We start from the raw sequence: 57,671 nt of genomic DNA, 5'->3' as shown, positions 1-57,671 counted from the left end.
GGTTTTGAGGATTTGAGCCAGAACTTTGTTTTCACTTTGTATAATGCCGCGGCGATCGGCTGTAGTTTCCGGTGTCGGCGCTTCCCTCAGCAAAGCTTCCAGCAGAGGCCGCACGCCGAAATCTTGTTCGGCGATGCCGATGAATACTGGCACAATTAAATCTGCGCCTAATTCCATCTTTAAATCGCGGGTAATTTCTTCGGCGTCGGGATTGATTTCTTCGAGCAATTCTTCGAGTAAATGGTCGTCAAAATTCGCCAATTCTTCGAGCATTTGCTGCCGCGCTGCGCTTTCTTGTGCTTTGAGGTGTTCTGGAAGCGGAACGGGATCGGCGGCGGCGCCCGGATGGTAGTGGTAAGCTTGTTCGGTTACTAAGTCGATAAAACCGATGATTTGTTCGTTTTTGCCGATCGGATATTGGTGAGGTACGATCGGTCTACTGGAAACGGATTTGAGCGCGTCGATCACGTCGGTGAAGTTGCTGCCGCAAGTAGTTTCGTCTGTGTAAGCTCGATCGATCTTGTTGATGAAAACTAGGTGGGGAATTTCCCAATCGTCGAGGAATTTAAACAGGGGTGCGAGGGTTAAAGTGCGATCGGCAACGGGTTCGCAAACAATTATCGCCGCATCCACACCAATCAGCGCATTGTAAGTTTCTTGGACAAATTCTACCGAGCCCGGACAGTCGAGAAATGTGAAGCGGACGCCTTCATATTCAGCGGTGGCGGCGTTTACTTCTACGCTCATTTGGCGATCGCGCGCTTCGGGCGAACTATCACCTATTGTGTTGCTATCTTTGACATTTCCTTTGCGGGTAATTGCCCCTGTCACCGATAGCAAACTTTCGAGGAGTGCGGTTTTACCGCTTAAATAAGGGCCAACAATTGCAACGTTCCGCGTGGCCCCAATGACTTTTTCGTTCATATTGCCTCCAACAGAAAACTTGTTTTCTATTGCTCTTGGTGCAATCAGTTCTATACCATTTTCTAGACTTTTTCTAGGTTAATTTTTATTGCAGTTTCGAGCAATTTCAGATTTTGGTATGAGTTAATACTTTTGACGGTAGCGTGTTTTGAGTGACACAAACACAATTGTATTTTTTCTTAATATTTTGAAGTCTTAACCGCCGATGAACGCAGATCGGATTCTCGTTCCCAGGCTCTGCCCATTGCTAACAGCTTAAGACTGAAGCTCATAATAAATGTCGCTTGTTGTTGAGTCTCGATCCCCCTAAATCCCCCTTAAGAAGGGGGACTTTGAGAAGAATCTTGTCCCCCCCTTGTTAAGGGGGGTTAGGGGGGATCTAGGCTTCGATATAAACAAGAGAGACGGTTAGTTTAACGTTAAATTGTCACCAATGGGTTCTGCCTGAGAACGCATTTCACTCTTGCTCTGCCTCGATTTTAGCGGTTTTTCGTGCCTAATTTCTCAGCAGTCGCAAACCGCTTAAGGTTACTATTACTGTAGAGCCTTCGTGACCGATGACGCCCAAAGGCATGGTGATGTTTCCGAAAAAATTAGCCGCCAATAACAGGACAATGCAACTGAGTGCAAAAACAATGTTTTGTTTGACTACATTTTGAGCGCGGCGGCCTAAACTAATTGCTTTAGCTAGTTGCTCTAACTTATCTGCCATTAATACGATATCAGCAGTTTCTAAAGCAACATCGCTGCCGGAAATTCCCATCGCAATGCCCACGGAAGCTTGAGCGAGGGCGGGGGCGTCGTTGATGCCGTCTCCTACCATTGCTACAGTTTGATACTGGGTTTGCAGTTGTTTAATTGCCTGCACTTTGTCTTCTGGCAAAAGTTCGGCGTACACTTCTTTGATGCCTAATTGACGGGCGATGTGTTGAGCTGTTTTCTCGTTGTCGCCGCTTAGCATAATTATATGTTCTACGCCTAATTTTTGCAAGCGTTTTACTGTTGCTGCTGCTTCGGGGCGGATGGTATCTGCTACTGCAATGATTCCCAAAAGTTCCTCGCCTTTTGCCACCCAAACAACTGTTTTACCTTCGGCTTGCAACTGCTGGCTGATTTGAGTCAATTCGGAAGTTGCTTGGACAAATTCGGCTTTACCAATGGCAATGATTTGATTGTTGACTTGGCCGACAATTCCTTGACCGATTTTTGCTTGTACGTCGGTAGCGGTTGATAATTGTAACTGTTGCTGCTGGGCGGCGCTGACAATTGAAGAGGCGATCGCGTGTTCGGAATGAGCTTCTAGGGCTGCTGCCAATTGCAGAACTTCTGTTTCAGTATATCCGGCTGCTGGTACAATTTGGATAACTTCGGGTTTTCCCGTGGTGAGAGTTCCGGTTTTGTCAAAGGCGATCGCCCTGACTTTACCAATCATCTCTAATTGCGCGCCACTTTTAAACAAAATCCCCTGTCTCGCCCCATTAGCAATTCCCGAAAGCAGCGCCGGCATAATCGAAGCCATCAGCGCGCAGGGGGATGCGACTACTAGGAAAATCAGCGCCCGATAGATTGTTTCTTCCCAATTCCAGCCCAAAACAAAGGGCGGCAAAGTTGCGAGAAGCAAGCCTAAACCGACAATTAATTTAGCATAACCGCGCTCGAATTTTTCCACAAACATTTGAGAAGGTGGCGCTGCTGTTTGCGCTTCTTGGACTAGCCGAATCACTCGCTGAATCAAGCTGCTTTCTGGAGTTTTATGAACTTCTAGTTTCAGGGCGCCGACACCGTTAATTGTACCTGCATAGACTTCATCGCCCCTGGTTTTTTCCACGGGCATCGATTCGCCGGTGATCGAGGCTTGATCGATCGCACTGTAGCCTTCAATAATTATCGCATCTGTGGGGATGATTTCTCCGGGCTTGACTAAAATGCAATCGCCAATTTCCAATTTGTCGATCGCAACCAACTGTTCCCCGCCGTACCTTACCACCCTAGCAGTATCCGCAGTCAAACTCATCAAACTGCGGATGCTGCGTTCAGTCCGCTGCATAGCATAACCTTCCAGCGCGCCGCTAATTGCAAAGATTAAAATCAACACCGCACCGTCAACAATTAAATGATATTCTTGCCGCCACAGCCCCAAACCGGCCGCGCCCAAAGCAGCGACAATCATTAACAAATCTACATCTAATTCGCGTTCTTGAAAAAGCGTAGTTAAGCCTTCGCGGGTACTGGAATAGCCGCCGATAACATAAGCTGCGGGTAAGATTAACACGGCTACACCCAGCCAGCCGAATTGCAGCGCTAGCGAACCCAAGATTACTAGAATTCCGCACAGGGCGGCAGTCACAGCATCTGGATGTTCTTCGGCGAGGCGCCAGATGCGAGAAATGGGGAGGGAATTGGGAGTCATTGGGGAAATTGATGGGGTAGATGACTCCTTTACCCTAAACCTTGACATTAGTGTCAATGTCAAGCTTTTGGCCCGGACTCCTTTCGGGTAGGGAAACGGCACTGCCGTTTCCTGTATTTCCTAGAATTGAAAACCCCTATCAAGTGTCGGTAAAGTCGATCGCACTCAAAACAAGCTCTACCCTGATATCTGTCCCAATCGAGTTCTCAAGTCATCAGCCGATAACTGAGGCAATTGTTCTAACAACAATGTCAATTCTTCGACAGGTAAAGCCAGTAAATTAGTAACGAGTGCAGGCAAACTCTCGCCCGATTCATTTAACCGCACTGCCAAGACATTTTCTGCTAACAATCTCACGGCTTCTTGCCTTCCTGCTGCATCCACTGTGAGCATAGATATTCCGAGTAACATCACCGTAAACTCGGCAGCAGGTATCGTGGATACTGGAGAGAGAAACGCTATCATCAGCGAGTCTAATTCTCCAAATCTCACTCGCAGAAAATTCTCTAAAATTAAGCGCTGTTGTTCTTCTCTACCTTGTTGTTGTGCCGCTTGTAACTGTTCTTGAAAAAGAGGTCTGATTGTCATAATTAACTCCCGGTCTTCTGTTTCTATTTCTTGTTCTAAATCTGCTACTAAGTTTGATTGCAGTCTGTACAGCAATTCTAACGCATTAATTCGCAGGGGATTATCTGTACTCAAAGCGCTCAACTGGGTAACTGCTCTTTGCTGGACTTTTCCTTTACCCAAAATCCTTAGCCACAAGGTTTCGGGAATTTCTGGCAACTGATGGATGACCACAATTGCCGATCGCAAATATTCCCCCAAAAAATAGATTCCCGGCATCCAATTGGGTTCGTCTGGTTGTGCGCGAAACCCGTTCACCAGCGATTCTGAGGCTGTCGGAGTCAGAATCCACAATTTAGGCAATTCACTTTCGTTAAATGCAGTATTTTCTCTTCGGGATTGTCGCTCTAGTTTACCGCGAACGTCCCACAATTTGCTGAGGCAACTGATAACTTCGCTGACACTTACCGGGTTGCGGAACGCTTCAAAGAGTGCGGCCGAATTTGCCAGTCTTCCCAACAATCCCAAGCTTTCGATGTATTCTGGGACTGCGGCGTTCGGAGTAAAGTAAACATCGATTTCGCGCACTTCGGAAGTGACATCGCGGCCGATATCAACTATTCCTGCTGGAGAGAGCAGTTCTTCTAGGTATTCTTTGGCAAAGCGATCGTGAATGAATCGCGTCATTCGATTTTAAATGGTAGATTTTAGATGGATTTACTCAAATAAATATTATCACACGTTAAAGATTGATGGCTGTTTTCAATTATATGCAATACCCTAGGGACACGGCAGTGCCTTGTCCGGGCGGCAAGATGTCAAATAAAAACCCTTAGATTGAAAAAATAGGTAACTTGTTTAAAATTTTGCTACAATCATAAGTCTTATACTAATTCTTAAAAGTCGCAGATACCCGCGCGGGACAGGGCAATGCCGTTTCCCTACATATCGCGTACAATCTATATTTATCTCTACTTTTTATAATTGGTATTATGCAACAAGAATACCTGACAATCAAACAACTTACAGAAGCGGTAAAAGGCACAATTACCCCTCGGATGGTGCGACATTATCACGCTTTGGGGCTGCTATCTCCGGCCGTACGATCGACCTCTAACTATAGATTGTACACCCGCAGCGATGTGCAAAGACTGCAAAGAATAGTCGCACTCAAGCAGCAAGGCTTTCAACTGTCTCACATCCGCAAACTGTTAGAAACAGACGCGGATGCTTCTCCTGACGCGCTGAGGGCGACTCTGCAACGGCAATATCTGTCGGTTATTCAGCAAATTGTTCGCCTCAGAGAAACGGCTTCGGCGCTGGAAGGATTGCTGGGGCGGGATATTTCCTGTCAAGCGGTGCAAGCGGACGCATTGGCGCAATTAAGGCTGTTGCAGGCGGAAAGTGATGGGGGGTGGGATGAGTTGGAACAACTTTGGGAGGGTTGGGATGCGGCGGCGCACACTCACCCGGAGGATTTTGGGGAGTCGTTGCAGCATTTGTTGCCGGATTTGCCCGATCGCTCGGAAATTGAGGTAGACTTGCTTTCAAAACTGGTGTTAGCTTGCGGAGATTGTTCGCTGCTGCCGTTTGTGAAGTTGAGCGAAACGGCGATTAAATCGGCGCGGGAAGCTTTGAAAAATCAGTGTCAAATTGTGGCTGATGTGCCGCCTGTTTTTGCGGCTTTGGATGGGACTAGATTGGCGCATTTGGGAACAAGTATTGAAACTTTAATTGATGATCCGCACATCAATGCGGCGGCGGAAGCGGAACAGGAATTCTGGCAGCAGCGTGAGTGGTTTGATAAGTTGTTGAAACTGGAAAAAGGATGTATATTGGTGATAGGATATGCGCCGTCTGTGCTGATGGCGGTTTGCGAGGCGATCGAATGTGGGCAATTGCAACCGGCTTTGGTAGTTGGAATGCCGATCGGTTTTAGTCATTCTCCGGTGGCGAAACGGCGGTTAGTGCGATCGGGCGTTGCTTATATTACGACTGTGGGAACTTTTGGCGGCGGGTTGTTGGCGGCGGTTGCTTTGAATGCTTTGGTTGAGTCTTTGATTGAAAAGCCGAATTGTCACTGTCATCTTAAGTGAAGATGGGATTTAGGTTGGTGGTGGCGAAGAAGGAGTCAGGAGTCAGGAGTCAGGAGAAGAATACTCTCTTTCCTCCTGTCTCCTCCTCTCCTGAATACTTCCGAAAGTTTCAATCCCTGATAGGGAGTTAGGTTAATTGCGGCGTCAGCCGTGTTCATTAATTTGGCTTTGTATCTTGCGTTTCAATCCCTGATAGGGAGTTAGGTTAATTGCGGCGAGCGAGCGCCAGCTTGCTGGAATGGCTGCATACGTTTCAATCCCTGATAGGGAGTTAGGTTAATTGCGGCGAGCTAGCCACAGCGTCAGCCCCGAAACAGACAGGTTTCAATCCCTGATAGGGAGTTAGGTTAATTGCGGCGTAATAGACCATCTAGGATTGTTGCTTGAAATTGGTTTCAATCCCTGATAGGGAGTTAGGTTAATTGCGGCGCGTCAATCATTCTACCGCCAGAGTAAGAATGAAGTTTCAATCCCTGATAGGGAGTTAGGTTAATTGCGGCTCGGCCAATTGAAGCAGAGCAAGATACGGGCAGCAATATGTTTCAATCCCTGATAGGGAGTTAGGTTAATTGCGGCGTGATGGCGGCCGCTGTTATGCGGTCTGCCGGCTGACTGTCGAGGTTTCAATCCCTGATAGGGAGTTAGGTTAATTGCGGCAGAAGTTCCAACCTTTCTGCAAATCATCGGAGCTGTGTTTCAATCCCTGATAGGGAGTTAGGTTAATTGCGGCCAGTTATCCCCCAATAAATCTATTCAAGGTAAAGTTTCAATCCCTGATAGGGAGTTAGGTTAATTGCGGCACAATTAAAAATATGGACAACAAAAAAATAATTGGTTTCAATCCCTGATAGGGAGTTAGGTTAATTGCGGCCCAAGGAAGCGCATTGATTAATTGCAACAACAGCGTTTCAATCCCTGATAGGGAGTTAGGTTAATTGCGGCCCTACGTGTCCGAACAGGAACGGAGAACGGAGGCAGGTTTCAATCCCTGATAGGGAGTTAGGTTAATTGCGGCTTCCCCGGTTCGAGTGAGCCATTCTGCCGGACGCTCTTGTTTCAATCCCTGATAGGGAGTTAGGTTAATTGCGGCATCGAGCGCGCACCTATACGCATCTTCAATAAAGGTTTCAATCCCTGATAGGGAGTTAGGTTAATTGCGGCGCAACTTTTCGTTATACCACTTTACCCAGTCGGTATTGGTTTCAATCCCTGATAGGGAGTTAGGTTAATTGCGGCTTACAACTGGCTCATCTAACGGTTTAAAATGTCGCTTGCGTGTTTCAATCCCTGATAGGGAGTTAGGTTAATTGCGGCGTTTTTTGTACATAGAGGACGGGGACGGCTGCGTTTCAATCCCTGATAGGGAGTTAGGTTAATTGCGGCTTCATAAAATATTCACCTTAGATTTTAGGATTTTTGTTTCAATCCCTGATAGGGAGTTAGGTTAATTGCGGCATAATAGTATTGTGGAAATGAGGAAAGCCGAGGTTTCAATCCCTGATAGGGAGTTAGGTTAATTGCGGCATGACTACATTTTCGATCGGGGCAAATAATTTTGTTTCAATCCCTGATAGGGAGTTAGGTTAATTGCGGCTTCTTTCTTGAGTTGCCAGTGTTCCACCACGCTTGCGTTTCAATCCCTGATAGGGAGTTAGGTTAATTGCGGCATTAATTAGAAGGCTGAAAAGGTGGAGTAAAACGTTTCAATCCCTGATAGGGAGTTAGGTTAATTGCGGCCAATGACTATCTAGAATTAACCTCTGTGCAGTGGGAAAGTTTCAATCCCTGATAGGGAGTTAGGTTAATTGCGGCGAGTCTCAAGCGCCGATATCCGAGTCTCGTATGTGTTTCAATCCCTGATAGGGAGTTAGGTTAATTGCGGCTAGCGAGAAACTGGGAAAGGCGGGGAGAAAAGTTTCAATCCCTGATAGGGAGTTAGGTTAATTGCGGCATTGCTCACACTCCCAGCTTTCTGTACCTGTAAATGTTTCAATCCCTGATAGGGAGTTAGGTTAATTGCGGCCTTGTTTTATTTTGCTGGTCGTTGGGGTGGTACTGGTTTCAATCCCTGATAGGGAGTTAGGTTAATTGCGGCCAAATATCGGCAACAAGAATTAATACAGAAGTAGGGCGTTTCAATCCCTGATAGGGAGTTAGGTTAATTGCGGCTCAATCTCAATCCCCGCCGTAGTTTGGAGCAATACGTTTCAATCCCTGATAGGGAGTTAGGTTAATTGCGGCTTAACTTTCAAGGCTCGATTGATGAGGTAAAAAGTTTCAATCCCTGATAGGGAGTTAGGTTAATTGCGGCCGCCCGTTCCAGAAGCTTTGCTGTATTTGGTTTTCAAGGTTCATTTGCGTCTGCATAAAACAAAAGTACCATTTCAGCCTTCGACTTGTCAATACCCAAATTTTCATACAGCCCTCAAACCCTTATCCTGCATAGATTTCAGCGATTGCGTCTACCATTTATAAGCTTGAAGTGCCTCTAACCCTTAGAGCATATACATTATAGCCCCCAAAATTAACCCCTCGATTTTTACACCTACGCATAGACGCATTTTCCACCCAAAAACAGCCACCAACCGATCACCACTTCCCCAAAGCCCCCCAAACAGTACCCGAAACCACCCCCCAAATCGCCCCCAAACCAGCCCCCACGATCGCCCCCGCCACAGGCCCCAACTCCACCGGCACCCCAGCGCTAACAGCGGGAAACATCGCAGACACCCCCGCCCCCAACACAGCACCCGCAAAAGTCCCCAAAAAACTGCCCCAAATCGCCCCCAAACTCCCACCACTTACACCCGAAGGCTGAAACGAAATCGGCAACTTCGGCGCAAACCCGCAAAAACCCAACAAACCCCCAGAAACCACACCCCCAACAGAACCCACACCAGCCGCCACGATCGCCACACCCAGCAGCAAACGCGCAAACTCATCCACCGGCCGCATCTGGACACCGTATTGCTGCCAAACCACCAGCCCAGCCCCCAAAAAAACACCAGCCAGAGTCCCCACAAACGAGCCCCAGACGGCCCCCAAATACCCTCCCCGCCGGCCCCACACCCTCCCCATCGGCAGCGCCAGAGGAGGCTGAAAAGTTGCCCAAACACAGCCCCAGAGAGCACCAACCCCCGCCCCAGCCAAAATCCTCTCCCCGATCCCCGGAGTGCTATTAATCGCCCCAAACACCGCACCGCCGATCGCCGCCAACAAAAAAGCCCCCCAAGACGCCCCCACCAAAACACCGCCCCACTTCCGCCACATCTGATTCGGCGGCAAAGTAAAAACGCCCCACATCACCCCAAAAAAACAGCCCCAAATCGAACCAACAAAAATCGCCCCCAAAATAGCACCGCCGCCCTCAGCTATTGCCGAATAAATCCCCCCGATCGCCGCCAAACACAAACTGCCCCAAACACCTCCCCAAGCAGCATCCTGAAAAATGCGCTCAAACTTGCCCACCGGAAGCTGAGGCGCAGGAGTCCGACTCCGAGAAGACATCGGCATCGGTAGCAACGGCACTGCGTACTGGCCGAGGGGGCGCGACAGCCCCGTGGAGGGCTGTTGCCGGCGCATTGCGGGCTGGGCCACGACGGGCGGTGGTTGGGGCTTCTTACGCTTGATTTTCGCCGGCTGCAAGTGCAATCCGTTGTTGACTGCTTGCCGCGAAGGAAACGGATCGCGCCCTTTGAGGAGTTTTGCCCGATCGCACCAAGGGCAGCGACTGAGATGATTTCCGTATTTATGCTGACTATTTCTGCTGCAAGTAACTAAAGCATCTTCCGCTTCCCGAATCGCATTCACCCAAGTTTTCGCATCCGGGCGCGCCGCAGGATTGCCGTGCCCTTCCTCAAAACAGCGGATAAACATCTGCCGCAGTCGCGGATGCAGCATCTCAAAAGGAGGCGCAGCCGGCATCGGGCGGTAGGGAATCCGCTTCGTACCTGTAGGGAAATGGCCCGATCGAATTCTCGCTTCCAAAGACGGCGGTTCATCGCTACCGAGATAAACTCCCGCAAACGGATGCGTACCTTCCATCAGCAATTGAAAAATTAATACAGCTAAACCGAACAAATCGTGCTCTGGAACTCGATCGATATCGCGGAAAGTCTGGCCCTGCAACTCCGGAGGCGTAAACTCCGGTTTCCCCACGGGACACCGATAAACGTAACCCGTATAAGGATCGCGGACTTGAAACGAATCCGTGTCTACCAGCGTTACCAACGCCGTATCCGTCACGAGAATGTTCGACTCGTTTACGTCGCCGATGACGTAACCCCTGACGTGGAGGGCGTTTACAGCCGAGGCGAGATTTCGGGCGGTACGGTGGAGGTAAAGATAGCTAAATAGCGGTTTTTGTTCGCGCCTCGTTTTGGGAGTGTAGAAAGTGTGTACCGGCATCACTTTGTTGACGCGCGGCATCACAAAACCGACAATTTTTTCTCGCCCGCCGACAGTATGCAGCAAATCGATCGGCCAAGCAATAGAAGCGTGCCCCGGTTCCGCGATCGGCGCATCCGGCGGCATACTGAACATGACTGTGAGTTTGTCGCCGTCTTCGTCTGTCGGTTTGTGGTAGATTTTTGCTACAAGGGACGAGTCTTGGGCGATCGGGTAGATGCGACCTTCACCCCCACTGGCGATCGCGGTTTTGGTGTCGATCGCAATCAGTTGTCCGCTAAATTGGCGCTGCAACTGCATAGAATTCGGTTATGGGATACAGGATTTGGAAGCCAGGACTCAATAAATTTGACTTGCCCATTAAATCTTACCCTTCTTATGACTTAGGCACCGGTGAGGAGAGACGGGGTTTTTCACCAAAAGACGTGTTGCAGCCCGCAGATTCGGTAAAAAACCCGATTTCTTGGGTAGGAGTGGGTAAGCCCTGTTGCTGTTAGTGGGATGGGCATCCTGCCCCTCCATCCATTAGTGGGATGGGCATCCCGCCCCTCCGCCCTATCAAAATTAAATATGAACCAGCTTCAAATCCACCGACAATAACAACATTTTATCCTCAATTTTTTGTCTGACGGCCGGTGTCACCTGACAATTATCGCTGTTGAGGCATTCCACCAGCAAGTTGTGGGCATAGTAATACTGTTTCAGCAAAGTTTTCTGTTGGGGGCGAAAGTCTCGATTATAGCCGATCGCAGTTTTGAATTTTGCCAGCCAACAGCCACCGCACTCTTTGCGCCACTTTTTCCAGTTTTGCAAATCCGGCATCTCAGTCTGAAATTGTGCCAGCAGTTGTTTAAGTTCTGGTTCAATATCCAGCGCCAAAATGCCAACCAAAATACCCGCCACATCATTATCAAAAGCCAATTTCAGAGACTCGTTAGCATCTGCAAATTCTACATTTTTGCCAGCCTTTGCCAAACAACTTCGCAACTTACAAACTTTCGATCTATCAAACTTCAGACTCGGATCGAGGACGCGAGTCAAAGCCAAATCGAGCACGCAAACTAAGGCTACATAAAAAGCGCGAATTTCGACTGGTTTAAAATTCCTTTGCACTAACTGAGACTTGTGGTTTGCCCAGATTAGCAACTGCTGCAAGGTTTCATCTTTAGCCGCCATACTGTCAAGTTTTTCTTGCATCAGCAGCAAAAGTTCGTCAGCCGGTTGCAAAATGCTGACAACTCTCACAAATTCATTTTTCCACTTTTTGTCTGTAATCCGGCTGACCAATTCTGGCAGCGATTCCGGGTTCGCACTGTCAATCACATATTCTGGTTGAGTTTCGCTTTCCTCTAACAGTTCGTCAACTGCGCTTTTGATAAAGTTATCCACCAACCAGTCGCGGGTACGCGAGAAATTGCTTTCCAACTCTAGGTAATGACTGCCTAATTTGGCCTTAAAGTCTTTGGGAAAAATCTTTTTAGCCACTAACATATTTTTCCAGCGAGTTAGCTGGCTGGCGTTGCGTTCGGGAAAGCGGTTGTACAAATAGTCGATCGCGATCGCATCTAGAATATCCGCACCCAGGATTTCCCGCCGTTTCACCTCGTTTTCGGGTCCTATTTGTCGTCGCTGAGTTAGATCCACATGCTGGCCAACATTTGCTTCAATCAAGTGTTGAATCAGCCAGTTTCCCCCACGGAAAAAATCGCGATCAAACTCCAAGTAAATCGCGCCAAACAAAGCTTCAAAAGTATCCGAAAAAACTCTATTGTACTCGTTTTTATCTGTTTCTTTCCCATTCCAGACGCGCCAACTGAGTTCGTTTAATTTCAAACTTTGTGCAAATTCCGCCAGTTTTTTCGGGTCGGCTAAACGAGTTTTTAAGGTTGAGATAGCATCTGGATCGAGTTCTGGATATTCGCGGTACAGGTAATCGGTAACAACAGCACCCAAAATCGCTCCGCCTAAGAGTGACAGCCGTTTGTACTTAACCTCTTGCCAAGCGGGAGACTCCTCGGGGCGATCGGGGTAATAGCTGGTAGAGTAACGGCAATTCAAGGCAATTTCCAGCAGTTTTGTCTGCTGAAAGCTGGGAAGGTCGATCGCTGCTTTGACTGCTTCAATATCTACCTTTTTATGTTTAATTCGCTCTAATTCTTCTTCACATTTTCCCCACTTTTCCAACCAATCACCGCCCGCATCTTCCACATACAAATCTACAAAATCTACCCCGTAATTCATCCATTCATCCTGCATTTTTCTGGCTGCTTCCAGTTCTTCCCAGACTTTTTGCAAGTTATTTTCAACGGTGTGTGTACCTTGTACTGTCATAGTATTTGATTTTGATGTAATTAGATTTTATTTCCCAGAATTTCACCGCACTTCAATCAAATCTCATCTCAATTCAATTTAGGCCGAGTTGCTCGTTATTTCACCCGATTGATTGCTGCGGTAAATGTTCCCATTGCTTAGCCTTCGTCTCAAGCACCTGTTGCCAGCGTCTGGCAGACTCCTCCCGGAAACAGAAAAGGGGAGGGAAAATCTTGGTCTGTTTTACCTTTTCCAGAAGCCGGCTGGGGGTTATGTTTTTGGCATTGTCGAAAATTGTGCAATATGTGAGTTAGTCAAAAAATTTTTTTTTCACAGAGTTTGGAGCAGTCGAACTATTCTCAGCAGCAGATATGCTTGATTTACGGGAACTTGAGGTAACGACCTGCGGGCAAATTATCACTATTATATAATGCTATATTAACTAACTGGTTCAGGAAATTTGCATCGTTTTTATCATAACTTAAAAATAATCCTCTGTCAATCCCCCAATCTTGAAGAGTTTGTTGCCAATTCTGATATTTTTGTTCAGAGAATTCATCCGAAAGAGTTGTGACTTGAATGCAGAGGGGCTGCTGTTGGCGGCTGCTAACGATCGAATCGGTTGCCATAGAAAGATCGGCAACATATCGATACAAAACAGTGCCTTGGCGATCGACAATTCGGGCTGCGATCGCACGAATCACGATATCATCACCCGGATCGAATTTACCGGCCTTGAGTTTTTGTTTCCAGATATAAAATTTGCGATCGTTTTCGCTCAGCCATTTAGGAAATAGATAGCTGTACCAATACCTTTCCCCCGGAGTCATTAACTCAAAAGCGGCTTGCTGTTCTCTTTCCGAAGGTAGAGATTGAACTGCCAGCCAAACCTGAGAATCTCGGATAAGCTGCAGCAAAAAAGCCATCACAAATTTTTTAGCCGTTAGCGAACCGGGTTTAACATCTTTCACCCAGCGATTGATTTCATCCAATCTTCTCGCTAAACTCGGATCTATTGGATCTGCTGCGCTAATTAGGGAGTTGAGCTTATCCTTAATCTCTTGTGCTTGCAAACGACGACCTACTGTACAAACTAAAGCAGAATTGTTGACACCTCGATTTTATTATAGAACCGCACCAAATGTTCACCGCTGATGAGGTTGAACGCATTAGACTTGTTGCAAGATTCAGAATCGGAAATTTTTAACCGCAGATCCACGCCAATTCACACAGATGGGTGTTGGCTTTGGCAAACTGTCTATTTTTAATTGTCCTGTGCCTCGGAACTCGAAAAAGTTGCTAACAATAATGTTAAGTCATCATCGGTGCGTTCGGAAACGCGGGGCGATCGCAAAAATGACTCTAACTGCTGTTTCGCATCTTCCTCTTCTTTCCACTCGCCAGAAAACCGAAACAAAGGCGCAAAAAACGGCCCGTGTGGCGTGCCTTCCGGGATTTTGAGCGCTAGCATTTGCAAGCCGTCGGAAAAAACGGCCAAGTGTCGCAATTTTTCCCGCAGTACCTGAAATTGCGCTGTTTCTATCGCATTCGGCGAAATCAAAAAAATAGTTTCGTTGATGTATTCGCCGCAGGGAGGTACAGTCAGGGCGATCGCATTTCCTGCACTATCACCCGCTACCGCCGCACCGTCGCCGATTTGAGCAACTGCGATTAATTCTGGCGTAGCAACAACCGCAATTAAAGTGCAGGCTAAATCTCTCGCAGCCACTTGCCGCACTGCCGCTTCTGCTTCCACCTGCGCCCGCGCAACTTGCAGTGATGCTGTCAAGAATACCTGCCATTCGTCGTCATTTTCAGGCAGCCTTTCCTGTTGCTGGCAAATCGTTTCAACAACCGCTTCCACAGCAATTTTTGCCCCAACTTCCGCGAGTGCTGCCGATCCCGCGCCATCGGCAACCGCTGCCGCTAAAACACCGTTTGGCAAGAGACGCCAGCAGTGGGCATCTTGACAAGGCTGCGATCTTTTTTCGTGGCTGGTACCTATCACCGATGCCGCTACAACTTGCCAATTGAAGGATGAATTCTCCATTAATAACTCTTTAATTCAAAACTTTGTAAATTCAAAACTATGCAAATTCAGGACGGGTTTATTTATCCCTAATTAGGTAGGGCGATGCACACAACACCTTACTTATTATGTAGGGTTCCATGCACACCGCACTTACCGCTGGTCACTTACTAATGACCAAGGGCTTCCCACTAATGACTAAACAGTTCCCCATCCGGGTGGCGGCAGTGCTACTTGTTCATCAATTTTTGAGTGAGAAACTCTCTGCATACTAGCCGATAGCCAGATGAACATCTCTCTAAAGTCTAATCCTCTCAATTTTACAGGCGTGCGCTCGACAATTTGCGCCAAACGGGTGATATTAGCACCTTCCACTCCGACTGCAAAAAATGCCACGCGCTTGTTAGTTTCTTCCTCTTTAATCCGCTGTGCTGCTATTTCCACAACATCGTCGGATTCACCTTGAGGTTCGCCGTCAGTAATCATAAATACCCACGGGCGGTAGTAGGTAATGCCGTTGTTGCGGTATTCGGATTTGCGGGCCGCAATGGTATCTAATGCTAGCTGAATGCCTGCGCCCATGTGGGTTTGTCCTTGAGCTGTCAGCAGTGGCGTCTCGAACTGGTCGGCGGTCACGAAGTCTTGCACGACTTTGATATTATTGTCAAATGAAATAATCGCGACTTCGACTCGCTTTTTAGCTAGTTCGTCTTTAATTAGGTCATTCCTAAAAATTTCCAGCCCCTCATTCAAGGCATCTATGGGTGCGCCTTGCATGGAGCCGGAGGTGTCCAGCAGGAGGACGCAGGGACAGCGCGGCTCTGGGTTTTCGGCAAATTCTACGGCTTCGTCTAGTCTCATGGTTCGGGGTTGACCTGGGAGTGGCTCGATTTCTAGGTTTATTACTTTACTGTATCAAGTCAGTAACAAATTTAAGTGCAAATTGCTAGGGCGATCGCATTTTACCATTTACGTGAATCGATTTTTTATTTTTGATTGTATATTTTAGATTTGAGAATTGGATGTCTGCAGTCAAAAAAACAAATTTCTTCCTGCCTGTGGTAATATAGACTAATAGTATTAGTGCAAAATAAGGATAAATCTTATGATTGCAACAGTCACACAGAAATTAACCTTTGACCAATTCCTTGTAGAATGTCCCGAAGATGGACTATATGAACTGGTAAATGGAGAAATTGTAGAGAGGAATTCCACAAGAAATTATGCTGATGTTGCTAATTTCATGTTATTTGGCTTCAATGATGAAATCCGGCGACTGAATTTGAATTATGTAGTCAACAATACCGCCGTTATCAGAACTGTAACTAAAGCCGGAATCGAACAAGGGCGGAGACCGGATGTCAGCGTAATAGATCGCGACTTGTGGCGCTCGAACCGTTCTGCTTATTCTGCATTGCGGGAACCAATTCAACTGGCAGTGGAAGTAACATCGACGAATTGGGAGGACGATTATATAGACAAATTGGACGAATATCGGCGTTTGGGAATTGTAGAATATTGGATAGTCGATTATTTAGCAATTGGTAGCAGAGAATTTCTGGGAAATCCCAAAGTTCCAACTGTATTTGTCCACCTTTTGGATGCAGAGGGCAACTATCAAAGAAGCGCGTTTAAAGGCAGCGAACGAATTGTATCGCGGACTTTTCCCGAATTAACGCTGACAGCAGAAGAGGTGATGAATGTTTAACCTACGTTAATCCAGCTAGCCAGACTATTATCCCTAAAAAATTACTAAAAATATGAAATCTATTTCTGATAAAAAACTTTCCGATCAAAAATCTATTAGTCCTTGGAGTTACAAACCTTGGTGGTGTCAGCCTTGGTCGATTCTTTTAACTGGTACTAGCCTGATTAGCGGTAGTTGGTTTTTATTAAAAACTGTTTGGATAACTGTTTTAGTCGCAATTCCTTTATTAGCTTGGATGGGTTTTTTCTTGTTAGTTTGGCCGAGGTTGATGATGTCTAGCGGAGTTTTGGATTCCGATGCAGATTAGGTTTTGATGGTGCACACCCTATGTTTAGGTTTTGGTGGTGTGCACCCTATGTTGTGGGTAAGGTGCGCGGTGCACACCCTACCTTTGAGTGTTTCGCAGTCTAGGTTTGCGGGTAATAGTCTTGGATTGCTTTTACTTCCATCGGGTGGGATTTGAGCGATCGAATTCCCGCTGCTGTCGCTTTGGCACCGGCTATTGTCGTAATAATCGGGATTTTGTAAGTCAAAGCTGTGCGGCGGATAAAGATTCCGTCGGCCCGGGATTCTTCGCCGGAAGGTGTGGTGATAATTAGTTGAATTTTCTCATTCTTGATCGAATCCAACAAATTTGGTCGCCCTTCGTGCAGTTTCAATTCTAAATCTACCTCTAAACCTTGCTCTTGCAAAACTTTGCGTGTCCCGTGAGTTGCGACTACTTTGAAACCCAATTCTAAGAATTCCTTGACAACGGGTACAACTGCTAGTTTGTCGCGCTCGCGCATCGAAACCAGCACAGTTCCAAACAGCGGCATCATTTGTCCGGCACCTAATTGAGCTTTGGCAAAGGCTTTGCCAAAATCGGTGTCAATTCCCATGACTTCGCCGGTCGATCGCATTTCTGGCCCTAACAAGGTATCAGTTCCGGGGAACTTAGCAAAGGGCAATACAGCTTCTTTTACCGAAACATGAGTGGGTATAATCTCTTCAGTAAAACCCAAAGCTTTTAGAGTTTTGCCAGACATGACTCGCGAAGCCATTTTTGCTAAGGGAACTCCGATCGCCTTGGACACAAAAGGCACTGTTCGAGAAGCGCGCGGGTTAGCTTCCAAAATGAAAACTTCTTCCCCTTGAACAGCAAATTGAATATTCATCAACCCGATTACTTTCAAGGATTTTGCTAATTCTACAGTCCAGCGGCGGATTGTTGCCAAAGCTGCATCCGAAAGCGTTTGGTAAGGGATAGAACAAGCAGAGTCGCCAGAGTGGATTCCCGCTTCCTCGATGTGCTCCATAATACCGCCGATCGTCACATTGCCCGTCACATCGGCGATCGCATCGACATCCACCTCGATCGCATTCTCCAAGAACTTATCAATTAAAATCGGATGATCGGGTTCTACTAGCACGGCATAGGTCATGTAACGTTCCAATTCCGTATCGGAATAAACAATTTCCATGGCTCGCCCGCCCAATACGTAACTCGGTCGCACCACTACCGGATAACCAATCCGTTGAGCTACTATTAAAGCATCCTCAAAACTGCGGGCTAAACCGTTAGCAGCTTGCTGAATATCCAATTCCCGCAGAATCTTTTCAAATCGCTCCCTGTCTTCAGCAGTATCAATGGAATCCGGCGAAGTTCCCCAGATTTTTGTTTGTACATCGGGATGATTTTCCAGAGATTTTTGTAAAGGAACCGCTAATTTCAGCGGCGTTTGCCCGCCAAACTGAATAATTACTCCCTCGGGATTTTCGGCTTCGATGATGTTGAGAACATCTTCTTTGGTTAACGGTTCAAAATACAGGCGATCGCTCGTATCATAATCCGTCGAAACCGTCTCCGGGTTCGAGTTGACCATAATTGTCTCAAAGCCGTCTTCTCCTAGGGAATAGGAAGCGTGACAGCAGCAGTAATCAAACTCAATTCCCTGTCCGATGCGGTTCGGCCCGCCACCTAAAATCATCACTTTTCGTTTGGTAGAAGGCAAAACTTCCGACTCCGGCGCGAGACTGTGGCCTACAGGCGAAACTTTCTTTTCTTCATCGCCCAATTCCCAAATTGCAGCTCCCGCTTCGTAGGTGGAATAATAATACGGTGTAAACGCTTCAAATTCAGCGGCACAGGTATCGACTGTTTTGTAAACCGGAATTACGCCTAACTCTTTGCGGTAAGCGCGGACTTGATCTTCCGAGGTTTTGGTGGCGTAAGCAATTTGGCGATCGCTAAAACCCAACTGCTTTACTTCAAACATTGTCTCTTTTGTCAACTGATCCAACCGCGTTCGTTTCAAGAACTTCTCAGTTTCCAGCAATTCCTGCATTTTATCCAAAAACCAAGGATCAATTCCTGTAAACTCGAAGATATCTTCCACCGACATTCCCATCATCATCGCGTGGCGAACTGTAAAAATGCGATCGGGATTTGGTGTCCGCAATCCGGCGCGAATTTGTTCCAAACTCGGCAACTTTTCCGGTTTGTCGCACCCGAAACCCGCGCGGCCTGTTTCCAATCCCCGCAGTGCTTTTTGGAAGGATTCGTTGAAGCTTCGCCCGATCGCCATTACCTCTCCTACTGACTTCATTTGCGTTGTCAAAGTCGGTTCGGAACCAGGGAACTTTTCAAAGGCAAATCGGGGAATTTTCGTCACCACGTAGTCAATTGTCGGCTCAAAAGACGCCGGAGTTTTCTTGGTAATATCGTTGGAAATTTCGTCTAGGCTGTAACCTACCGCTAATTTTGCCGCCATTTTTGCAATGGGGAAACCAGTTGCTTTCGAGGCCAAGGCGGAGGAACGGGAAACCCGAGGGTTCATTTCAATAACGATGAAATCTCCGTTGACAGGATTGACGGCAAATTGAATATTAGAACCACCAGTTTCTACTCCGATTTCGCGAATAATTTTCACCGAAGCATCCCGCAGGCGCTGATATTCTTTGTCTGTAAGAGTTTGCGCCGGAGCGACGGTGATAGAATCGCCGGTGTGGACGCCCATCGGGTCGAGATTCTCGATCGAACAAATAATCACTACATTATCTGCCAAATCCCGCATTACTTCGAGTTCGTACTCTTTCCAGCCAATCAAAGATTGTTCGATCAAAATTTGCGATACCGGACTGGCGTCAATCCCGCTTTGTGCCATTTCTTCAAACTCTTCTTGATTGTAAGAAATGCCGCCTCCCGTGCCTCCCATTGTAAAAGCAGGACGAATAATTAACGGATAACTACCGATTTGGTGGCCAATTGCTTTGGCTTCGTCGAGAGTGTTGGCAATTCCAGAAGGGCAAACTGCGACCCCAATTCGCGCCATCGCTTCCTTAAATAATAGCCGATCTTCTGCCATTTCAATTGCTGGCAACTTAGCACCAATCAACTCGACGTTGTATTTATCTAAAACGCCATTTTTAGCGACTGCCACTGCTAAATTTAGCGCTGTTTGACCGCCCATAGTCGGTAAAATTGCTTGAGGTCTTTCTTTAGCGATGATTTGTTCGAGGATGGCTGGCGTTAGAGGTTCGATGTAAATGCGATCGGCAGTTTCCGGATCGGTCATAATCGTTGCAGGGTTGGAATTCACCAACACTACTTCAAAACCTTCTTCTCGCAAAGCTTTGCAAGCTTGTGTCCCTGAATAGTCAAATTCGCACGCTTGACCGATAACAATTGGACCGGAACCAATGAGAAGAATTTTTTTTAAGTCTTGACGACGGGGCATAGGTTCGTAATTGGTAATTGGACAAGGTTAAGGATTAATTTGACATTTTGCACCAATTTTCACAAGTCGGAGGCTGAAACCTCTCAACTTTCGCAGCTAGGGGAAGCCCCCCCGCGAAGAGTTCGATCGAAAAATGGTGAAAGATATCATCAAGTCCAAACTATTTTAATTGTTGTTGGTAAGATGGTGTTGTATAATACAAATCCTCTGGTAAAATGCTCTCAGCGTTCCGTTGCTGCTGGCTTAACCCGATGTACAAGGCTTCTGAGTCGATCGTACAGCCTGTTCTACCCCAGATAAATCTTTTTATGGGGAAACGCGCAGAATGTCTGTTCCACCACAGCAGGAATTACGCAGAAACCAGGTTTTTTCACCAAAATACTTCGGAAACAGGCATCCTGCCTGTTCCACCAAAGATGAATGTGCTTGAGAGGCATCAGTCGTTGCCCCTCAAGCAATGATCGGGAAATAGGCATCCTGCCTTAAGTTACACCAGTTTCAAAAAATAATGCAACGGCAGGCCCGCGATCCAAACCCCGATAGTCATTAGTTATCAGTCTTTCCGAATTTTTAAATCTCAAAATCTCAAAATCTCAAATCTCAAATCTCAAATCTCAAAAGGTATTACCTTTGTTTATTTTTGAGATAGCTCTTAATTTTTGTGATCGGTTCCCTCACCCACGGCTCCCATCGTTTGTATTTTACATTTAGCCTCACAAGCCAATCGGAATTATTTTTAATTGGGCGCAGGTCGTCCTTAAACGGTGTCTGAGACAACATCTCCAACCATAATTTATTAGGTTGGGGGCTTTCCCAAGGTTTCGGACTGGATATAAAGTGCATCACTCTAGTTGACATATCCTCCGTATTGGGGTTGTTCCATATCTGCTCTAATCGCTTCCACCTTCCCCCTAAAACCGAATTTGATGTCCCTTGGTCGCAATCGCACCAAAGGTTGATACGAGCGTTTTCGAGCATTTTTTCAGACAGTTTTTCCTCCTCCCAAAGCTTCATATTAAAAACTAAGAGACCTGCATTGAAATAAGGTTTTTTATCAGCCGGGTTGTTTGGATTTCCCCAAACATTGAGCGCTGCAGCTACGGGCATTCCTTCAAAGTCTAAGTTCCACAGAGGATCTAAGCTGCCCAAAACTATCATGTCGCTGTCGAGCCAAATCAGTCTGTCTTTTGCCTTGGTGTATTTGTCCGGTTCCAATCTCGCGTAAGTCAGCTTAGAACCCGATATGGACAGCAATCCCCCGTAATTCGGCTTAACTTCTTCCCATTCAATCTCGTATTTGCAGCACTTCTGCAACTTTTCCTTTTGCTGTGTATTTATACCTGTTGATACCACAGTAACGTTGACAGGCAAATTCGGATCTTCGGTAACATTGAGTTCTATGGATTTCAGCAGGGCTGCTATCCCCAAAATGTAATTTTGATCACCAATAATGGATATGTTCATTTCACTGATTGATGAAGGTTTATAGAAAATATAAATAGCATAATTTTTTTTTTAATCAAGGCCGATCGCCCGTTGATAGAACTTGGCAGAAACCGAGTTTCTGCACAAGCCCTACAAATTAAGGTTCCCACGGATCAAAGTGCCTTCCGTGCCCGCCCGACGTGGATGTAACAGGCGAATTCTTAAGCTTTTCGGTGACGGCGAATGAGTACGCTAATCACTTGTCCCGGCTGTGCGCCTCGCTGTGGCGGACTCCAATCCCCGACGGCGGCAAATCCCAGTCGGTACAAGGTGTCGATGGTTTCTAACACGGCTGCGCGGGAACCGACAACCGTTATCCGCACGACTTCCTGTTCCGATACTGCTGAGTCGGAATTTGGACGCGCGGACAAGTTATCGTCAGGTACGAATTCCTGTGACATAATATGGTCTCCTGGTTTTTGGTTTTCTAGGAAAACCCAAAAACCCAGCCGCCCCGCACGTTAACACAGAGCAGGGCGGCTACAGAGAGTGTTAAAATTCTCCATTAGCCTCCATACTGGCGTAATCAGTTTGGCGGTTAGCTGTCCATTGCTGTTGGTAGCAGCTTTGGGCAGTGCAACTAGATTTTTGAGCGACGCGGGCTGCTTCCTCTTTGAGTAAAGCAGCCTTAATTTCACAGCGTAGCCGCAGATGGGGGCCGCCGTCAATCGATTTAAGATTTTGGATTTTAGATTTTAGATTGAGATTTTTCTCCAACAACTCTCGCACTCTCCCCTTCTCCCACTCTCCCCCTCTCCCTGAACCCAACCTACTAGATGAGGGAATGCGCCGAGGAAGAGGTAAAATATGGAATCGTTCCAAAAGTTTAAAATCAAAAATCAAAAATAAAGATATGCCTAGAACACAAGTGCGAATATTCCCTGCACCTGCTGCTTGAGGGCAACCACATCAATTTTAGATTTTAGATTTTAGATTGTCCTCCAACAACTCTCCCTATCTCCTATGCCTAGAACTCCCAGCGAATATTCCGTACACCTGCTGCTTGAAGGCGGCCACCGCGAAGAAATCCGTTTTTCAACGCTGCAAGATTTTCAACAGTGGTATAAAACTCTGGTTCCCAAACAAGATTCGTCAGAATTTGTTAATGTCCCGATCAAAAATATTCAAGGCGAATACATGGTAGTTCGGCCTACCAGCGTTCTCGCAATTCGCGTAGAACCGGTATTTACTTCTAGCGTCGAACGATACGATGAATAAGGAAAAGTATCAATTGAGTAGGAAAGATTGGAAATTGAGCAAGATTTTTCGCTATCAGCTATTAGCCATCGCCTGTTGCGTTTTGGCGATCGCTTTTTCGGTGCCCGCCGTTGCAGTTCCGTCGCTGCAACCAATTAGTATAAATCAATTGCAAGCGAGTGAATTGGAGTCGATCGCCTTTGACGCTCAAATCTGGGGCGAAAATGGCAAACCGGGCGATAAAGAATTGCTGTTAAAGTCGATCGACAACAGCCTCCGCTATCTCAATACATCGGCCGCCGCCACTGCTTACAGCCGCTATCCAGTCGCAGGAGTTACGCGCGATCGAGTTCGGCGTTCTCTCGATCGATTCCGCCAATTAGTTGTCAGTTCCACAACCCCCGCACAACTTCAGGAATCGGTCAAGCGCGAATTTGTATTTTACAAATCCACGGGCAAAGATGGCAAAGGAACAGTCGCATTTACGGGTTATTTCGAGCCGACTTACGCAGCATCTCGTACGCCTAATTCCGAATACCGTTATCCCCTGTACCGGGTGCCGCCAAACATGGCATCTTGGCCGAAACCTCACCCGACAAGATTGCAATTAGAAGGCGAAGATGCTTTGCAGGCAAGTAAAGGATTGCTGCGGGGATTAGAATTAGTTTGGTTGCGCGATCGATTCCAAGCATTTCTCGTGCACGTCCAAGGTTCTGCGAGATTGCAGCTAACAGATGGTAGCGTGATGACCGTCGGTTTTGCAGGCAAAACCAGTCACAGTTATACAGGAGTTGGGCGAGAATTAGTTAAAGACGGAAAGTTTACTTTAGAAGAGTTAAATTTGCCGAAACTAAGGGAATATTTCACTAACTTTCCCGCAGATATGAACAAATATTTGCCGAAAAATGAAAGCTTTGTATTCTTCCGGGATACTAATGGAGTTCCAGCCACAGGAAGCATTGGAGTGCCAGTAACTGCCGAAAGGTCGATCGCCACCGATAAAGCTTTGATGCCCCCTGGTGCACTAGCATTAATTAGTACAAAACTCCCTTACCCGAATGCGGCGGGACAACTCGAACAAAATGCCGTGAATCGGTACGTTTTGGATCAGGATACTGGCGGTGCAATCAAAGGCGCGGGGAGAGTTGACGTATTTATGGGAACGGGGGATTTAGCGGGCGATAGGGCCGGTTATATCAACTCAACAGGAGAACTGTATTATCCGCTTTTAAAGTAGATTAATTCTACTTCATCAGGACTTACGCACAGCCTCAATATATAGTGTTTTGTAGGGGCAAAACCCACGCCCGGTTGCCCCCATACCTGGGATGATTGCGTAAGTCCTATTCATGTGATTGTTCGTTGTGCGTCGCAATCCCGGACAGGGCAGTGCCGTCTCCCTACAGATATCGCGGGCAATCTATATGTAATCCTACTTTTGATAATTGCTATAAAATAGAAAATACCCCACCCTCCCAACCTCACAAATGCTCAACAAAATTCTGCAATTCTTCAAACGACTAATTCAGCGACTGTTGGGAACCCCAAGCCAACCCTCCCCGCCTTCGGAAAATACCGCCATCCGCCCAACCTTAACTGACGCTGAATACGAGTCGAAATTCATGGAAATCCTCGAAGGGGTGAATGTCGGCTGGAGTCGAGGGGATGTAGCGGGATTCTTAATCGCAAAACGCCTTAAAGATGGTGAATTGGCTGCTTGGCTGCGACGGTTTGGGGAAAGATTGTTAGAGGGCGAACATGATGAGACCGCTGCTACGGATGCGGTGGCATCACTTCAGGAATTGGCGCAACGGCTGGTATTGTTAGGTAGAATTGGCAGCGGGGAATTGTCAGAGGTTGCGAGGCAAATTGGGCGGGAGATATTGACACGGTTTCCGCTGCAGGAGGTTGAGGAGGAGGATACAAAGGGGAGGGTAATTGAGGCGGTTTTTGTTGGGAATGGTTTGGGTTTTTCTGGGGCAGTGAACCGCAGAGGCGCAGAGGCTGGGGAGGCAGAATCGGAAGTTAATGTAGATGCTGAGGCGTGGTGTGATCGAGGTAATGAGCAGTATAATTTAGGAAGATTTGAGGAGGCGATCGCATCTTATACCCAGGCAATTGCTCTCCAACCAGACTATCACGATGCTTTGCACAACCGAGAGGTAGCGCAACGTAAGTTAGGCGAAATTCAATAGGCGAACTCGCTTGTATCCATAATTTTTGCTAGGTATTGGGATCGTTAGGATACTATTAAGAATTAAGCCTATTTTGCCTCGCTAATTATTATACACTAAAATAGGAGTAAGAGGATTTAAATCCTCACTACCAACTTAATTGGTAAGGTGCACAATCCGCACCCTAAAATATGTTTATCCTATGAGGATTAATCCCAAATCCTTGCATCCCAAACTCAAATCGAATGATACAAGTAATCGGCATTGACTTAGGCGGAAGCGCCATTAAACTCGGCAGATTTAGCGAAAATGGTCTTTGTAACCAATCCTTAACTGTCCCAACCCCTCAACCCGCAACGCCAGAAGCCGTTTTAGCCGCGATGACGGATGCTATTTTACAACTGAATCCGGTCGAAAATGCTGTAAGTGCGATCGGCATCGGCACTCCAGGTCCCGCAGACGCCGCCGGCCGCATAGCCAGAGTTGCAATTAACCTCAAAAACTGGCATAACGTCCCCCTCGCTGACTGGGTAGAAGCTAAAACCGGACTGCCGACTATGTTAGCAAATGATGCCAACTGTGCCGGATTGGGAGAAGCTTGGTTGGGCGCAGGAAGGCACTTTAAAGACCTAATTTTAATAACTTTAGGTACAGGAGTCGGCGGTGCAGTTATCCTAGACGATAAACTATTTGTAGGTCATCAAGGCGCGGCTGGAGAACTAGGATTGATTACTATAAATCCCGACGGCCCGGAATGCAACAGCGGCAATCGCGGTTCTTTGGAACAGTACGTTTCGGTGCAAGCAATTCGCCGAGAAACGGGTTTGGAACCTATAGAATTAGCAAATTTAGCTAAGTCTGGAGATTCCCAAGCTTTAGAATTTTGGCAAAATTACGGGCGCTATCTGGGTATCGGTTTGGCAAGTCTCATTTATATTTTGACGCCGGAAGCTATTATTATCGGTGGTGGAATTAGTGCAGGTGCAGAATTTTTCTTGCCGCAGGTTCGAGAAGAAATTGAGCGGCGGGTTCTGCCGACTTCTCGCGAAGATTTGCAGTTATTGGTTGCTGAATTGGGCAATCAAGCAGGCATGGTAGGCGCGGCAAAACTAGCTTGGCAGCTTGTTCAATAGTTAAAATTTAAAAAATCAGCGCATTTTTTTGCGCTTTTTTCATATCTAAAATTAGGGTGCAACCTAAGCACTTTAGCTCAAAAAAAATAAAATGAATGTGAGGAGTTACTAAACATAGTCTCCCTTCATTGTTCATGCTTCTAACTAATGACTAATGACTAATGACTGCTTTATGGCAGAGATTGTCCAGTCGTATTTTTAATGTATTCCTGAATTTCTTGATAAGTTTCCGGGTTGCTTTGGCGGAGGATAATAATATTAGTTGCACTGTCAGGCAAGCAAAAGCTTAGCCGACCGTTCTGTTCGCAAGCAAAAGAGCTAATTCGACTCATATCTATCGCAAATTCTTTGCGGTCATAATGAATTTTAATCCACGAACCTCTAGAATTGCGATCAATAGTTTTTTTGAGGTAATCGAGAACTTGCTTGTAAGCCTCATAATTGCCTTGGGGATTGAGGATAATCGGCTGACTGCTATTAGGCAGCCAAAAGGTGAGACGCTTGTTATCCAGTTCGCTAGAAAAAGCACTAATAGTGTCAAGGTCAATTATGTATGTACTTTTCTCATAAGTAATTTTGCTCCAATAAGCCACAAAGCCTCCTCAAACCTGTGTTTCCTGGTATTTTAGGATAGTTTGACAACTCATACCATTTTAGATTTTAGATTGTAGATTTTAGATTGGGCATGACAGATGACTATCGGGGTTGGGAAGTTGCCTAAAGTTACATTTTTTTTTGGAAAGTGGTATCACCCTTGAAATCCGTAAAAAGTTAAGTAAAAATATCAGCATTTTTACCTTCTGCCTTCTGCCTTCTGCCTTGTGGTACTAGCCCCCCAGCCCTAGCACAGGGGTTGGGGGGAAGGTTTTTCACTCGTTGAGAATACTGCCCGATATCTAGTCCGGTAAGTGCGACCCCTATCAAATCCTATTGGTCTGTTGGGTGGGTTTTGTAATGTCCCTTGTCTGGGCGATTTGAATATTGTCTACTCTGAACCGCCCCTACAGACATCTAATATATCAGAACTAATCGATCGGACATGATATGAGATCAGTTTGCGACAACTTTCCCAGCCACCAAGTCGCGACCCTCATCTTCTAAAACATCCTGCTTTCCCTGGATGCTAGCGGCCTGGATAAACCCTTGAAACAAGGGGTGGGGGGCGCTAGGTCGAGATTGGAATTCGGGGTGAAATTGGCAGGCGATGAAAAAGGGATGGTTGGGAAATTCGATCATTTCTACCAATCGGCCGTCTGGAGATGTACCGGAGACTGCATAACCTGATTCTAAGAAAAGATTGCGGTAGGCGTTGTTAAATTCGTACCGATGGCGATGCCGCTCGTAAATCACTTCTTTCTGATAAAGTTTGAAAGCTAGCGTGTCTGGGTTGACACGGCACGGATACAAACCCAGTCGCATTGTACCGCCCAAATCGACTACATCTTGCTGTTCTGGCAATAAATTAATTACCGGATTTGCTGTATCTGGGTCAAATTCAGCGCTGTTGGCATCCTTTAGTTGGGCGATGTGGCGCGCCCATTCAATCACAGCACACTGCATCCCCAAACACAATCCCAAAAAGGGTATTTTATGGTGTTTGGCATATTCGATCGCCGCTATTTTGCCGTCAACTCCCCGAACCCCAAAACCTCCCGGTACAAGAATGCCGTTGATATCTTTGAGATAATTATCGAGGTTTCCCGATTCTAAATCTTCTGAGTTAATCCAGTGCAAATTCAGGTCGCCGCCGATCGCAATTGCCGCGTGCCGCAAAGCTTCGACCACCGAAAGATAAGCATCGTTCAACCGCACGTATTTGCCAACTAAAGCAATATCAATTTTGTGATTGGGACTGTAAAGCCTGTTGACTAAAGTTTGCCACTGATGCAAATCTGGCTGGCGATGTTCGAGTTGCAGCAAATTGATGGTTTGTTCCGCCAAACCTTCCTGTTCCATCATCAGCGGCACTTCGTAGATACTTTTGGCATCTTGAGCGGTGATGACACATTCTTCGGGTACGTTGCAGAATTCCGACAATTTCTGTTTCATGCCCAAAGACAGCGGGCGATCGCACCGACAGACTAAAATATCTGGTTGAATGCCGATCGACCGCAATTCCTTCACCGAATGCTGAGTCGGTTTAGTTTTCATCTCCCCAGCCGAAGGAATCCAAGGTATCAGCGTAACGTGCATATACACAACATTTTGCCGCCCCACATCCTTGCGAAACTGGCGAATTGCCTCCAAAAACGGCAAAGATTCAATATCTCCCACCGTTCCGCCGATTTCCGTAATCACCACATCGGGATTAGTATTTTTTGCTACCCGGTGAATTCGCTCTTTAATCTCGTTAGTGATGTGCGGAATCACCTGCACCGTGCTCCCCTGATACTCACCGCGGCGTTCTTTGTTGATCACCGCTTGATAAATGGAACCCGTGGTGACGCTATTGAGGCGAGACATGGAAGTATCGGTAAAACGCTCGTAGTGCCCCAAATCCAGGTCAGTTTCCGCACCGTCTTGCGTGACAAAGACTTCTCCGTGCTGAAACGGGCTGAGAGTGCCGGGGTCAACGTTAATATAGGGGTCTAGCTTCAAAATCGAGACTGAATAGTCCCGCGACTTTAATAGGCGGCCCAAGGAAGCACCGACAATTCCCTTGCCGATGCTGGAAACCACGCCGCCAGTCACAAACACAAATTTGCTCATAGGATTTTCGACTTTAGATGTTTCTGTTTCTAGTTAAGGTAACACTCAACTCTAAGAGTTAAAATCAAAAATTGTCCAGCAGTGTTTGACCATTTATCAAATACGGCTGGGGATAGGACGAGTAGCCCACGACCTCGATCGGGCGGTTTGCAGGGGTTTTGAGCTGGTGGGCAAATTTCCAAACGGTTGATTGTTCATCAGTGCGCTTTGGGCTGACACCAATCAAGGGCAATCTTCTGAGAAAACCACCTTCACCCAGGCTTTTTTCCCTTCCTCACAAATATGTCTGTAACCGATCTGTCACATCTGACACACTAGCCAACTCTAAAACTGCCTCTCCTAAATTCTCTAATTGTTCAGCGGATAACTGACTGATGCGAGTTTGAATCTCCGACGACAACGGGCCGACACGGCGCTCCAACAGCCGCACAACTAACTCCAACTTTCCTTGTTTGATACCTTGTTTGATGCCTTGTTCGATACCTTGTTCGATGCCTTGTTCTCTCCCAATTCTGGTAGCTTTGGTAATTGCACCGCGCTGGTCTTGAATAAAAATTTCTCGCCTTTCTAAATCTTCCAATTCATCAGGATCGAGATTCGCTTCATTCGCAATTGCAAAAGCCTGCCGGAGTTCCGGCACATTTCCCAACTCTTCGGGAACCGACCGTAAAATTTGAGCAGTTTTCATGAAATATATCCACTTATCTGTCAGCGTTTCTAACTCCTGTAATGTCTTGTCAAATTTTGGCAACTCAACAAACACAAGTTCAAATTCATCAGCTAGATAGTCGGTTAAAAAAGTTTTTTCTTTGAAAACAAAGCGCGAAATCACTGTTTCCAGATCCTCAAACATTTGAAAATCGGTAATCGTCAGAGCAATCACAGGGTTTAACAAGCTGTAACGGCTTCCTGTGGTTAGCTGCATTGAATAAGCTTTAGTGGCATTGTATAAAATCCGCTTCTCGAATGACTCTACATTCAATACTTGCATTTCAATAATTACCGTTTTGTTGCCATCAATCTTAGCTTTGACATCCAAGTAAGTATCTTTAACTCCTGTGATTTTGGGATCTAAATAGGGATCGATAATTTCTAAGTCTTCGATGACTGGCTGTGCTTCGTAGAGCATGGCATTCAAGAAACTAATCAAAATGTCCTTACTCTCAGCCGAGCCGAATATTTTTTTAAAGGCAAAGTCGGTTTTGGGGTTGATAAAATTCATGGCATTTTCAATTTATTAGAGCTTGATAGGTTGAGGTTAGAGTTATTTAATTATTTAACTATCATACAATTTTCTAGGTTGGGTTCGCGGACGATCGCCCCAACCGACATCACCCCAAGACGGATGGAAGCCCACAGCAGTCTAGACAAAAGTTCCAGTCCCCCTTTAGCGCCTGTGGAGTCAATCTAAAATCAGCCCTACGCGCTCAGTCATTTTTCCCAGAAAGCTAACTCAGGAACGTTTCGCGAAGCGTAAAGTCATGGTAAACAAAGCACCTCAAGTCTGCTAAAAAAAACAGCTATGAAGTTTGTCTGCGTTCTATCCCCTCAACGGTTGCTTTCTACTGGTATGGCATTGCTCGCTGCGATCCTCTTCGAGGGCTTCGCTAACGAGTGTGGCGCGTGGCTTGCTCCCAATGCAGCGCGGGCAAAAGATCCTGGGGAAATTTATTCGTCTGTGTCGCCGAAAATTCTCGCTAGTAACAATGTTAATTGCCAGGGCGGACGATCGCCCGAAACTCGCTGTCCAGTCGGCGGTTTGTTCGTCAAAACTCCCAATACGACATCAGAACAAGTCTTTCCTCTCAAGCAGACTGAAGTTAAAGCCAAAATAGCTGGCAATATCTCCCGCGTCGAAGTTGTTCAGAAGTTTGAAAATCCTTTTCCTGAATCTATAGAAGCTGTTTATGTATTTCCTTTGCCCGACGAAGCGGCGGTGGACGATATGGAAATTAAAATAGGCTCACGAATTATTAAAGCTGATATCAAACGCCGCGAGGAAGCTTTGGAAATTTACGAACAAGCCAGAAAGCAAGGCCGGACTGCGGGTTTGTTGGAACAAGAACGATCCAATATTTTTACTCAGTCTCTCGCTAATATCAAACCGGGAGAAAAAATTGAAGTTACGATTCGCTACACGGAAAGTCTCAAGTTTGCCGGCGGCGATTATGAATTTGTGTTTCCAATGGTGGTAGGGCCGCGCTATATTTCGGGAAATTCGACCCATCCCAACCCCCTGGGGGTTAATACCGATGCCGATCGCATTAACCCGCCTGTTTTGCCTCCGGGAACGCGATCTGGTCACAATATTGCTGTTTCGGTAGAAATAGATGCCGGAGTTGCGATCGGCGATGTGCGCTCTACTTCCCATCAAATTACAACTGACCGCAGCGGAAATATTGTGCAAGTCCAATTAGCCAATTCAGACACAATTCCCAATAAAGATTTAATTTTGCGCTATCGAGTGGCGGGCGAAAATACGCGCGCAACTGTCTTGACTCAATCCGACCAGCGGGGCGGTCATTTTGCTACTTATTTGATTCCGGCATTAAACTACCAAACTAATGAAATTGTACCTAAAGATGTCGTGTTTCTGATGGATACTTCCGGTTCTCAACAGGGCGAGCCACTAGCGAAATCTAAGGAGTTGATGCGCCGCTTCATTCAAGGGCTGAATACCAACGATACTTTTACTATTATTGATTTTGCCAATACTGCGACAGCGATTTCAACAACTCCTTTAGCAAATACTCCCGAAAATCGACAAAAAGCAATTAATTATATCGAAAAGTTGCAGGCTAACGGTGGCAGTGAATTGCTTAACGGCATTCAAGCAGTGATGAATTTTCCGGCGGCGGCAACGGGAAGGCTGCGGAGTATTGTACTAATTACAGACGGTTACATTGGTAATGAAAATGAAGTGCTAGCGCGGGTTCAGGAGAGTCTGAAACCAGGAAATCGACTTTATAGTTTTGGTGTTGGCGGTTCGGTGAATCGGTTTTTGATTAACCGTTTGGCGGAAGTGGGAAGAGGCACGTCTCAAGTAATTCGTCAAGATGAACCGTCAGCAGAAGCGACAGAAAAGTTTTTTCGGGAAATTAATAGTCCGGTATTGACTAATATTCAAATTAGTTGGGAAGGAATGGGGGAAAAACCGGAGATTTATCCGATCGCACCCCCAGACTTGTTTGCGAGTGGGCCGCTGGTTTTGTTTGGCAAAAAGACCGATCGAGCCTCCGGCCAACTTCGCATTCGCGGCACTCTTGCGGGCGGCAAAACTTACGAGCAAGTTTTACCTGTTAATTTTGCTCAATCCGGCGGGCGGCAGCGGGAGTCAACTTCAGTCGCAGCAACCGCTACGGATTTTGGCAATCCGGCGGTAGCTCAACTTTGGGGGCGATCGCGCATTAAAGATTTAATGAATCAAATGTTTGGTGGTGAGACTAAATCTCTGGTGGAAGCTGTGACTAATACTGCTCTGACTTATCGCTTGCTGTCGGAATACACGGCTTTTGTGGCTGTGAGCGAAGAAGTGCGAGTCGAACCTGATGGATCTCGTCGTAGGGTGCAAGTGCCTGTGGAATTGCCGCAGGGTGTCAGCTATGAAGGTATTTTCCAGTCGGAGGGGGCAGAGCAAACTAGAGGCGGCACTCGCAGCGTTACTTCGAATCGCAACTCGGCACCCGTGAGTCCAGCTCCTGCTATGCCGCGGCAGCCCGGTTACGGTGAGTTGCAACCCCAGAAGCCTTTGGCTTCTCGCCTTCAAGTAGTTAGCGCCGAAGGGTTGGATACCGGGGCACTGGCCGCTTTGACTCAATACCTACAATCGGTTAATCTCCCGGCGGGGGTTAGCGGTGAAACGGTGTGGGAGTTATCGGTGCAAGACGGCCGCGTTGCCCGAGTGGCGATAGATACTCAAACCTCGACGCTGCAAGCAACAGACGCCGTAGAGACTCTCAAGAAGGCTTTGAGTTCCTGGCAACCTCCTGCAGGATTCAAGGGCACGCTGCGCCTGAAGTTGCGAATTACCGTCGATCCTTAAGCAAGGAGTCTCTCTGTCAAGAAACATTAACTTTTAATTCAAAAATACCGAAAGGGCGATCGCTACCCCGTGGAAGATATAAAATCTTTATTAAGAGATTGCCTTTAAACAGAAAGTGATGTTAATGAAATTTATACCGTTTGAGGCAAACGCTAAAACAGTTTCCTTTCTGAAACAACCTTAACAGTAAAGATTTCTGGATCGAAACCCCACAATCATAGAAGGTATGATGCCCTATGGAAGTTAGTGAACTGCTCAACAATTACGAAAAAGGACAAAGAGATTTTACTGGAGCCGACCTCAGCGGAAAAAACCTCAGCGGAGCAATCTTAATAGGAGTCAACCTTTCGCAAGCTAATCTTTCCGGGGCGAACCTCAGCAGGGCGTTTCTCACCAAAGCCAAACTCAAAGATGCACAGATGCAAAGAACAAATCTGACTTTTGCCAAAATGGGCGAAACCCAACTTTCGGGTGCAGATTTGACAAAAGCTAATTTGAGTGGAGCTTTTTTGGTAAAGGCAAAATTGCCCAGAGTAAAGTTAAGCGGCGCAACTTTAACTAGCGCAAACCTGCGGGGTGCTGTGTTGTGGAATGCCAATTTGTGCAGCGCCGACTTGCAATTAGTTAACTTGCTGGGCGCGAATCTGACGGCAGCTAATTTTAAGTGGGCCAACCTTTACGGTGCAAGGCTCAACAGTGCAAAACTTTTTGGAGCTCAATTAACTGGAGTCAGTCTGCGGCGAGCGCAGTTGACAGGGGTGAATCTCTGCGGTGCAGATTTGAGCGGCGTTAACGTGAGTGAAGCTAAACTAATGGGAGCTAATTTGGAAGGCTCGAATTTGGCGGGGGCGAATTTCAGCGCGGCTCAGTTGCGTGGGGTAAAGTTGGCGGGTGCAAACTTAACCGGGGCTAAGTTGAGGGGAAGTTGTTTGAGAGGGGCAAATCTGAATTGGGCAAAGTTGTGTCAAGCAGATTTGATGGCAGCAGATTTGAGCGAGGCGACGTTAATAGGAGCTAATTTAGATAATGCTTTGTTGGCGGGAGCTATTTTGCCGGAATCTACTAGGCGCTATTTTTCCTTAGCTGGGGCTGGCAGAGTCAATTCTTGGGAAGTTACGGAAATTAAAAATGGGTAATGGGAAAGGGGGAATTTGGAAGTGGGGAATTGGTAATTGCGTATCTGAAGGGGATTTTTGGGCGGGATGCCCGCCCAACCCCTACTTCCCACAAGAATTTCATCCCACTTGACTGTAAAATTTAGATAGATGCGAAAAGATCGATTAAATCCGGTAACTAGAATTATTAGAAATGGTAGATATCCGCGCCTGACAAGGCATTGCCGTTTAGCTACAAAGGATTACGCTCAAGGTTTTCTGTTGAAATCCATTCTTTAATCTCAAATCTAAAATTGTTATGACTGTTAATTTTGGGGTGGTGCTGGTAACTGCTGCATCGGAGGCGGAGGCGGAAAATATTGCTAAATCTTTAGTTGAACACAAGCTGGCTGCTTGTGTGAGTTTGTCGCCGATTCGCTCTATTTATACTTGGCAAGGCGAGATTCATTCCGAGTCTGAGTGGCAGTTGGTAATTAAAACTGATCTGGCTAAATTTGAGGCTTTAAAAACAAAAGTTCAGGAACTCCATTCCTATGAAGTTCCCGAAATTATTGCTATTCCTATTATCGCTGGCAGCGATGCTTATCTCAATTGGCTGGGACAATCTTTAAGTTTGTAGTAAGGACTTTAGTCCTAAAGTGTCAAATGAAGAGGGACGGAAGTCCCTACTACAAATGCTCAGAAACCTACGAATTATGACTGGTAGGGCCGATGACGCCGATTTTATGGCGAAAACTTAGTTCGCCGCCGAACCAGCCTGTAATGCCCAGCAAGGCTGCCACGACGATCGATATTGCTAAACCTGTATATACGATCGGCTCAGCCGGATTTCCTTGTCGCAACACCAGGTTAATCAGGGTAAGTACCATAACCGCCACATTGCCACCCATGTGCAACCAACCGGCACTGCGATCGCGCACTCTTTTAACTTTGAAAAAATCTAAAAAGCCCGTGATTGCGGCCAAAATCCCCGCAGCAAAACCCACACCGATCAGCCAAAGCGAAGCTCTCGCCCAAAACGGATCGCTTGTCAGCCAATAACCGATGTCCGTGCCGGCAGCTCCTACTAAAAAGGCTACCGGAAACAGTACGAGCACGGGGTGAAGCGGATGACCTGCAATTGCAACTGAACTGGTTATGCCGGCGTCGCGATACTCTGAGTCGTCACTTTCGAGAATCGGCGGAATATTGGGATAAGGCGTACTATTTCTTTGATTTGTTTCCATGATTTCTACAGTAACTTTTTTACAACAAAGCCGTTTTTATTGGATTGAACCTAATCCCAAACCCGCTCGCCATTTTCGTCAACGCGGGCCTGCCGAATTACGTCAGAAATTTCGTCGGCGTCTTTGACGTGGTGCAAAGCTTTCTTTTCCCCGTCCGGTTCTTCTACGATCACATAAGTTGGAACTGTAACAACATCCCCCGTGATGTCTGGTACGTGGTCTACCGCCAGTTGCTTGGCTTTTTCTTCGATGGTTTGCGGTTCGTCGGCAATGCGATCGCCCGGATTGACAGTGCGCTCCATATCTTTGCCTGGTTTGTCGATACTCATAAAAACCTCTCTGGTATTTCTAATTTTTTGCTGACTCTAATTCCTACTATTGAACGAAAAATATCTCTACGCAAACATCTCCCGAGGGGTGGAAGTTTTAGTTATGCCGATCGCAGGCAGCCTCTTCCTGTAGGTAGAGGTTTTTCGATTGGTTCAGAAAAAACCTAAGCTAAAATCTAAGCATGATATTTTCCTTCCCTTTGAGTTGCCCATGAAAAGTTACGATTGGATTGTTGTCGGCGGTGGCATTACGGGTGCATCACTGAGTTACGAGCTGGCCAAAAAAGGTTGTGCTGTGCTGCTTTTGGAACGAGATGCTACCCTGCAAAATGCGACTCGTTTTAGTTACGGTGGCTTGGCTTATTGGTCGGGAACGACTGATTTAACTCGCCAATTGTGTCGGGAAGGTATCGAACGCCACCGCCATTTATCAGCGGAATTAGATGCTGATACTGAGTTTCGCGAGTTGGATTTGTTGCTGACAATTGATGCGGGTAATGATGCCGAAAAAGTGGCGGCTAATTACGCGCATTTTGCGAGGGTTCCGCAGCTTTTGAGTGTTGCAGAAGCTGGCGAGTTGGAACCTTTACTCAATAAAAGTGCGATCGCCGGAGCTCTGACTGTGCGTCACGGTCACATTTCGCCGACAGCCACAAATAAAGCTTATTGTCAAGGATTTCTACGGTTGGGAGGAACGATAGAATTTGCTGAAGTAATTGGGTTTATAGAAGAGGGAAATCGGATTTCGGGAGTTAAGACGGCGCAGGGAATTTATCGTTGTGAAAATGCTGTGGTTTGTGCTGGAGGTTGGAGTCGGAGTTTGCTGAAAGCCGCTGGTGTTTCTGTGGGAGTTTATTTTACTCGCACTGAGATTTTGGAAACTGCACCTGTGGATTTGAAACTCAAGACTTTGGTGATGCCTGCGGTATTAAAACGTTTTGAATTGGAAGCTGAATCGAGTAGAATTGAGGTGGATTTTCTTTGGGATGAACCGGGTAAAGAGTTACAGCCGCCGATTTTAGATTCGGGTGCAATTGGGTTTAAGGATGGGAGTTTGCGGATCGGGCAATTGTCGCGCACTTTGAGCGATTTGAATGCTAAAGTCGATCGCGAAACCAGCGAAACCGCAATTCGTGCAGGAATCGGCAAGGTTTTGCCTGATTTGGCAGGTTTACCTGCAACTTGGCACGAGTGTAGTGTGGCATTCAGCGCTGATAATTTGCCTGTAGTGGGGCCGATTGCCGATCGCCCTGGATTGCACGTTTTTTCTGGTCTCAGCAATCCTTTGGTTATTGTACCTGCTTTGGCTGAGCGATTTGCGAATGCGGCGGGGGGAGAAGAAGATAGGGCGATCGAGCTTTTATCTCCCAATAGATTTTGCTGACAATGACTAATTTTAACTGTTAACTGTTAGCTGTTATCGTCACCACAAAAAGGCAGCGCTACAATAAATGTAGTACCTTTGTCGATCGCACTTTCCACACTTATTGTACCGCCATGCAGGTCAACTATGTGTTTGACAATGCAGAGTCCCAAACCCGATCCTTTAATCTTGCCTACATTAGCACCCCGTTCAAACTGCTGAAATAGTTTTCCTTGATATTCCGGTGTCATCCCAATTCCCTCATCTCGAACGCACAAAATTATTTGTTGGTTTTCGCAGCTTAAGTCTAAACTTACCTTGCCGCCGTTGGGAGAATATTTAATAGCGTTTGAAAGCAAATTTGTCAGAAGGTGGTGCAGTAGTTTGGCATCAAGATTGGCGTGCAGCGGATTTGTGTGACTGCGGAAATGTACTAGGTGTTTGTCGGTGACGATAGGTTGCAGTTCTTCTAAAATAGAATTGCATAAATCCGTCGCATTGATCGGATTTAAGTTTAAGGAAATTTTCCCGGATTCTGCTTTGCTAAGCATTAAAATATCTTCCAGCAGCCCACTCATATTACTGACGGCTTTTTTAATCCGGTCAACATTTTTATTGCTAGTTCCGGGGTTTCTCTCCAAGTCGCTATCTTCTAGCATTTCCGCCGATAACTGTATGGTTGTTAAAGGAGTGTTTAAATCGTGGTAAGCCATAGAAATAAAGCGCGATCTGTTTTCGCTTTTTTCTGCTGCTAATGTCATTAATTTTTTCAGACCAACTGCTTCTTGATGTTTGCTCAGTGCTATCTTGATAGTGGCGTGCATTTCTCTTTCTTTAAAAGGTTTGAGCAGGTAGCCGTAAGAACCAGTATTTTCGGCTCGCTGCAAAGTTGCGTCGTCGGCATACGCAGTTGTATAGATAATTGGTATATCTAATTCTTGATTAATTATTGCTGCTGTTTCTATGCCGTCAATGTCGCCTTTGATAACTATATCCATTAAAATCAAATCGGGCCTTAGTTCGTGGGCGCGCTGGATGGCATCCGCTCCTGAAGAAACGATATCGGCGATTTGATATCCCAATTTTTCTAATTTTGGGGATAAATTTTTAGCAATTAATAGTTCGTCTTCGACAATCAAAATATTAATTGGTTTTTCGGCAAAACTCATATTGTTACAATCTTTGAAAGTAGTTTAACTCGTTAAATTTTAAGTGAAAGGAGGTACCCAATTCTCTGGAAATTTCGATGGTTCCTTCTAACTGCTCGGTTAAAGTGCAGACAACTTGAAACCCCATCGAGTGAGTTTTCCGAAAATCTAAGTTTTGAGGAAAGCCAATGCCGTTGTCCTTAACTAAGAGGTTAATTTCTTTATCGCCCGTTTGATAGCATTCTACACTAACTGTACCAGTTGTGCCATCAGGAAAAGCGTGTTTCAGGGTATTTGAAACCAATTCATTGGCAATTAAACCGCAGGGAGTAGCCGTTTCAAGATTTAGGGAAATTGGCTCAGCTAATACCTGCAACTGAATTTGGTTGTTGCTAATATTGTAAGAGTGAAACAAGTTACTTACCAAATCTTCGAGATATTCGCCAAAATTAATTTGCGCTAGGTTAGTCGAACGGTACAGTTTTTCGTGAATCAGAGCCATAGAATAAAGGCGATTCTGACTTTCTTCAAACATTTTGCTTACTTGCGGGTCGGCAACTGTGTTCGATTGCAATTCTAACAGACTGGCAACTACGCAGAGGTTGTTTTTGACGCGGTGGTGAATTTCTTTGAGCAAAATTTCTTTTTCTCTGAGGGAGTTTTTCAAATTTGCTTCCGCTTGTTTGCGATCGCTCAGTTCAGCTTGCAGTTGCTGGTAAAGTAGAGATTGCTGAATCGCGATCGCCAATTGATTCACCAACTGCTGAAATAAATTGATTTCCCATTCTTTCCAATCACGAGGACCATCGCATTGGTGGGCAATCAGCAATCCCCAAAGTTGGGTGTGCTGGATAATCGGCACTACTAACTTTGCCCTAACTTGAATTTGTTTCATAAACTCCACCACACAAGGTGTAATGCAGGGGTCATCTAGTTCCGAGATCGCAGAAATTCGCCCTTGCAAATAAAGCTGATAACTTTCAGGCGGAAAAACCTCTTCGCCAAAATATCTATCCACGAGTTGGCTGCATCCTTCTGCCACGGCTTCAGCAATGACTCGTCCGCCCCTTTTGGGTAAAATTTGATAAACCAAAACTCGATCGGCTAATAATACTTGCTGGAGTTCCGCAACCGTGGTGTTGAGAATTTCCTCTAATTGCAAAGACTGGCGGACACGACGGGCGATCGCCTCCACAAGCCGTTCTTGCTCGAACTGCTGCCCCCTAGCAAGTTCGGCGTATTTAGAATTGCTGATATCAGCGGCATAACCAATAATTTCGATCGGAATGCCCCTGCTGTCAACCAATAGTTTTAGTTCCGTCCTTAGCCAACGGTAAATTCCGTCTTGGTGCAGAAAACGATACTCGGAAATGCAATTTTTTTCTGCGGACAAATCCGAAAAATTTACTAGAAATTGTGGTCGATCTTCAGGGTGAATCCTGCTAGACCAAAATTTACAATCTGCTAACAATTCTTGGGGATCGTAACCAACGATTGTCTGAACGTTGTCGCTGATGTAAGTAGTACAAAAGTCCGCCATCGGTGCGGCTGTAAAAATTACCGCCGGATTAGAACCCAGTAAAAATTGCAGGCGTTCTTTTAACTGCTGAAATTCCATTTCTGCCCGCTTACGATAACTGATATCTTCGATCGCCCCCATGCTGTAGAGAGGAATGCCCTCGCGGTCGCGGATCAGCGTCACCGTCAAGTTTGCCCACATCAGCTCGCCATTCTTCTTAATCAAGCGTTTTTCGCTTTGGAAGCGAGAAATATTGCCACAGATCAACTGCTTGACTTCCTCTACATCTGCTTGTAAATCTTCTGGATGCGTGAGTTCACTAAAAGTCATGCTAGCCAACTCCGAATCGCTGTAGCCCAACATCTGGCGGTGAGCTTCATTCACTTTGATCGTGCGGAAGTCGCGCAGGCTTGCCAAACCCAGCGCGATCGGAGCATCGTCAAATAAGTTGCGAAACTTTTCCTCACTCTTTTGCAATGCAGCTTCTGCGTGTTTGCGAGCGGTAATGTCTCGGGCTACCCACATCACCCGATCACAATCCAGCGGCGAAATACTGGCATCAAACCAAAATAATTTGCAGCCAATTTCCATGCTGTATTCAACTCTGTGGGTTTGCCCAGATGCCAATGTTTGGCGAATGTGGGCTAGGGCAAAATTAGCTTCCGCTTCTGGGAAAATTTCGGCGAGGGTTTTGCCCAGCACTTCAGGAGCCGGTTTGTACAGCAGTTCGGGAGCAGTGGGGGCGATTTTGAGGTAGCGGCCGCTTGCGTCGAAAACCAGCACGATATCCGTCATGGCATTAAACAGCGCCAGCAGTTCGGCTTCGGAGTTTTGGAGTTTTTCTTCGGTCAATTTGCGATCGGTAATGTCGGTGTCAGTACCAGTCAGGCGGAAGGCCTTGCCAGAAGCCGATCGGATCGCGCTGCCGCGGGCAAGTATCCAGCAAATGCTGCCGTCTTTACGCAGCATCCGGTGTTCTATTTCATAAATTTCTGTCAAACCCTCTAGATAAGCATTTACTGCTTCGGCGACTGCAACTCGATCGTCGGGATGAACGTGAGACGCCCAATTTTCCATGCGGTTAGGAATCTCTGCGTCCTGATAGCCTAACAAAGCTTTCAAAGACGGAGCAATGTAAATTTCGTCGGTTTCCAAATTCCAGTCCCAAACCCCCACTTTGCCCGCCGATACTGCCATTTCGTACCATTGTGTCCGCTGCTGCACTCTCCGTTCTAACTCTCCATTGAGCTGCTGCAAAGCGATTTCTGCTTGTTTGCGATCCGTTACATCCCGGCCTGCAGCTTGATACTCGACGATTTGTCCGCTCTCGTCAAATATCGCCCGATCGATCCACTGCTGCCAGCGAATTTCCCCACTCGGCAAAATTACTCGGTGTTCGCAGGTAAAAATAGGGTTGTCGGGAGACACAGAAGTATATTGCTGTTGAAAAATTTCTCGGTCTGCTTCTGGCAGCAGGGACATGAAGCATTTGCCGAGTAAGTCGAACGGCTGCACGCCGAAATAACGGCAGTAAGCTTGATTGACAAAAGTTATTTTACCGTCTGGGAGGTAGCGGCAAATCAGTTCGGTTTGGTCTTCCACAATCGCCAGGTAGCGCGCCTCGCTCTGCCGCATGGCATTTTCGGCATTTTGGCGATCGCTGACTTTTTCTAGTTCACAATTGCCCTCTAACAGTTCGCATTGTTCCTGGAGTTTTGCCACTTCTTGATTCAGTGCCTCGATCCAGCTATACATTGCTGGACGAATCCTTTTTTCACTGACTATACCTACTGGCTGACCCCGTTCATCTACAATTGGCAAGCAATCGATCGAGTATTGACAAAATAGCTTGAATGCGGTACTAATATCTGTAAATTCTGATTCTTGTAAGACAATTAAATTCCGCGTCATTGCGTCGGCAACTTTCATGCCTTGCCATCCGTATTCGGCGGTGGCTAAGTTCAGCACATCTTCCGAGCTTAGCAGTCCGACTAGCTGATTTTCATCGACAACTAAGACGCAATTAATCGATGCTTTTACAGTTTCGTTTGAGTCGGGAAATGCAGGTGAATTAGGCAGTGGGCAAGGGTTGCTCGTCTGACGCATCAGGGCGATCGCCTCTGCGAGGGAAGTTGAGGGCGCAACCGTGGCAAATCTACGATCGACAGCTTCGTCGGGCGATCGTAAATTTGCCGACAAATTAGCTAGTTCCATTAGTCTTGGTCAAAAAGTATTGCTAATTAACTTTAGCAATACTTTTAGTCATCAGCCAGATGACTGATGACTGATGAGCTGCCTGATTTTCTACCAATGAGAATATAAGTTTTCATTCGCCCTTTGCCTTTAACTTCAATCATTCCTCGCTCCTGAAACAAATATTTATTTTCCAACAAGTTATAAGTAGTTTCGCTCACTTGAATCCGCCAAGGCAAACCCTGAGATTCCATGCGGGAAGCAATATTTACCGTGTCGCCCCATAGATCGTAAATAAACTTCTTTATACCAATTACTCCGGCAACAACCGGGCCGCTGTGAATGCCGATGCGGATGCTAAAATATTTATTATGACTAGCATTAAATCGGGCTATTTCTGCTTGCATATCTAGGGCCATTTGAGCGATCGCCTCTGCGTGGTCTGCCCTGGGTTCAGGCAGTCCTCCAACCGCCATGTATGCGTCGCCGATGGTCTTGATTTTCTCTAAACCGTGCTGTTCGCACAAAAGGTCGAATCCTGAGAAAATCTTATTTAGGAGATCCACAAGTTCGATCGGATTCATGACGGCAGACAAAGCAGTAAACCCCACAATGTCGGCGAACAAAACAGTCACTTCCGGAAAGTATTCGGCAATAGTAGTTTCGTTTTGCTTGAGTCGTTCTGCTATTGCCTTGGGCAAGATATTTAACAGCAGCTTTTCTGATTTTTCTTGTTCTTCCCGCAGGGCATCTTCTGCTTGCTTGCGTTCCGTAATGTCGTGGTAACTCCAGACTCTCCCGATAATTGTATCTCCCAGTCGCTGCGGTTGCGAATAGCGTTCAAAAAATCTGCCATCTTTAAATTCCAACAAGTCGTAACTTTCGGCTTCTGGCTGCTCGTAAAGCGATTGTATTCTCTCTTGAAATGCTTGGGGGTCTTTGAGTTGGTTCAGGACAAAGGCGATCGTTGTGGGGTCGTCTCGCACTGCCATCACTTCATTAGGTATGCCCCACATTTCCACAAATTGTCGATTGAAAGTGACGATTTTTCCGCTTCTGTCAATCGCTAAAATACCGTCCGCAGTAGAATCAAAAGTTGCTAGCAGCAGAGACACAGATTTTGCTAGGGCGTCTTCGGCCATTTTTCGAGCAGTAATGTCTCGCAAAATAGCGCGAATCGCTACTAGCGAACCTGCCGCAAATTTACAGCTTATGCTCCCTTCAAGCAAAATTTTTTCCTGATATTTAGTAATAAATGTGAGTTCAATAGAGTCTGGATACAATGTATTTTCATTGACCGTTTTTTGGGTAATAGCTTGATACAATATATCCAGAGACTCTGGGGAACTGTTCGGATGAATGATATCAAAAACAGTCATTTGAGCAATTTCTGCTTCAGTGTAGCCCAGAGTTTCCCGCCAAGCCCGATTTACATACAAAAAATGACCGTCTGCTCCAATACTTTGAATTAAGTCAGTAGCGTTTTCAAATAAGTCTCGGAGTTGTTCTTCGCTTTCCCGCAAAGCTATTTCCGCTTGTTTGCGCTTGATAAATTGACCGAGTTGGCTGCCGATGGTTGCCATTATCTGGAGCAATTCTTCATCAAAACACTGCACTTCGCGGCTGAATAAAATCATCACCCCCAACACAGATTTTGCAGAATTTTCCGGGTCGTAGTCGCCCACAATTGGAAAACCAAAAGCTCCGTGCAGTCCTTCTTCAGCAGCGATTTCGCGGCGTATACAACTGTCGCTTTTTGTGACATCGGCAATCCAGTGAGAGGAACCGCTGGCCCAAACGACACCGGGTAATCCTTCGCCAAACGCACAAGTCATTTGTTCGGTAAATTCTGCAAATTTGGGGATAGAAACTGACCGTTTTGTCCAACTGGCGACGCAGCGAAGCAAATTGGGGTCGGAAACCGCAGTTATTCTCTTAGTTTCTGACAGCAGTTTTTCCCCAGCTTCTGGCATCCAAAGTTCGGCAGTATCCCATCCCAAGCTGTCACAAATTATGGGGAGAATTGCTGCTATAGCTTTTTTGATTGTTTCGGATGCCGACAGGATGCGAGTGGTGACGTACTGAGTTATTTGTCGCTTGCGGGCCCGCTGTCTATCTGTGACATCGCGGCCGATGTACACGAAATCTTGAAGAGCGGGCCCAGAGCCAGAAATACCTTTAATATCAGTTGAAATCGCCGTACAGGAAAACGAAACTGTTAGCTTTTCTCCGGTTTTTGCCGTGCAAATTACTTCAGTGTTAGTTTGAGATTGCTGAGGCTCCTCTTGGCTGACTGCTTGCAAAGAGCAGCCAAATGCAGCAAGAGCGTCTATTTGCTGGCCTACTAATTCTGATTCGCTGTAACCGAACAAATCTTGAGCCGCTTGATTGACTTTTTTAATCTTTCCCGAAGCTGTTGTTACCAACAAAACTTCGGCCATTGAAGTAATAATTTTTTCAACATAATTATTAGTAGCCGCTAAGGTACTCAATAAAATATCCATTTCATTGGTAGCTTGCACTAGAGTTTGTTCTAAAGCCATCCTGTCGCTCACGTCTTGAAAAAATATAATTAATCTCTTATAATTCTCGTCATTGGTGAACTCCACGATATACATATCAAAATAAAGCCGCGAACCATTTTCTAATAGTCGCGTCATCGCTTTTAATTCAAAATTGGGCAAACGTTTTTCAAAAATATCGATTAAAATTTCTTCAGTTCCTACTAATTCGGGAAAGGGAATGCGGACATCGTTGCCGGCGACTACTTCCTCGGGACAGTCGCCAAACCGCTGCACTTTGATAGAGGTTTCTTGGATTAAAAAGTCTTTATCCAGTGCTAGGTACTCCAAGTGGGGGGGGACTAACAGCTTTTTTAACAGGGTTTCCATGTTGAATTTTTAGTAGTGAATGCGCCCTCTATAGCGCACTATCTAAAATTAATCTATTTATCTGTGTTGGTAAAATGGAATTTTGACTATAAAAGTAGTGCCTAACCCTGTCTCGCTGGAAAATTCGATTTGACCTCGGTGCAATTCTACGCACTGCTTGACTATGGATAAACCCAGTCCTGTACCGGGTATTTTTCCGACATTTTTGGCTCGATAATAAGATTCAAACAGTTGTTCTTGGTCTTCTATAGGAATGCCAATGCCTGCGTCTTTAATTTTAAATATAGCTTCTTCATTATTCTCACAATTTAATTCAAAATAAATATGGCTGTCCATCGGCGAATATTTAACAGCATTTGACAGCAAATTTGTCAAGATGTGCCGCAGCAATTTTGCATCTAGTGCGGGCAAGTTTTGCGTTTCCTGCGAGTCGGTATCATTTTGTTTCGCGGGCGTAACTAATTCTTGATAAATAAAGTTAATTGTATGATTTTTTCCATAACTAATTTTAATTGATTCTACTAACTCGCTGCAAAAGTTTTTTAAGTCAACTGGTGCGGGATAGAATTCGAGTTTTCCTGCTTCGGCGCTGCTAAGCAACCGCACGTCCTCTAATAGCTGAGCCATTTGTTGAGATGCTGATTTAACGTGTTGCAGGTATTGTTGTTTTTCCGCGTGGGTGATTTCGTCGCCGTAGTCTTGGAGGATTTTAGTAGCAAATAATACGGTACTTAAAGGATTGCCGAATTCGTGAGCAATCATTGAGAAAAAACGAGATTTTACCTGTCTGAGTTCTTGCTCTTTTGCCAAAGAGCCGCGAATTTCTATTTCTTGTTGTTTGCGTTCTGTGATGTCCCTGCCTATATAAATAAAATCGTAAAGTCCCTCTAATTCTGTCTGAATTGCCGAACAGGAAAATTCTACCCAAATTTCTTCTCCTGCTTTAGTAGTGCAGACTATTTCTAGTTCTCTACGTAGCTCTTTCTGAGACAAAATATAGCGGTGGCGAGCTTGGTAAATTAATGTGTCTTCAAGTAATATTAAAGATAGGGGGTTGCCGATCAATTCTGCTTCGCTATACCCAAATAACCATTGGGCTGATTGATTGATTGTTTTGATAGTTCCTAATGTTGTTGTCACCAACAAAGCATCGCCCATCGAACGAATAACTTTATCTATATAATCTTTAGAAGCCGCTAAGGCGCTAACCAAAAGATTAGCTTCATTCGCGCTCTGAATCAACGATTGCTTCATCACCATCTTTTCGGTAGTATCTTCAATCAAAATTAGCAATTTATTTGGCACATCTTCTTCTTCTTCTTCTTCATATTTGATTGCCAACATATCAAAGTATAAAGGACGGTTCGGGTCGGCAAACCGGGCGATACCTTTGATTTCAAAACCCGGCAGCCGTCCCATAATGATAGACATGAGGATATTTTCAATGCCAATCAGTTCGGGAAAACTGATGCGAGCATCTGCACCGGGTATTGCATCGCCCGGAGTATCGGCATAGTGCTGCACTTGGGCGGAGGTTGCCTGAATGATAAAATGGTGATTGACTACAAAATACTGTGTTTGTCGCGGCCCTAACAGCTTTCTTAACAGGGGGTTCATACTTGTTCTACCATTGTGTAAGCTAGTTTGTAGAAAATTTCGTCAACGTCTTTGCCTGTTTTAGCAGATGTTGTGTAAACTCCTATTACTTTGTCTTGACTTATCGAATGGGATATTTCCACTAGCAGCGCCAATTTTTCCTCGTCAATCAAGTCTACTTTGTTCAAAGCGACGATAATTGACCCTTTAGGATTGACTGAAGAAAAAAGCTGAATGTGTTCGGAGATTCGCTCAACTGTTTCGGAGCGGCTGACATCGGCAACGATTAAAACGCCGCTAGCTCCCTGCAAGTAAGTCGGTGCTATTCCTTTGAATTTTGTATGCCCTTCTAAGTCCCAAATCAGCAACTTTGCAGTCACGTTTTCCCGCTGTTTTACCCCTTCTAATTCTACGATTTTGCTGGAAATTTTTACTCCTACTGTGGAGAGGTATTGGTCGCTGAATTGCCGATCGACAAAACGGCGGATCAGGCTGGTTTTGCCCACGCCAAAATCGCCGATCATACACATTTTTTTAGCTATAGTAACTGACATAATTATTTACTGTTTATGGTCTTAGTTATTGGTTCAAATACCACGCATCTGCTTAAAAGTCGTGGTTGATTGGGTTCCACGTCGGCAGGAGGATGCGCGACGCCAACCGTTTGGAGGCGCTTTGGGTCTGTACCCTGCCGCACTAAAGCATCTCGCACTGCTGCGGCACGCTTGAGCGACAACTGTTGATTTGTAGCAAGTTCCCCGGTTCGATCGCTGTGCCCAATTATCTTAATCTGTTTTTGAGGATATTGATCCATGAAATTTTTGACACGGGCGATGATTTCTCCATGTGTAGAGTCTAATGTTGCCGTTCCTTGCTGGAAGTAGATGCGGGTTGTAATTTTCAGCGGCTCTAATTTAACTGTGCTAATCACCGATTGAACACCGGGAATTTGCTTCAGCGACTGAGCTATTTTCTGTCCGTCTGCACCCTCTCTAACTGTCCCCTCTACAGTCACTTTACGATCGCCATACCGCGTAGAAATAGAAACGCCCTCTTTCTGATTCAAAACGGCGGTAATCCGCTGCACCTCAGCCGCCGTCAAAACTGGATCGGGGGGGACATCTACAGCTATAATTCTATTATCTAATTGCAATTTCGGTGCAGTTGATGCGGCTATTTTTTCGGCTTGTGCCCGCAATTGTTGATTGGGCAACTTACCGGCTAGCTTTAAAGTTTTGCCATCAACTGCAACATCTAAGCGGTAAACTGCTAATTCGGGAGTCGATGCTAAAGCGGCGATGGCATTTGCTTCGAGCCGGCGCTCAACGCTGCTGCGGTACTGATAAATTCCCCAAGGTACTAAGATTAAGCTCAAGGCTGCTAAACTGATAGCCACTAGGGCGAGCGGGGGTTTTGTTGATTTTTCCGTTTGTAGCGGGTCGAATAAAGTTTTTATCCACGGGTGCAGCGACTCCGGTATAGTACCGGGGTCGCCGTTAAACTCGTGAATTACTTGAGCATAATTAAGGATGAGATTACTAACGGTTTGTCGTATTTTTTGGATGAACAAGTTTGGCGGTTCTCCTTTAATCACGACGGCTATGTAGCAATATCCCGCTACTTCTAGCAGAATTTTTGAGTCGCCGTATTCAATTTGATTTAGTTCAGAAGATTCTCCCGGCTGCACGAAGCACTCGTTAACAAAGCTGCGAATAGCTGTGAGCATTCCTGCTACCATTTCTGATTCTAACTGGTAGCTTTCTGAGTTTTGAACTTCGGAAATAATCAAGCCTGATGCTTTGTGAATTAAGAATGCTGCTTGGACGGTGAAGGGTACTGATTCTTGGAGGATTAATTCAGCTTCGGAGACTCCTTTTACTTTGGAGCGAATTTTTCTTTTGAATCCTTCGACGCTGATGGCCGTTGACACTTTTTCATTGATTGTCTTGATAGCTTCTGCCATGTATCGGGAAATTGTACTGCCAATTACGGGATAGAGCGCATCCACCATAGAGTCGCGTTCGAGTTTTATTTGGGCTGTAATCGCTTTGCCCATTTCCGGTGCGAGGGCTTGGGCGATCGACTCTTGGTCGAGGCGAATTTGCTCTTTAATTGCTAGACCCATTTCTGGGGCGATCGCCTTAGCAATATCCGCTGGCGAATTCACTATTTGTTGAGCAAGTGCCTCGGGAAGCAGCTCAGCTATTGCCGCACTCATTGCCGACTTGTTTTCGTGAGTTTTTGCCCTAATCACTTCGTCAATAATTGGGACGATCGCGTTGACAACTTCTTCTCTCGAATCAGCAATTTTGCGGCTGAGAATTTCTGCGATCCAAGGCAACATCAACTCAATCAACTCTTGGGGCTCGTAGATTTGGTGCTCCAATTTTCCTAATTTATCGTCGATTGTTGCCATCAGGTGGCGCACCCCCGGCAAATCGTTTTCTGCCAGCAGACTTTTCACTTGCTCGATATCCGAGATTTGCGAGCCGAACATCAGATTTTGCAGCCTTTCCATCGCGCTGTCGGCTTCATTTAAGTCCTGTTTAATTTGTCCTAATATTTCTGTCGGCTGTTCTAGTAAGTTTGGGATTTCTAGATCCGAAGCCCCCGCAGCATCTAAATATCCAGTTTCTGGTGGAGCTGAGACTGTGGAAACTCTGGGGTCATCGGGAATTTCCGAGGATTTTGACTCGGTTTCGGGAGGGGAAACATCCTGTAAATGCCGATCGAACCCGTGGGATTTTTGAGCCTGTACGTACTGTAGAGAATCTTTCATTGTCAAGTTAGACAATTCCTCGACAGGCTCTAATTTTTCCTCCAAATCCGGCTGGGCGATCGCCGAAACATCTATAGTTTTAGCTGAGGAATAGTCTTTTTCCAGTTCTGAAGTGTTGAGTTTGTGAGTAGCCCACAGCAAACTTTTGAACTCGTCTGCAACAGGCGGGGAATCGCCAGACTCCGGTTGGCGAGATCCAGTTTCGGGTACACTCGCTGCAACTTCCTCTGGCGCTTGATCAGAGATACCTAACAAATCCATCAACCCGCCGAGGGCCCCAGCTTGATTTTTTTCGTTGCTGCTGTCATCTTCAGGCTCTGCATTCTGCTGGTTTGAACCTGCAATAATTTTGAGATCGACTAACAGATTCAGCAAGGGTTCTAGCTGGGTTGCTGCATCGGCAGCAGACTCGTCAGATTGAGAAACAAAACCCTCTAACTCATTTTCGTCAGCCGGATTTTCTTTCGGTAAAGCCATGCGTTATTATCCGTTATGGTGGCGCTCCGGCAACAGAAATTCGGTATTTAACTTATTATCCGCAACGCCTTTAAGTTCGGGTACAAATTCTGTTCCTTTGAGCCTCATGCCGAGTTCAAACAGAATTTCTGCCATGTCGTCTCTAGAAACTTTAACATCTCTGAGCATGGAAAAGCGACGATCGAGCTCTTCAAAAACCTGTGTTTTCAAAGTGCGGCTTTCTTCAGATAGTCGATCTCTGGTTTTGGAGAGTTCGTCGCGAAGCGAACTGGTTTGATTGTCGATCGCCTCGTCGAGGGCTTCCATGCTGCTGGAGAATTTGCGGTTAACGCGATCGATTTGCTGCCGGATATCGGCGCTTTCTTCTTGGGTGTTTGAGGTGAGCGATTTAACTTTCTTTTCTAACGAATCAACTGCCACCTTCATTTCTGAGGACAGAACTGTTTTCACTTGTTCGATGCGAGCTTGCATATCTTGCTGCATCATCGACAAGTCGGAATCTATTTTATCGAAGCGGTTGTCGTATTCTCTAAGCTGCGCTCCAAAAATTATATCGCGAATCTGGTCGATATTTCCCAGCCGTTCGCGCATTTCTTCTTTAGTTATTTCGGCCATGCTTGTACCTGCAATCTGCGGACATTGTGAGTTTAAGAACTGTGCTAGTGATTTACGAAATTTGTTGGTGGCACTAGCTTTTTTGACGGGGCGGGCTTTTATTGTTTGAACTCTCACCCCTGCGTCGGGGATGGGATTTTTTAGAGTTTTGACTCTAAATATCCTGAGATTCAAATTTTTGAGCCGGGTCTTGTCACCAAAAATGGCGGTTTGCTATCCTTGCCTTGCACCAAGCTCAGAGAAGCGTAGACTTTGCTGCTATACAGCACAGCGCGGTAGGTTTTAATGTCTTGACTGACATCCTCAATGATATAGCATCTTGACAGTGCCTGATACCATAGCGCTTGATCCCCGGCAAAAAGCGGGGCGCGCGCTCCACGTCTAATTATATATAAGATATAACTCAAAAGCTGCACCGATCGCTCGCCGATCGGCTCCGAGGGATGTTGCGTTTGAGCAGAAAGCACTTATACAACCGAACTCTGCCCCTCGAAGCCTCTCCTCCTGCGATCGCCCTATAAAAATTCATAGGGCCCGATCGACAGCGATCAGACCCAATAATATGAGAACTTTGTTTTTTCTAACAAACGAGATGTTTCCGGTTGAGAACTGTTACTTACTAGGGTTTACAACTTGTGCAGCTTTACTTTTAATCCGCAACGACAACTAAGTCTGACTTGACTGCGGTTTGGCTTGACTGCTCGATCGGCAGTTCGCCACTATTCCAAGTTGTGTTCGGTTAATTTCTGCTGCGCCTGGGAATCTAGACCGGAGACACCATGCCTATATCCTCGAACTTTCTTTCTAAATATAGCGACCTCCTTTCTCTTTCTGTCCCGGTGTCTATTATTAAGTTAGCATGGCCTTTCCCAGGAGTAAAGCACAATTTGCAAAACTTGATAGGTCTTTACATTACTAAGTATAATGATATGAATATCCAAATAGATGTAAGTTAGCACTCACGCACTCCAAACCAAGAAACCGGGTTTTTCTACGGAAATTGAGGATTTTAAGCAAGTATTTTGGTAGAAAAACCGGGTTTCTGGACACCCGTGCGTAAGTCCTATAAATTCTATTGTTGCTACATCTTTACATACTTAAGTGTTTTTGTCATGTCTATTTCTCCTAAGTTTCTCAGTGGCAGCCAAATCCGCCAAACCTTCCTCGACTTTTATGCTCAGCGGGGACATAAAATCTTGCCGAGTGCTTCTTTGGTGCCCGAAGATCCGACGGTGTTGCTGACGATCGCCGGAATGCTACAATTCAAGCCGATATTTCTCGGACAGCGCACGGCCGAATCACCGCGCGCCACGACTTCTCAAAAGTGTATCCGCACCAACGACATCGAAAACGTCGGTCGCACCGCCCGCCACCACACGTTTTTTGAAATGTTGGGCAACTTCAGTTTCGGGGATTATTTCAAGAAACAGGCGATCGCCTGGGCGTGGGAACTTTCCACGGAAGTTTTCGGTTTACCAGCGTCCAATTTGGTTGTTAGCGTTTTCCGAGAAGATGACGAAGCTTTTGCGATTTGGCGCGATGAAATTGGCATTCCGGGCGATCGGATTCAGCGCATGGGAGAAGATGACAATTTCTGGCAATCCGGCCCGACTGGCCCCTGCGGCCCGTGTTCGGAGATTTACTATGATTTCCACCCAGAGAGAGGCGACAATATTGACCTCGAAGATGATACCAGGTTTATTGAATTCTACAACCTGGTTTTCATGCAGTACAATAAAGATGCAGAGGGCAATTTAACACCGCTGCAAAATCAAAATATTGATACTGGCTTGGGACTGGAACGGATGGCGCAAATCCTCCAGAAAGTCCCCAATAATTACGAAACAGATTTGATTTTTCCGATCATTCAATCGGCGGCGGAAATTGCCGGGATTGATTACCACAATAGCGATGAAAAAGTCAAGGTTTCGCTGAAAGTAATTGGCGATCACATTCGGGCTGTGGTGCACATGATTGCGGACGAAATTCGCGCGTCGAATGTTGGTCGGGGTTACATTTTGCGCCGGTTGATTCGCCGGGTGGTGCGCCACGGGCGACTGATTGGAATTCATGGCGAATTTACGGTGCGGGTGGCTGAAAGCGCGATCGCCCTTTCGGAAGCTGCTTATCCGAACGTGCGGCGGCGGGAAGCTCAAATTAAGGCGGAATTGGCAAGGGAAGAGGCGCAGTTTCTCAAGACTTTGGAACGCGGAGAGAAGCTGCTGGAGGAAATTGTCGATCGCACAAAACAGCAAACCAACCAACAAATCAGCGGTCAAGATGCTTTCACTCTTTACGATACCTACGGTTTCCCCTTAGAACTGACTCAAGAAATTGCTGAGGAACAGGGAATTTCTGTGGATTTGGACGGCTTTGAAGCGGCGATGAAGGAACAGCAAACTCGCGCTAAAGATGCTCGCCAAACAATCGATTTGACTGTGCAGGGTTCTTTGGATAAGTTGGCTGAAACAATCCAGGGAACTGAGTTTGTCGGTTATGCTGAATTGTCGAGTTTAGCTGAGGTAGAAGTTATCTTGGTTGACGGCAAATCTGTCGAGGAAGCAGCCGCCGATACCGAGGTACAAGTTGTGTTGAACCAAACGCCGTTTTATGCAGAATCAGGCGGACAAATTGGGGATAAAGGTTATTTAAAAAGCGGAGATAATGGTGATGGCTTGTTAGTAAGAGTTGATGATGTGAAGAAGGAATCGGATTTCTTCGTGCATTTCGGCTTTGTGGAACGGGGAACGCTGAGAGTGGGCGATAGTATTACTGCGAAGATTGACAATAGCGGTCGCCGCCGAATTCAGGCTAACCACACAGCAACTCACTTATTACAATCAGCTTTGCGGAAAATTGTGGACGATTCGATTTCGCAAGCTGGTTCGCTGGTATCGTCTGAGAGATTGCGGTTTGATTTCAATTCTCCGCGCGCTGTCACAGCAGAAGAGTTGCAGAAAATTGAGGATTTAGTTAATAGTTGGATTGCTGAGGCGCACGCTGCGGTCGTTGCAGAAATGCCGATCGCCCTTGCGAGAGAAAAAGGCGCGACTGCGATGTTTGGCGAGAAGTACGGCGACGTGGTGCGGGTTATCGATTTTCCCGGCGTTTCGATGGAATTGTGCGGCGGGACTCACGTCAGCAATACGGCAGAAATCGGGCTGTTTAAGATTGTTTCCGAAGCGGGGGTAGCGGCGGGAACTCGCAGGATTGAAGCGGTTTCTGGTCAAGCTGTTTTGGACTATTTGAATGTGCGCGATAAGGTGGTGCGCGATTTGGGCGATCGATTTAAGGCGAAGCCTGAAGAATTGCCGAACCGAATTACTAATTTGCAGAATGAGTTGAAGGATACTCAGAAACATTTGGCTGCTGTGAAGTCGGAATTGGCGATCGCGAAATCCGACCAGTTGCTGAGTGCGGCTGAGGATCTCGGCGAATTCAAAATCATTGTAGCTCAATTGGGTGATGTGGATACGGAAGCGCTGAAAATTGCGGCGGAAAGATTGCAGCAAAAGTTAGGAAATGCTGCGGTTGTTTTGGCATCAATTCCTGAACCGGACAAGGTAAGTTTGGTGGCTGCTTTTAGTCCCGAAGTTAATAAGAAAGGATTGCAAGCTGGCAAGTTTATCGGGGGAATTGCTCAAATTTGCGGCGGAAAAGGCGGCGGGCGACCTAATTTGGCGCAAGCTGGGGGACGCGATGCAAGTAAGTTGCAGTCAGCGCTGGAAAGTGCTCGCAATCTGTTAGTTGAAGGGTTGGGTTAATTCATCCCCGCGCCGAGCCCAGAAACCGGGTTTTTTCGACAATCATCGGCCAACACCCGAAAACTCCCAAAAACCCGGTTTCTTCATCCCCGCGCCAAGCCCACAAAAAATGTACAATATCCCAAACATGGGTAGTGCAATGAAAAGCAAAAAACACACCTATTTCGACCTGATCGAATCCCTGATCAACTCCCCCAACGAAGAAGCACAAATCGCCATCCTGAAAGCCAAGAGAAAACGGATCGATGATGACTTTGCGGGATTTTTACGGAAGTGGGTAACTAAAATCCTAGCAGAAAAAAATTTCCGCCAAGCTAGAGACATTATTATTAATATTGTCAACTTCAGTAACTTGATTCAAGAGTTTCCACTGGGTAGCAAAAGCAGCAATAGGGAAATTGCCATTGCAGGCTACGAGGTGGCACTGAAATTTTTTAACCGATATGATGATCCCGAAAAATGGGGAGAGATTCAAAATAATTTAGCAACTGCTTACAGCGACAGAATCAAGGAAGATAGAGGAGAGAATATCGAAAAGGCAATCGCATTTTATGAAGCAGCTAGTGAAATTTACACCCGCCCTGCTTTCCCGCAAAATTGGGCGATGACTCAAAATAATTTGGGAGAAGCTTACCGTAACAGAATCAAAGGAGAACGGGGTGAGAATATCGAAAGGGCGATCGCCTTTTATGAAGCAGCTTTACAAGTTTACACGCGCCCTGCTTTCCCGCAACAATGGGCGATTATTCAAAATAATTTGGGAGAAGCTTACCGTAACAGAATCAAAGGAGAACGGGGTGAGAATATCGAAAAGGCAATCGCATTTTATGAAGCTGCTTTACAAGTTCGCACCCGCGATGCTTTTCCCCAAGATTGGGCACAGACTCAAAATAATTTCGCACTTGCTTACAGTAACAGAATCAAGGGAGAACGGGGTGAGAATATCGAAAAGGCGATCGCATTTTTTGAAGCAGCTTTACAAGTTTACACCAGCGATGCTTTTCCCCTAGATTGGGCGACAACTCAAAATAATTTGGCTGCTGCTTACTCTCGCAGAATCAAGGGAGAACGGGGTGAGAATATCGAAAGGGCGATCGCATTTTATGAAGCAGTTTTACAAGTTCGCACCCGCGATGCTGTTCCCCAAGAGTGGGCGATGACTCAAAATAATTTGGCAATTGCTTACAGTTACAGAATCAAGGGAGAACGGGGTGAGAATATCGAAAGGGCGATCGCATTTTATGAAGCAGCTTTACAAGTTCGCACCCGCGATGCTGTTCCCCAAGATTGGGCGATGACTCAAAATAATTTAGGAGAAGCTTACAGAAACAGAATCAAGGAAGACAGAGGTGAGAATATAGAAAGAGCGATCCGACTTTGGGAAGCAGCTTTACAAGTTTACACTCCCACAGCTTTGCCAATTGACTGTCTGCAAACAGGTAGAAATCTAGGCAATTTAGGATTTGCAGAAAGTGTGTGGGAAACAGCCATATTCGGCTACGAAAAAGCCATCGAAGCAGTCGAACAAAGCCGCGAGTGGATAACATCCGACAAACGCAAACGAGAAATCATCGAAGAAAATCTCGATGTCTACGAAAAAATGATGCAATCCTGCATCAATCACCAACAATATGACAAAGCCCTGCAAACAATCGAACGCAGCAAATCCCGCTACCTAGTCGAACTCTTCACCAACAGCGAAATCTACCCCAAAACAGCCACCGAAACCGAGAAACAGCAACTCCAAAACCTGCGCCGCCAAATCGCCGCCTCCCAACAATTCCTAGAAACAGAAACCCCATCTCCTCCCCCTCTTTCCCCCCCCTTGGTAAGGGGGGGGCCGGGGGGGGGTCCCGAAGACTCTCCCTCACAACGCACAACCCAAACCCGCAGTCTCAGTCCCGAATCTTTCCAACAACAAAAAGCCAAATTAGAAACAACCTTACAGCAACTAGCACAACTGCTGGAACAGATAAAACAGCGAGAACCAGAATTCACCCTAACTCAAAAAGTCGAACCCATCGACATCACCAAATTCCAACAAACCTTAGACACCGAAACAGCAATCATAGAATGGTACATCGGCAATAACTCCAACTCCGACGATAGCTGGGGAGGATCAGCCTTCATCATCACCCGCGACTGCATAAAACCAGTCACATATACCACAACCGAAATAGCCGAATTAGAAACCTGGAAAAACAACTATCTCGACGAATACCGCAACAAAAATACCAACACAACCTGGCAAAAAACCCTATCCCAAAAACTCGAAAAACTCTCAGAAATCCTGCGACTAAACGAGATAATCGCCCACATCTCCCCCAACTGCAAACAACTAATCCTAGTACCCCACCGCTACCTGCACCTATTCCCCCTCCACGCCCTACAATTCACCTCAGAAACCCGATTTCAAGAAAAAACCAACTTTCGCGGCTACCTCCTCGACAGCTTCCCCGCAGGCGTGAAATACGCCCCCAGCTTGCAACTGCTGCAACTCGTAAAAAATCGCATCACCACCAGAAACTCCCCCCCACCAAATCAGCAACAACTCTTCGCCCTCCAGAATCCCACCGAAGATTTATTCAACGCCGACATGGAAGTAGAAACCATCAAAACCCGATTCAATCCCCATCAAGTTTTACTCAAAAAACAAGCCACAAAAATCGCCCTCAACGAAAACCGAGAAAACCTCTCAAATGCCAACTACCTGCACTTTTCCTGTCACGGCATTTTCAACTTTGAGTATCCGCTGCTGTCATCCCTAGTCTTAGCCGATTCCCTGGAACCGCAAACCTCACCCCCGCCCCCAGAGTCAAATCAGCCCGATGAAAAACAGCGCTATGTCACCCTACGCAGCGGCAGAAAAGCCATCCCAGAAAAATGCCTCACCCTGCGAGAAATCTTTGCCGATTTGCAGTTACCAGAGTGCAGTCTCGTCACACTTTCGGCCTGCGAAACCGGGTTAACCGACTCAACCGCAATGACCGATGAATACATTGGTTTACCCAGCGGTTTTTTGTATGCGGGTAGCATAAATGTTGTCAGCAGTCTGTGGGCTGTCGATGATTTTGCCACGGCAATTTTGATGATTAAATTTTATCAGGAATTGCCGGATGCAGATTCAGTAGCAGTCGCTTTGAATGCGGCGCAAAATTGGATGCGCGGTGTTAGTAAGGAGGATGTTAGAGTTTTGGTAAAATTGTTAAATTTAGATGAAAAATGGCAACAAGGTACGGAATTGTGGTTAATTAACTCGAATGAAGAACAGCCTTTCAGCGATCCGAAATATTGGGCGGCCTTCTGTGCAACGGGATATTAAGTTAGGTGTGGCATCAGGATTTTGTAGGGGCGGGTTTTACAAACCATATATAACGATGACCAACAATCTAGATAAACCCGCCCCCACCCCACCAATAACCCACATCAACCTGAAATTTGCATCGAATGTTAAAATGTAGATGATGATTTTTCGCTGGGTGGGGGCGGGTTTTTGAGATTGTTTGTTTCAGGCAATTATGGTTGGTGAAACCCGCCCCTTGTATCTTAAAAGAGTGAGGACGGTCGATCGCCACGTCATTGATTCGATCATACCGACAATCAGGCGATTGAGCCGACAATCAGTCGCTCGTACCGACAATCAGTCGCTCGTACCGACAATCAGTCGCTCGTACCGACAATCAGTCGCTCGTACCGATCATCGGTCGCTCGTACCGATCATCGGTCGCTCGTAGCGACAAATGGGT

Annotated in this window: 40 protein-coding genes and 1 CRISPR repeat array (1 of these 41 running past the window's edge); of the genes, 15 read left to right on the top strand and 25 right to left on the bottom strand. The window is 46.2% G+C overall.

Features of this window, described 5'->3' with window-relative positions:
- The 3 genes from NDI35_RS16045 to NDI35_RS16035 all read right to left on the bottom strand — a co-directional run.
- Positions 1-924, bottom strand: partial view of an elongation factor G gene (locus NDI35_RS16045; RefSeq protein WP_445313606.1) — the start only. The gene continues 1,143 nt to the left of window position 1, outside the view; the window shows 924 of its 2,067 coding nt (coding positions 1-924); its start codon is at positions 922-924; the stop codon falls past the left edge of the window.
- A 496-nt stretch (positions 925-1,420) separates the two neighbouring features.
- Entirely contained in the window at positions 1,421-3,334 is a 1,914-nt protein-coding gene (locus NDI35_RS16040) for a heavy metal translocating P-type ATPase (RefSeq protein ID WP_445313605.1), read from the bottom strand.
- Positions 3,335-3,511: 177 nt separating this feature from the next.
- The gene (locus NDI35_RS16035) at positions 3,512-4,588 is read right to left on the bottom strand and encodes a flagellar assembly protein H (RefSeq protein ID WP_445313604.1); all 1,077 of its coding nucleotides are present in this window, start codon (positions 4,586-4,588) and stop codon (positions 3,512-3,514) included.
- A gap of 305 nt (positions 4,589-4,893) precedes the next feature.
- Between NDI35_RS16035 and NDI35_RS16030 the strand changes: the two genes are divergently transcribed.
- The gene (locus NDI35_RS16030) at positions 4,894-5,997 is read left to right on the top strand and encodes a precorrin-8X methylmutase (RefSeq protein ID WP_445313603.1); all 1,104 of its coding nucleotides are present in this window, start codon (positions 4,894-4,896) and stop codon (positions 5,995-5,997) included.
- Between the two features lie 106 nt (positions 5,998-6,103).
- Positions 6,104-8,308: a CRISPR direct-repeat array (repeat unit 37 nt; unit sequence GTTTCAATCCCTGATAGGGAGTTAGGTTAATTGCGGC).
- Positions 8,309-8,586: 278 nt separating this feature from the next.
- On the opposite strand, the gene NDI35_RS16025 is transcribed toward NDI35_RS16030, so the two are convergent.
- The 5 genes from NDI35_RS16025 to NDI35_RS16005 all read right to left on the bottom strand — a co-directional run bounded on the left by NDI35_RS16025 (position 8,587) and on the right by NDI35_RS16005 (position 15,604).
- Entirely contained in the window at positions 8,587-10,704 is a 2,118-nt protein-coding gene (locus tag NDI35_RS16025; RefSeq protein WP_445313602.1) for a DNA-binding protein, read from the bottom strand.
- Positions 10,705-10,968: 264 nt separating this feature from the next.
- Positions 10,969-12,735: a ribonuclease III domain-containing protein gene (locus tag NDI35_RS16020; protein ID WP_445313601.1), complete on the bottom strand. Its 1,767-nt coding sequence runs from the start codon at positions 12,733-12,735 to the stop codon at positions 10,969-10,971.
- 359 nt (positions 12,736-13,094) lie between these two features.
- A complete protein-coding gene (locus tag NDI35_RS16015) occupies positions 13,095-13,787 on the bottom strand; it encodes a hypothetical protein (protein ID WP_333073944.1) in 693 nt (230 codons plus the stop codon).
- Positions 13,788-13,978: 191 nt separating this feature from the next.
- Positions 13,979-14,764, bottom strand: coding sequence for a PP2C family serine/threonine-protein phosphatase (locus NDI35_RS16010; protein ID WP_445313600.1), 786 nt, complete (start codon positions 14,762-14,764; stop codon positions 13,979-13,981).
- 177 nt (positions 14,765-14,941) lie between these two features.
- Positions 14,942-15,604, bottom strand: coding sequence for a vWA domain-containing protein (locus NDI35_RS16005; protein WP_333095436.1), 663 nt, complete (start codon positions 15,602-15,604; stop codon positions 14,942-14,944).
- 244 nt (positions 15,605-15,848) lie between these two features.
- Here NDI35_RS16005 and NDI35_RS16000 point away from each other — a divergent pair, with 244 nt between their 5' ends.
- Entirely contained in the window at positions 15,849-16,451 is a 603-nt protein-coding gene (locus NDI35_RS16000) for a Uma2 family endonuclease (RefSeq protein ID WP_445313599.1), read from the top strand.
- A 52-nt stretch (positions 16,452-16,503) separates the two neighbouring features.
- On the top strand, positions 16,504-16,758 hold the full coding sequence (locus NDI35_RS15995; protein ID WP_445313598.1) for a DUF6737 family protein: 255 nt from the start codon (positions 16,504-16,506) through the stop codon (positions 16,756-16,758).
- Positions 16,759-16,858: 100 nt separating this feature from the next.
- Here NDI35_RS15995 and carB read toward each other — a convergent pair whose 3' ends face one another.
- Complete coding sequence (gene carB, locus NDI35_RS15990; protein WP_445313597.1) at positions 16,859-20,170, bottom strand: carbamoyl-phosphate synthase large subunit; 3,312 nt, start codon at positions 20,168-20,170, stop codon at positions 16,859-16,861.
- Between the two features lie 215 nt (positions 20,171-20,385).
- Between carB and NDI35_RS15985 the strand changes: the two genes are divergently transcribed.
- Positions 20,386-20,631: a hypothetical protein gene (locus NDI35_RS15985; protein ID WP_445313596.1), complete on the top strand. Its 246-nt coding sequence runs from the start codon at positions 20,386-20,388 to the stop codon at positions 20,629-20,631.
- Positions 20,632-20,794: 163 nt separating this feature from the next.
- On the opposite strand, the gene NDI35_RS15980 is transcribed toward NDI35_RS15985, so the two are convergent.
- The 3 genes from NDI35_RS15980 to NDI35_RS15970 form a co-directional block, all read right to left on the bottom strand.
- Entirely contained in the window at positions 20,795-21,634 is an 840-nt protein-coding gene (locus tag NDI35_RS15980) for a glycosyltransferase family 8 protein (protein ID WP_445313595.1), read from the bottom strand.
- A 182-nt stretch (positions 21,635-21,816) separates the two neighbouring features.
- Positions 21,817-22,056, bottom strand: a complete 240-nt coding sequence (locus NDI35_RS15975) for a hypothetical protein (RefSeq protein WP_445313594.1) — start codon at positions 22,054-22,056, stop codon at positions 21,817-21,819.
- A gap of 91 nt (positions 22,057-22,147) precedes the next feature.
- The gene (locus NDI35_RS15970; protein WP_445313593.1) at positions 22,148-22,477 is read right to left on the bottom strand and encodes a hypothetical protein; all 330 of its coding nucleotides are present in this window, start codon (positions 22,475-22,477) and stop codon (positions 22,148-22,150) included.
- 141 nt (positions 22,478-22,618) lie between these two features.
- Here NDI35_RS15970 and NDI35_RS15965 point away from each other — a divergent pair, with 141 nt between their 5' ends.
- The 4 genes from NDI35_RS15965 to NDI35_RS15950 all read left to right on the top strand — a co-directional run bounded on the left by NDI35_RS15965 (position 22,619) and on the right by NDI35_RS15950 (position 26,159).
- Positions 22,619-22,873: a hypothetical protein gene (locus tag NDI35_RS15965; protein WP_006635668.1), complete on the top strand. Its 255-nt coding sequence runs from the start codon at positions 22,619-22,621 to the stop codon at positions 22,871-22,873.
- On the top strand, positions 22,866-24,089 hold the full coding sequence (gene mltA / locus NDI35_RS15960) for a murein transglycosylase A (RefSeq protein ID WP_445313592.1): 1,224 nt from the start codon (positions 22,866-22,868) through the stop codon (positions 24,087-24,089). The genes NDI35_RS15965 and mltA overlap by 8 nt, the downstream gene beginning before the upstream one ends.
- Positions 24,090-24,339: 250 nt before the next feature.
- Complete coding sequence (locus NDI35_RS15955) at positions 24,340-25,047, top strand: tetratricopeptide repeat protein (RefSeq protein WP_445313591.1); 708 nt, start codon at positions 24,340-24,342, stop codon at positions 25,045-25,047.
- 224 nt (positions 25,048-25,271) lie between these two features.
- Positions 25,272-26,159 carry an ROK family protein gene (locus NDI35_RS15950; protein ID WP_445313590.1) on the top strand — a complete coding sequence of 296 codons (888 nt, stop codon included), beginning with the start codon at positions 25,272-25,274 and terminating at the stop codon, positions 26,157-26,159.
- Between the two features lie 170 nt (positions 26,160-26,329).
- On the opposite strand, the gene NDI35_RS15945 is transcribed toward NDI35_RS15950, so the two are convergent.
- From NDI35_RS15945 to NDI35_RS15935, 3 genes are all read right to left on the bottom strand, one after another.
- Complete coding sequence (locus NDI35_RS15945) at positions 26,330-26,752, bottom strand: hypothetical protein (protein WP_015174977.1); 423 nt, start codon at positions 26,750-26,752, stop codon at positions 26,330-26,332.
- A 457-nt stretch (positions 26,753-27,209) separates the two neighbouring features.
- A complete protein-coding gene (gene pyrG, locus NDI35_RS15940; protein ID WP_445313589.1) occupies positions 27,210-28,868 on the bottom strand; it encodes a CTP synthase in 1,659 nt (552 codons plus the stop codon).
- A 274-nt stretch (positions 28,869-29,142) separates the two neighbouring features.
- Entirely contained in the window at positions 29,143-30,090 is a 948-nt protein-coding gene (locus NDI35_RS15935) for an Rpn family recombination-promoting nuclease/putative transposase (RefSeq protein WP_445313588.1), read from the bottom strand.
- 300 nt (positions 30,091-30,390) lie between these two features.
- Here NDI35_RS15935 and NDI35_RS15930 point away from each other — a divergent pair, with 300 nt between their 5' ends.
- From NDI35_RS15930 to cutA, 3 genes are all read left to right on the top strand, one after another.
- Complete coding sequence (locus NDI35_RS15930) at positions 30,391-32,910, top strand: VIT domain-containing protein (protein WP_445313587.1); 2,520 nt, start codon at positions 30,391-30,393, stop codon at positions 32,908-32,910.
- 236 nt (positions 32,911-33,146) lie between these two features.
- On the top strand, positions 33,147-34,046 hold the full coding sequence (locus NDI35_RS15925; protein WP_445313586.1) for a pentapeptide repeat-containing protein: 900 nt from the start codon (positions 33,147-33,149) through the stop codon (positions 34,044-34,046).
- Positions 34,047-34,323: 277 nt separating this feature from the next.
- A complete protein-coding gene (gene cutA, locus NDI35_RS15920) occupies positions 34,324-34,644 on the top strand; it encodes a divalent-cation tolerance protein CutA (RefSeq protein WP_445313585.1) in 321 nt (106 codons plus the stop codon).
- A 67-nt stretch (positions 34,645-34,711) separates the two neighbouring features.
- Here the strand turns inward: cutA and NDI35_RS15915 are convergent, their stop codons facing one another.
- Both NDI35_RS15915 and NDI35_RS15910 read right to left on the bottom strand, forming a co-directional pair.
- A complete protein-coding gene (locus NDI35_RS15915; RefSeq protein WP_445313584.1) occupies positions 34,712-35,251 on the bottom strand; it encodes a DUF2231 domain-containing protein in 540 nt (179 codons plus the stop codon).
- A gap of 50 nt (positions 35,252-35,301) precedes the next feature.
- Entirely contained in the window at positions 35,302-35,580 is a 279-nt protein-coding gene (locus NDI35_RS15910) for a hypothetical protein (protein WP_445313583.1), read from the bottom strand.
- A 211-nt stretch (positions 35,581-35,791) separates the two neighbouring features.
- Here NDI35_RS15910 and NDI35_RS15905 point away from each other — a divergent pair, with 211 nt between their 5' ends.
- Entirely contained in the window at positions 35,792-36,964 is a 1,173-nt protein-coding gene (locus tag NDI35_RS15905) for an NAD(P)/FAD-dependent oxidoreductase (protein ID WP_445313582.1), read from the top strand.
- A gap of 26 nt (positions 36,965-36,990) precedes the next feature.
- Here NDI35_RS15905 and NDI35_RS15900 read toward each other — a convergent pair whose 3' ends face one another.
- From NDI35_RS15900 to NDI35_RS15865, 8 genes are all read right to left on the bottom strand, one after another.
- Entirely contained in the window at positions 36,991-38,112 is a 1,122-nt protein-coding gene (locus NDI35_RS15900; protein WP_445313581.1) for a hybrid sensor histidine kinase/response regulator, read from the bottom strand.
- A gap of 4 nt (positions 38,113-38,116) precedes the next feature.
- On the bottom strand, positions 38,117-41,824 hold the full coding sequence (locus NDI35_RS15895; protein ID WP_445313580.1) for a PAS domain S-box protein: 3,708 nt from the start codon (positions 41,822-41,824) through the stop codon (positions 38,117-38,119).
- Between the two features lie 44 nt (positions 41,825-41,868).
- Positions 41,869-44,694 carry an adenylate/guanylate cyclase domain-containing protein gene (locus NDI35_RS15890; RefSeq protein WP_445313579.1) on the bottom strand — a complete coding sequence of 942 codons (2,826 nt, stop codon included), beginning with the start codon at positions 44,692-44,694 and terminating at the stop codon, positions 41,869-41,871.
- 57 nt (positions 44,695-44,751) lie between these two features.
- Positions 44,752-46,311, bottom strand: coding sequence for a PAS domain-containing sensor histidine kinase (locus NDI35_RS15885; RefSeq protein ID WP_445313578.1), 1,560 nt, complete (start codon positions 46,309-46,311; stop codon positions 44,752-44,754).
- Complete coding sequence (locus tag NDI35_RS15880; protein ID WP_445313577.1) at positions 46,308-46,844, bottom strand: Rab family GTPase; 537 nt, start codon at positions 46,842-46,844, stop codon at positions 46,308-46,310. Before NDI35_RS15880 ends, NDI35_RS15885 begins: the two co-directional genes overlap by 4 nt.
- 2 nt (positions 46,845-46,846) lie before the next feature.
- On the bottom strand, positions 46,847-49,546 hold the full coding sequence (locus tag NDI35_RS15875) for an OmpA family protein (RefSeq protein ID WP_445313576.1): 2,700 nt from the start codon (positions 49,544-49,546) through the stop codon (positions 46,847-46,849).
- A 6-nt stretch (positions 49,547-49,552) separates the two neighbouring features.
- Positions 49,553-50,161, bottom strand: a complete 609-nt coding sequence (locus NDI35_RS15870; protein WP_445313575.1) for a hypothetical protein — start codon at positions 50,159-50,161, stop codon at positions 49,553-49,555.
- Between the two features lie 170 nt (positions 50,162-50,331).
- The gene (locus NDI35_RS15865) at positions 50,332-50,628 is read right to left on the bottom strand and encodes a hypothetical protein (protein WP_445313574.1); all 297 of its coding nucleotides are present in this window, start codon (positions 50,626-50,628) and stop codon (positions 50,332-50,334) included.
- 645 nt (positions 50,629-51,273) lie between these two features.
- On the opposite strand from NDI35_RS15865, the gene alaS reads away from it, so the two are divergent.
- The 3 genes from alaS to NDI35_RS15850 all read left to right on the top strand — a co-directional run bounded on the left by alaS (position 51,274) and on the right by NDI35_RS15850 (position 57,659).
- Positions 51,274-53,925, top strand: a complete 2,652-nt coding sequence (gene alaS / locus NDI35_RS15860; protein WP_445313573.1) for an alanine--tRNA ligase — start codon at positions 51,274-51,276, stop codon at positions 53,923-53,925.
- 139 nt (positions 53,926-54,064) lie between these two features.
- The gene (locus NDI35_RS15855; protein WP_445313572.1) at positions 54,065-57,247 is read left to right on the top strand and encodes a CHAT domain-containing protein; all 3,183 of its coding nucleotides are present in this window, start codon (positions 54,065-54,067) and stop codon (positions 57,245-57,247) included.
- A 196-nt stretch (positions 57,248-57,443) separates the two neighbouring features.
- Positions 57,444-57,659: a hypothetical protein gene (locus NDI35_RS15850; RefSeq protein WP_445313571.1), complete on the top strand. Its 216-nt coding sequence runs from the start codon at positions 57,444-57,446 to the stop codon at positions 57,657-57,659.
- The last annotated feature ends 12 nt before the right edge of the window (positions 57,660-57,671 follow it).

This window comes from Microcoleus vaginatus FACHB-2002, assembly GCF_040004035.1.
GTDB lineage: Bacteria > Cyanobacteriota > Cyanobacteriia > Cyanobacteriales > Microcoleaceae > Microcoleus > Microcoleus vaginatus_C.
This window is presented reverse-complemented; position numbering and strand designations above follow the sequence as displayed.

What these genes read in the sequence shown, in the direction of transcription:
- NDI35_RS15870 (WP_445313575.1), bottom strand. Translation starts at nt 50,161, where the DNA reads ATGGCCGAAATAACTAAAGAAGAAATGCGCGAACGGCTGGGAAATATC.
- NDI35_RS15975 (WP_445313594.1), bottom strand. Translation starts at nt 22,056, where the DNA reads ATGTCACAGGAATTCGTACCTGACGATAACTTGTCCGCGCGTCCAAAT.
- NDI35_RS15875 (WP_445313576.1), bottom strand. Translation starts at nt 49,546, where the DNA reads ATGGCTTTACCGAAAGAAAATCCGGCTGACGAAAATGAGTTAGAGGGT.
- NDI35_RS16005 (WP_333095436.1), bottom strand. Translation starts at nt 15,604, where the DNA reads ATGAGACTAGACGAAGCCGTAGAATTTGCCGAAAACCCAGAGCCGCGC.
- carB (WP_445313597.1), bottom strand. Translation starts at nt 20,170, where the DNA reads ATGCCCCGTCGTCAAGACTTAAAAAAAATTCTTCTCATTGGTTCCGGT.
- NDI35_RS16035 (WP_445313604.1), bottom strand. Translation starts at nt 4,588, where the DNA reads ATGACGCGATTCATTCACGATCGCTTTGCCAAAGAATACCTAGAAGAA.
- NDI35_RS16040 (WP_445313605.1), bottom strand. Translation starts at nt 3,334, where the DNA reads ATGACTCCCAATTCCCTCCCCATTTCTCGCATCTGGCGCCTCGCCGAA.
- NDI35_RS15895 (WP_445313580.1), bottom strand. Translation starts at nt 41,824, where the DNA reads ATGGAACTAGCTAATTTGTCGGCAAATTTACGATCGCCCGACGAAGCT.
- NDI35_RS15985 (WP_445313596.1), top strand. Translation starts at nt 20,386, where the DNA reads ATGCTCTCAGCGTTCCGTTGCTGCTGGCTTAACCCGATGTACAAGGCT.
- NDI35_RS15890 (WP_445313579.1), bottom strand. Translation starts at nt 44,694, where the DNA reads ATGGAAACCCTGTTAAAAAAGCTGTTAGTCCCCCCCCACTTGGAGTAC.
- NDI35_RS15965 (WP_006635668.1), top strand. Translation starts at nt 22,619, where the DNA reads ATGCCTAGAACTCCCAGCGAATATTCCGTACACCTGCTGCTTGAAGGC.
- NDI35_RS15935 (WP_445313588.1), bottom strand. Translation starts at nt 30,090, where the DNA reads ATGAATTTTATCAACCCCAAAACCGACTTTGCCTTTAAAAAAATATTC.
- NDI35_RS15910 (WP_445313583.1), bottom strand. Translation starts at nt 35,580, where the DNA reads ATGAGTATCGACAAACCAGGCAAAGATATGGAGCGCACTGTCAATCCG.
- NDI35_RS15900 (WP_445313581.1), bottom strand. Translation starts at nt 38,112, where the DNA reads ATGAGTTTTGCCGAAAAACCAATTAATATTTTGATTGTCGAAGACGAA.
- NDI35_RS16010 (WP_445313600.1), bottom strand. Translation starts at nt 14,764, where the DNA reads ATGGAGAATTCATCCTTCAATTGGCAAGTTGTAGCGGCATCGGTGATA.
- cutA (WP_445313585.1), top strand. Translation starts at nt 34,324, where the DNA reads ATGACTGTTAATTTTGGGGTGGTGCTGGTAACTGCTGCATCGGAGGCG.
- mltA (WP_445313592.1), top strand. Translation starts at nt 22,866, where the DNA reads ATGAATAAGGAAAAGTATCAATTGAGTAGGAAAGATTGGAAATTGAGC.
- NDI35_RS16025 (WP_445313602.1), bottom strand. Translation starts at nt 10,704, where the DNA reads ATGCAGTTGCAGCGCCAATTTAGCGGACAACTGATTGCGATCGACACC.
- NDI35_RS16020 (WP_445313601.1), bottom strand. Translation starts at nt 12,735, where the DNA reads ATGACAGTACAAGGTACACACACCGTTGAAAATAACTTGCAAAAAGTC.
- NDI35_RS15930 (WP_445313587.1), top strand. Translation starts at nt 30,391, where the DNA reads ATGAAGTTTGTCTGCGTTCTATCCCCTCAACGGTTGCTTTCTACTGGT.
- NDI35_RS15855 (WP_445313572.1), top strand. Translation starts at nt 54,065, where the DNA reads ATGAAAAGCAAAAAACACACCTATTTCGACCTGATCGAATCCCTGATC.
- pyrG (WP_445313589.1), bottom strand. Translation starts at nt 28,868, where the DNA reads ATGAGCAAATTTGTGTTTGTGACTGGCGGCGTGGTTTCCAGCATCGGC.
- NDI35_RS15950 (WP_445313590.1), top strand. Translation starts at nt 25,272, where the DNA reads ATGATACAAGTAATCGGCATTGACTTAGGCGGAAGCGCCATTAAACTC.
- NDI35_RS15885 (WP_445313578.1), bottom strand. Translation starts at nt 46,311, where the DNA reads ATGAACCCCCTGTTAAGAAAGCTGTTAGGGCCGCGACAAACACAGTAT.
- NDI35_RS15850 (WP_445313571.1), top strand. Translation starts at nt 57,444, where the DNA reads ATGGTTGGTGAAACCCGCCCCTTGTATCTTAAAAGAGTGAGGACGGTC.
- NDI35_RS15980 (WP_445313595.1), bottom strand. Translation starts at nt 21,634, where the DNA reads ATGAACATATCCATTATTGGTGATCAAAATTACATTTTGGGGATAGCA.
- NDI35_RS16000 (WP_445313599.1), top strand. Translation starts at nt 15,849, where the DNA reads ATGATTGCAACAGTCACACAGAAATTAACCTTTGACCAATTCCTTGTA.
- NDI35_RS15955 (WP_445313591.1), top strand. Translation starts at nt 24,340, where the DNA reads ATGCTCAACAAAATTCTGCAATTCTTCAAACGACTAATTCAGCGACTG.
- NDI35_RS15915 (WP_445313584.1), bottom strand. Translation starts at nt 35,251, where the DNA reads ATGGAAACAAATCAAAGAAATAGTACGCCTTATCCCAATATTCCGCCG.
- NDI35_RS15925 (WP_445313586.1), top strand. Translation starts at nt 33,147, where the DNA reads ATGGAAGTTAGTGAACTGCTCAACAATTACGAAAAAGGACAAAGAGAT.
- NDI35_RS15905 (WP_445313582.1), top strand. Translation starts at nt 35,792, where the DNA reads ATGAAAAGTTACGATTGGATTGTTGTCGGCGGTGGCATTACGGGTGCA.
- alaS (WP_445313573.1), top strand. Translation starts at nt 51,274, where the DNA reads ATGTCTATTTCTCCTAAGTTTCTCAGTGGCAGCCAAATCCGCCAAACC.
- NDI35_RS16030 (WP_445313603.1), top strand. Translation starts at nt 4,894, where the DNA reads ATGCAACAAGAATACCTGACAATCAAACAACTTACAGAAGCGGTAAAA.
- NDI35_RS15995 (WP_445313598.1), top strand. Translation starts at nt 16,504, where the DNA reads ATGAAATCTATTTCTGATAAAAAACTTTCCGATCAAAAATCTATTAGT.
- NDI35_RS15880 (WP_445313577.1), bottom strand. Translation starts at nt 46,844, where the DNA reads ATGTCAGTTACTATAGCTAAAAAAATGTGTATGATCGGCGATTTTGGC.